We start from the raw sequence: 57,671 nt of genomic DNA on the forward strand, positions 1-57,671 counted from the left end.
CACAGCCGCAATCTTTATTTTTATGTTGATTCAGCCTGCAGTGGGTGCACTTTCTGACAAAATTGGTCGTAAACCGATTATGATCACTTTTGGTGTACTCGGTGTGTTATTTACCGTTCCTATTTTCAATAGTTTAGGCTCGACAACGGATCCTAAAACGGCTTTCTTCTTATGTATGAGTGGTATGGTCATTGTAACTGGATATACAGCCATTAATGCGGTTGTAAAAGCTGAATTATTTCCACCGCATATTCGTGCTTTAGGTGTAGCCTTACCTTATGCACTTGCCAACACTGTGTTTGGTGGTACGGCTGAATTAGTTGCGTTAAGCTTTAAAAATGCTGGGCATGAAAACTATTTCTTCTATTACATTACCTTTATGATCAGTTTATCTCTAATCACCTATGTTTTTATGAAAGATAGCAAAAAACATAGTCTGATTACGGATGATTAATTCAAAGTATAGTTTGCAATCTAATTCATTTAAAACAGCTTTTTTATTTACATGAAAAAGCTGTTTTATTTACGCAATTCACTTATCGTGAAAATTGCAAAGCTATGGCATACTAAAAATAATTCAAAAAGCTAGGACTTTAAAAGATGAAAAAAATCACTTATGCAGGTTTAGGATTAATCGTTTTAGCTTTATCTGCATGTCAAACAACCCCTCGTCAATACAATGGCGTAACAGGTTATCAGATTGAAAATCAAACAGCAGATAGTGCAACACTGGCATACACCCTTTCAGGTCGTGCAGATCGTGATTTGGATGCTGATAAATTACAGCGTGCATGTCAAAAAGTTTTGGGTGCAAACAAAAACTATAAAATTTCTGTATTAAGCACCAATGAAATTATCAATCCGCAAATAGCAAAAGATCAGGCTGGCGTTCAACTTGGACATAGCCGTACATCATTTGGGCTTTCTAATACACCAAGTCTAAATAACAGTGAAGATTATGCAACACGCCAAGCATTAGATACCCGTCCAAGCACTTTACATGTTGTACGTTATACCTGTTCTTGATTTTAGATAGGTGTAAATCACAGAATAAAATAAGACGCTGTCATAGCGTCTTATAAAAACTCACATTTCTGAATTCTTTGGCTTCATCTAAATCAGGCCAAGTGGTGGCGCTTCGTTCATCCAATTTTTGGTAATTTGGATGACTAAAGTTTTTCACTCGGCTATCTGCCACCCATACTTCTGTTGAAAATTTTAAAAACTGATCTAAAAAGAAACGGTTAGATTGATCATATAAAACATCTGCTGCTAATAAGACATCAACCTGTTCTGATTTATATAAATCATCTAGATATTCAAGCTCTACATCATTAAGCAAAGCATTTTCGCGACAAGCATCCAAACTAATTGGGTCGATATCGCAACAGATGACACGTTTTGCACCTGCCATTTTGGCTGCAATTGCAACGACGCCTGATCCAGCACCAAAATCCAGCACTATTTTATCTTTTACATGCTGTGGCTCTGCAATCAGCCATTGTGCCATTGCTAAACCTGAAGCCCAGCAAAAAATCCAATACGGTGTATCATTCCAAATACGGCGAATCACCTCATCATCCAAACGATCTGTTGGAAAAACAGGTGGAATCAACCATAACGAAATTGGGCTTTCAGGCAACTGCTGCGCCAATAATTCGCATTGAGGAATTACTTCATGCAAAGCATCAAGTAAATGTTGTGGGGCTTTAGGAAATTGATAAGTACAGCTCATGCAAAATATGACCAAAATTATTATTTTGATATTGAGGAAATACAGCTTCTTCCTCATATTCGATAGACAGTAACGTCATGTGCTAAGGTTTGAGACAATACTTCTTATTGAATCTCGAATATAAATACTTAAAAGTACATCTTAAACGCGTTAAGCCAATGACAATGTTGCCTACTTTTACTGAAAAATAAATATCGCTGTGTAAATGTAGGCTAGATTTAAGCACAGTGAATGCATGGCTTTCACTGTACTCAGAATAAATTAAAACTTAAGTTAACGCCTTTTCAGCAGCTTCCACAGTTTGACGAATCAACGTTGTGATCGTCATCGGGCCTACGCCACCTGGAACTGGCGTATAAGCTGCAGCTACCTCTTCAATACCAACCAATTGGATATCACCCACACCACCACCTTCACGAGGATGGAAACCGGCATCAACCACAACAGCACCTTGCTTAATCCAATCTTTTTGGATTAATTCAGCTTTACCGACTGCACCAACAACAATATCCGCTTGTTTTACCAATTCAGCAAGATTTTGTGTGCGAGAATGACAGATTGTAACTGTTGCATTGGCTTGAAGTAGCATCATTGCCATCGGTTTACCTAAAATAGCCGAACGCCCCACCACAACAGCATGTTTGCCCGCGATTTCAATCTTATTTTCTTCAAGAATTGTCATGATACCTGCAGGTGTTGCCGAACCATAAGCAACCTCACCCATTGCCATACGGCCGAAACCTAAGCAAGTTACGCCATCTACATCTTTCTGAAGTGAAATGGCATCAAAACAAGCACGCTCATCAATTTGTTCAGGCACAGGATGTTGTAGCAAAATCCCGTGAACATCAGGATTGTCGTTTAATTTTTCAATTTCAGCTAACAATTGTTCAGTCGTGGTTTCTTTACCTAACTCTACTTTTAAAGAATCCATACCAACACGACGGCAAGCATTTCCTTTCATGCGTACGTATGTCGCAGATGCACCATCATCACCCACTAAAATAGTCGCTAAAATTGGGGTACGACCTGTTTTTGCTTTTATAGCTTCAACACGAGTCAACAAGTCTGCTTCAATTTGTTTCGCTAATGCGCGACCATCCAATACCAATGCCACGGCACATCTCCAAAGTAGATATGAATCAATTTTGCAAATAATACATGATTATTTAGACAATTTTCTTCCATATGCTGAATTTATGTGCATATGCATGAATTATAGTATTGTTTTTTTTTCAAAGATTGCTAATATGTGCATCACCAAGACATGGCGGGGTGGCAGAGTGGTCATGCAGCGGACTGCAACTCCGTGTACGCCGGTTCGATTCCGACCTCCGCCTCCAATCTTGTAAAGCCCGAGTGGTGAAATCGGTAGACACAGGGGATTTAAAATCCCCCGCCCACAAAGCGTGCCAGTTCGAGTCTGGCCTCGGGCACCATTTTAATTCTTGTTAAAATGGTGCAATAAAGAACCCAGCGATAAGCTGGTTTTTTTATGCCTAAAATTTTATATTGTTTTTTATGTTAATATCCAAAGTGAAATTTAGATAAGCGAAGCCTATATGATTCAAAACAAGCAAGTTTCCCTCTATTTAAATCAATTACAACAACAATACCCACAAGCATTTAAGCGCAACTTTCTATTTTATAGTCAAATTAAAACCAAAGGGCTTTTAGATGAAGCAAAGGAGTTTATTCCTTGGATTTTGTCGATTATGATTTTTTGCAGCATCTACTTTAGTTTAGGTCAGTATATTGCAAATCATTTTCCTAAATTCGATAGCTTTCAAGCCAATGGCATTGCCGCTTTAGCGATTATGTTATTTTTTATGATTATTGTTCCCATCATTATCAAACAAATAAAACACAGTTCGACTCATTTATACCAACAACTCAATAATATTCCGCTTAAGCTTGCGGTACTGATCGTCCTCCAAGCACTCAATCTTTATTTTATAGAAAGTACCCTGCTGCAAGGTCTGTTATTTTTCTTTGCAATGAGCTTTGGTTTTGTCAAATTTTATAAAGAAAATTTATTTAGAGATAGCACCAAAGACACCGAATATTATCAATTACAACAAATTCGAAAAACCTGTTTATGGGCTTATAAACAGGCTAAAAAAGCAAAATTCAAAATGCGATTCTTGACTAAAGATTCTGAGAAATATCAATTTTATCAAAAGCGTTTAGTGAAGTTTTTAGAGTTACATTTAGAACTATTAAAATATGAAAATGAAATGTGTAAAACCTATAAATATGAAGATTTAGATGCCTATATGGACAGTATGATGTAATCCATCTATCACGTTAAAAAGCCGAGCGATCTAAACTCGGCTTTTTTAGGCTAGAAAATTTATGCACTTTTCTGAATAGTCTTTACATCAACCAAATTGTTATTTAAAACCACTTGATGGGCACGAGCCGTATCCACTGAATAGGTTTTTTCCTTGATGTTATTTACGAAAATCCAATCCGCTTGCACTTGCTGTGCTGTAAAGCTGACTTTTAAGTAACCACGCTGATTTAAATTGGTGTAATTCAATTCATCAATGAGCGTGGTGAATGCCATTTCAAATTGTTGTAGCTGTGCCAAAGGAATACTTAAATACTTTTCCATCCCTGGTGAAGAGACCGAACTGGTTGCCAATTCAACCCCAACAAAATCACCCGTTTGAGTATGCAAGTCAGCAGACCATGCATTATGCGTATCCCCAGCCAACACTACAACTTTCTTATTTAATGCTTTGAGTGTGCCATATAAAATTTCACGTTCTGCATAGTAGCCATCCCAAGCATCCAAATTATAGGGTGCAACTGTGGTCACACGGGCTTTTTCTGCAGCAGTTAATGTTGGATCACCACCTTTCAAACGGACTTTTAAAGTAACTAACTCGATGATCTGTTGATTCATTTTTGCTAAAGTTTCGGCAGTAACATTTCCACTGGTAATTGCAGATAATGACAATAGCAATTCTGCAGGAATTAACATTTTTGCCATCAAAACTTGCTGCCCCAACACATTCCAAGTAGCTGTAGATTGTGCCAGTTTCTTTTGTAGCCACTCACGCTGGGTATACCCCATCAGTGTACGCGTAGTACTGGTTAAATCTGTCTGAAATTTAGCAATATCTAAACCAGAAGCCGTCATATAGTTGGCATAATTGAGTTGTTTGTCGCGTGCCAAAATACGCGTATCCAACATAGTTAATTGTACCAATGAACCAAAATCAAACTGGCGATAAATATTTAAATGATCTGTTGCAGATACAGGACGAATCGGCATCCATTCAAAATAAGCCTGTAAAGCTGCCAATTTACGGTCTAAGAAATTTCCCTCATTGGCTTGATGATTCTCTGCACCCTCTTTCCATGCATCATTTGCCAGTTCATGGTCGTCCCAAATCACGATAAAAGGATGTCGTGCATGCGCAGCCTGTAGATCGTTGTCAGTATGGTAAAGAGCATAACGCTTACGGTAATCGTCCAACTTGATAATTTCTTTATCATTGTCTGCAGCCAGTGTACGACCCAGCCTTACCGCCTCTTCTGTGGCATACCCATCTTTACCATATTCATAGATGTAATCCCCCAAATGGATAATCGCATCGACCTCTTGTTTTGCCATTTCTTTATATACATAAAAATAGCCAGCAGGATAATTTGAACATGAACACACCGCAAACTGCACAGAACTGGCAGTTTCAGGTAATGTTTTGGTACGTCCTACTGGCGAAATCACCGAACCAAATTTAAAACGATAATAATAAGTTTGCCCAGACTTAAGCTTGTCTGCATCGACCTTAACAGTAAAATCCTGAGCTGATGCTGTTTGTACTTTTCCAGTATTGATCACTTGAGTAAATTTATCGTCTGTGGCAATTTCCCAAACCACTTCTAAACGCAAAGACGTATCCTGTGGCGTAATACGTGTCCACAAAATCACACGATCTTTTAACGGGTCTCCACTGGCAACACCATGCAAAAATTCAACTTTTATTGTAGGAGATGTTGAATCGTTATTATCACTGCCACAAGCAGTCAACGACACTGGTATAGATAATGCCCCAAAACTGGCTAATGACTTTTGAATAAGTTCACGGCGTGAAATTGAGTTTGGCATTGAAGTTGATTTCCTCTAAGTTTTTTTATCCAATCAATTTAAAGGCTTAATATTTCGCTTTAATCTCAAATTGATGAAAAAATCATGACAAAATACTCATTTAACGGCTTAAAATGCTTTATTTTCAAACATAAGCACATGAATTGATTGAAAAGAAAGCAAATCGACATAAATACGCTTGCCAAGAGAAAAACTGTCCTTTATTATTGCGCACATGCCCGAGTGGTGAAATCGGTAGACACAGGGGATTTAAAATCCCCCGCCCACAAAGCGTGCCAGTTCGAGTCTGGCCTCGGGCACCATTTTAAGTCTTATTAAAATGGTGCAATAAAGAACCCAGCGATAAGCTGGTTTTTTTATGCCTTAAATTTGTAAATCAACTATAAATTGCTAATTTAAAATATAACTCAAAGTTCAATACATCTTGCTAAAAAGCGTGATAGCTCAGTAATATTTTTCTGGTTATTTTTCATTAAAAACCCTATAATACGTTAAATTTACATTAATTATTAATATTTTCATAAACTTAATTAAACCAAACCCATGTCTAAAATTACTACTGAAACTCAAAAAGCCGCCCCTATATTTCCTCGATTATTCGCATTTATCATCGACTGTATTACCGTCGGCGTAGCCAGTTTAGTGACGGGCAAAATACTGTACCCCTATTTTGAAAATTCTCCTTTTATTTTCCAATGTATAGGCACGCTCCTCTGTCTATTTTATTTTGCTGCTTTTAACAGTCAGATAGGAAATGGTAAAACCATTGGGAAAATCCTTTGTAAAATTAGGGTAAAAGACTTAAATGGTGCTTCAATTCCATTTGTGCGCTCTCTAGTTAGATCAAGCATCTTTATCATTCCATTTTGCTTTGCAGGTTATTTACAAACATATTCAACTCAGCATCTTTTACTCAGTCTGCTTGTGGCTTTTTTTCAAAGTATCGTTTTTGCCTGCTTCTATTTGGCAATTTTTAATGGAAATAGCCAACAATCTCTTCACGATCTACTCAGTGAAACTCAAATACTCAGAAACGCTCAATCCAATATTCCACGTCAAGCTGTATGGAATATTCATTACTACATCATTGCGCTGCTAACAATTGTTATTTTTTCCGTCAATTTATGGGGTTATTTCCAAACCAAAGCAATGTCAGCCAATGATTTTACTTTAATCTCCCATGACATTAAAAATGCTCAAGTTGAAAGTCGTCATACCTTCATCGGAGAGGCTGAATCCACAAATCAGGTTTTAATTTTAAATGTAAATCAGCCAGATTATCTGGATAACATTGATAGCGCTGAAACATTGCTAGAAAAAATTGATCGACAACACGCTGAAGTTTTAACGCAATACAACATCAATCAGGTGCAATTTAACTTTTCTTATCAATTTGGTTTGGCGAAATTATCAAAAACAACACTTTATGATTATAAAAAGACACATAAAAGTAGCCTAACCTATATTGGAGATAGTACGGGATTGAACCTTGGTTTTTAACAAAACCAAGTCCCATTTGTAAAGTTTAAATCTGGAAGATAAAAAAAGACCACGTTTTTGGAAACGTGGTCTATAAAAATGGTGGCTATGACGGGACTTGAACCTGTGACCCCCGCATTATGAGTGCGGTGCTCTAACCAACTGAGCTACATAGCCTAAAACTGTGCGCGCATTATCTGCTGTAAACAATATTACGTCAAGCACTAATTAAAATAAAATTCATCGAAGTGAGCCGATAAGCCGGGTTCTGTCTAGAACGATCATTCCTCTAGGCGCATGATCACTCATACGCTCAAGCGACCTACCCGGATCCAGCATGGGCCATGCCTATAGGATCCCTATTTGGTCTTGCTTCCGGTGGGGTTTACCATGCCATGAACTGTTACCAGCCATGCGGTGCGCTCTTACCGCACCCTTTCACCCTTACCTTCCATTTCTCCGAAAAGAAACGATATTGAAGGCGGTCTACTCTCTGCTGCACTTTCCGTCGGTTCACACCGCCCAGGCGTTACCTGGCACCTTGCCCTATGAAGCCCGGACTTTCCTCCCCTGCTTCAATCACGGAGATCTCCACAGCAGCGATCGTCTGGCTCACTTCGGGGCGTATCCTAACAAATTTCTTGGCTAATTGCTTGCGCTTTTTTGAGCAATTAGTTTTTTATACTTTTCCATCAAATCTTCTTGGCTCTCTACATGGTTCGGATCGAGCGGAATACAGTCGACTGGACAGAAAAGCGCGCACTGTGGTTGATCAAAATGCCCAACGCATTCTGTACATAGGTTCGGATGGATTTCATAAATCTCCTCCCCCATAAAAATGGCATCATTTGGACATACAGGCTCGCATACATCACAATTGATACATTCATCAGTGATAATTAAAGACACACTACCAACCTTGTTGATGTTTACGATGGAAGGCTTCGACAACGCATTGAGGAACAAACTTTGCCACATCACCTTTCAATCGTGCTATTTCTCGAACCATCGTCGAAGAAATAAATGAAAATTGCTCTGATGGTGTTAAAAATACTGTTTCAAAATCATGATCAAGCTGACGATTCATATTCGCAAGTTGAAATTCGTATTCGAAATCTGAAACAGCCCTTAAGCCACGTAACACTGCTGTAGCATGTTGTTCACGTGCAAAATTTACCAATAACCCATCAAAACCGACAAACTCAACATTGGGTAAATGTTTGAGGGATATCTTTGCTAACTCTACACGTTCTTCCAAACTAAAGACTGGGTTTTTATGATGTCCAATTGCAATTGCGACCACAACTTCATCAAACATTCTTGAAGCACGTGCGACTAAGTCAACATGGCCATTGGTAATTGGATCAAAAGTTCCTGGATAGATGACACGAGTTTTAGACATCCATTTGTACTCTAGTTTGTTATGTAGGGCTATAGTTTATCAAAAACTTAAATATTAGCGAATAACCTCTTTTGATTTAGCTTGGGGTTTAATTGTGAAATGACTTCACCTGAAGCCAAGTTTGAGGCAAAATAAGGCTATTCTTGGAATATTTGTATTATGTCGAAAAACATTGTCGTTAAAAAAAATAATAGTGGGACGATTGCACAAAATAAACGTGCACGCCACGATTATTTTATTGAAGAAAAATTTGAAGCTGGGCTTTCTTTACAGGGTTGGGAAGTCAAGTCATTACGTGCTGGACGGATGACCATTACTGAAAGCTATATCACTTTTAAAAATAACGAGGCATTTCTCTTCGGTGCTCAAATTCAACCTTTACTTTCAGCATCTACTCATGTAGTCCCTGAAGCAACACGCACGCGTAAACTGTTGCTCTCGCGTCGTGAACTTGAAAAGTTACTTGGTGCTGTCAATCAAAAAGGTTATACCTGTGTTCCTTTAGCATGTTACTGGAAAGGTCATTTGGCAAAACTGGAGATTGCTTTGGTAAAAGGTAAGCAGTTACATGACAAACGTGCAACTGAAAAAGATCGTGATTGGCAACGTGATAAATCGCGAATCATGCATAAATAATGCCTTATTAATATAAAAAACCTCCAAATGGAGGTTTTTTCTTGCAGCAGTCTTTTAACAAAATTTTAAAGAACCATAACAGTTAGGAGCAAAATCCTGAGTTGCCAATTTCAAATCTTTAATCGGAAAATATAATGGATTTGAGCCAGACAAATTAATTTCCCCAATTGCTACCTCACTCGCAATACAAGATAAACCTATTACACCAGGACATTTCACTGTATTCTCAGATTTAGCAAGGTATTCATTTAAACTAGGTACAACTTGTTTCAAAACATCATTCGTCACATCAATTGTATTCGATGGTGTCACTTTGCCAATATCAATTTCATCTTCAATTGCTAGCCACCATCCTCTTTGTGCTGCAATTTCCGCGTTTGGCCACCACACTGATTGTTGCTGTAATGATAAAGAAAATGGATTATTCAATTGTAGCTTGTGAATGTATCCTAAGCTTTGATTAATATCTAAATTTGCAGTTAAACCAGAAATACTCCCACTGGCATTTAATGTTAAAAAAGATAAATCAATACCTGCAAGAATTGGCTTAATTGAACCATTGAAAAATAGCTCATCAATTTTAGCTGTTCCAGTTAAAAGGGCACTATTCATACGATTTCCGTATAAAGTTTTCCCATTAATTGCTAATGTAGCGCCAGTAGATTGTAGCCCTAGATTATAGTCATTTGTCTGAAAACTTGCTGTTGGAAGAATGCCTAGTTTGATATTACCTTTAATAGACATATCTGTATCAGCATATTGTAAATTCCTTGCAGTTGTATTAGCAATGCCTGTTGTTGCTTTAATTTTTAAAGCACCACTTAGACTATTAATACCATTTGGTGAGTTTGAATTTTCAGTACCTGCTGTTAACAAACCCAATGCTTTTTCAGCACTTAAGCGTAAACCCACCACTTCTCTTGTCGAAGCAGTATCAGGATTTTTAATCGCAAATTCTATAAATGGATTAGTCAGTTTTGCACTTGAACCTACACGACCTTCACGGGTATCTGCTAGACCAGAAAGGCTCAAATTATCAATATCAATATCACATCCACCTGCACCATTTGCGCCCCCACAACCCAATTGTAGTTTTTTAATATTGGCATTCAGTTCAAGATCAGCTTCAAGGCCCAGTTTATAAAAACCAACTCCTAGTCCTTGCATCTTATTCACCGAGTCATTGGGTGCAATATAACTCAAACTCATCAATGCCTGACCACTGACTTTAGAAAGCTCCTTGTCTGTTAATTCGGTTAATCCTTCAGACTGCAAAGTGTTTGCAAAACAATAAATCGGAGTAACCAACAGACCATTTATTAAAATCATCTTCATGATTTTAATAATTTTTCTAGCCTTAATATCCATATCATATGCTCAATTTTTTATTATTGGTCAAAACTATATGAAAATGATAGTAAAAAATAGGCTTAACACAGTCAATAACTCAATGAATCCAGTATTTTTCTATATCAGCCAACTTTCACAATGATTCTAAAGGATTTTTATTTATGATTTTTTTGTTTTTTTATGTAATTACAATGCATCATTATACCGCAATTTTATTTATGAGTAATGCTATATATTCTCCAAACCATATTGCAGTTTGCAAGTCACCTGAGGGCGGTGTAATTTCAACAGGTGCATTATCTGATTGTGTCATTAACCCTAAGTAACCCGCCATACGATTTAAATCTGTAGGCTTCACACCTGTAGGCATTAAAGGCAATCCAGACCATAACATGCCATGTTGCATAGCAAAAATATTAATTTGTTGTAAGACGGAAAGCTTATCTCCACTTAAACCACCTGAATTGGTAAATGCGGCAGCAAGCTTGCCCTCCCAATCACGATTTTTCCAACGTTTAGATGTCGAGTCCATAAACATTTTAAATGGACCTGTAACACTTCCCATATATGTAGGTGAACCAAAAATAATAGCATTCGCCTGATCCAAAATATCCCAGTCAATATGCTCAATATCCATGGTATGGACAGTTACACCAATCTTTACTGCGCCTTGTGCAATATAACTCGCAACTTTTGCAGTATGACCAAATGGGCTGTGGTAAACGATCGCGATAGATTTAGCAGATAAAGACATATCAATTGAAAACAAACAAATTTGCTCAAGTTTAACATCTATTCAATTTTAAACAATTCTTGTAATGTTCAGAAAACGCATTAATAGATTTTTTAAACTGCAATAAATCTATTTAAAAATAAAGAATTAATTATGAATAAATACAAAAGTTGCCATACGACCTGTTTTTGCATGACGGCGGTAAGAATAGAAATCTTGATCTTGTCGATAAGAACATTGGTCCCCGCCTGTAATCACATCGACCCCATGCTGTTTGAGAATGTAACGTGCAATCGCATATAAATCAGCGTAATACTTACCTTGTTGCTCACTCTTTACAAATGCTGTTTCTAATTCAGCATATTTAGAGCAAAAAGCAGTTTTTACTTCTATACCAATTTCAAAACAAGCTTGACTAATCGCTGCACCTAACCAAGCCCAGGTAGGTTGAGATTTCATATTGGCAATTGTATTTTCAATAATCCCTCCAGCTAACCCTCTCCAACCTGCATGTAAGTTTGCAACTTCACTACCCATCTTATTGCCTAATACAACAGGCAAACAATCAGCGGTCATCATCATCAAAGCATGCCCTTGATTCTGTGTAACTAATCCGTCACCGACCAATGCTGTAAAGGTCATTTCTTCATTGACAGTATGACAAATTGTACTGTGAGTCTGAGTCATCCACGTGATTTTATTGACACCCCATTCAGCAAATTCATCTAATAAAATCATACGATGCTGTTGTACACGTTTAGGATCATCATTTACATGCAATGCCAAATTAAAACCTTCAAGTTCAGGCTGTACAGATGGCAAAGCCTTTGGGTGCTGTATATGTGTCTGTCCGACATATACACCTTGAGGTAATCCTTGAACAAATTGCATCTGGCACATTTCCTACTTAAATCATTTCACGACTCTATAACTATAACAAATTCAATCAACCCTTGATCAATACTTTAATTAATTTAATTGATTAGTAAAGCTAAAAATTTCAACCAAATTTACTGTTATTTCTTTAATCAAAATTAACAATATCAATTAAAACTTGAATAGCGGGTAATCCCTAAAAAATTAGATCCTAATGTCTTATTCGACTTGAATTAAACATGGATATTAATAAGTTGTAGTATTTATATCCATTACGTCAATCCTTCTGGATACTTTAAAAATAGAAACGCTTGAGTGGTTATGAAATGCCTATTGAGGGATATCACTACAAAATTTTGGTCTTTATTTTAATCAAAATACCACCTCAATCGAACTTATTATAAATAAAATAACTTAGCGTATGTCGCAACATCATTACCTTGCAAAAGATTACTTAAGCAAAAGATTTCATAGTCGAATCACTTCTATTTTCGAAGATTTTCAGGTCAACTCTGCCTATCAAAACAGAATAATGTCATCAGAATGAGTAAGGGATCAATCAAAATATACGCCGATTTTTTCAACAGGACAAAAGATAGTTGTGGTTACCCAATAACTTTATAAAACTGCTCTCATTGAGCAGCTTTATAATACAAATCAATCAATACGCTTGATTTTCAGAACGTAGAACTTCTACCAACTCAACGAAATCATCTGACCATGGTGCTTCAAACATCATTTCTTCTTTTGTACGTGGATGAACTAAGCCCAATTTAGACGCATGTAAAGCTTGGCGTTTAAAATTACGCAATGCACTGCTCAGTTTTTCAGAAGCGCCTGCTGGAACTTTAACACGGCTAACATATACTGGATCACCCACCAATGGATAACCAATATAGGTGAAATGAATACGGATTTGATGAGTACGCCCTGTTTCAAGTTGCGCCTGTACACGGGTAAAATTTTGAAAACGTTCTTTAACATTGTAATGCGTCACTGCATCACGGCCACCTGGTAAAATAGCCATTTTTACACGATCTACAGGATGGCGCTTAATCGGTTCATCAATCGTACCACCTGCAATAATATGACCATAACAAATCAAGTCATATACACGGTAAACTGTTTTTTTAGCCAATTGCTTACTTAAAGAAAATTGAGCTTCCAGATTTTTAGCAACAACCAATAAGCCGCTGGTATCTTTATCTATACGATGCACTAAACCCGCGCGAGTTAATTCGGCAGATTTTGGATAATGATAAAGCAAGGCATTGACTAGAGTACCATTTGGATTACCAGCCCCAGGGTGTACAACCATACCTACTGGTTTATTGATGACCATAATATCGTCATCTTCATAAACAATATTTAAAGGTATATTTTCAGGTTGTGCAGAAGTTTGTGCTTCTAACTCAACATCTAAACATAGAAGTTCATTGCCTTCACATTTATACTTAGGCTTGACAATGTTACCATTTACCAACAAATGACCTTCTTTCATCCACTGCTTGAGTTTTTCACGAGAAAACTCGTTCCAAACCAGTGCTGCGACTTGGTCAATACGTTGCCCTAAATAGCTTTCATCCAGTTGAAATTGCAACGATAAACGTGTTGCAGTTGGTGCAGAATTATGATTATCTGCATCCTCAGAATCTTCAAGTAAATTGAAATCGTTTTCTGGGAAATTAGAATTAGAAGAGTGTGCTGAAGTCATTTGCTCATTCGGACAAAAGTGGTTTAATAGCGCAATTGTAGCCTATTGCCCGTATAAACAGAGGAATTTTTATGTCGCTACCACGTTATAAAGTCACAATGCTTGCTTTAACTGTAGGCTTAGCAACTGCATTTGTCGGCTGTAGCAGCAATCCGAAGAAGGATGTTGTTGATACAGGCCCGAAATCAAATGAGCAGACTTATTACAATAATGCGATAAAATCATTAGACCGTGGGCAATATGGCGATGCTGCAAAAGCGTTAGAAGCAATGGATACTTATTTTCCGACTGGGCAATATGCACAACAAGCTCAGCTTGAATTGCTTTACACAAAATTTAAGCAAAAAGATTATGAAGGTACAATTGCACTGGCAGATCGTTTTATCCGTTTAAATCCTCAACATCCGAATTTAGACTATGCCTACTATGTCCGTGGTGTAGCCAATATGGAGCAAAACTATGACAGTTTGCTTCGCTATACCTCATTAAAACAAGCGCATCGTGATGTAGGTTATTTAAAAATTGCCTATCAAAATTTTGTCGACTTAATTCGTCGCTACCCTTCAAGCCAGTATTCAGTTGATGCCGCACAGCGAATGAAATACATCGGTCAAGAATTGGCTGAAAGTGAAATGAATACTGCACGTTTCAATATTAAACGTAAAGCATATTTGGCTGCGATTGAACGTTCACAATGGGTGATTGAACACTATCCTCAAACCCCTCAAGTTCCTGAAGCCTTAGCAACTATGGCATATGGTTATGATAAGTTGGGCGATAAAGAAACATCACAACAGTACATTGGCGTGCTTAAGCAAAACTACCCGAACCTTGTTAAATCAAATGGTGAAGTGAATATACGAGCAGCACGTAAAGAAGCCAGCTGGTGGAACCGTGCAACATTAGGTATTTTAGGTCGTGGTGATAAAGCAGAAGTATCACAAGAAGCGAGTTCTGAAACGTCTGATCAAGCAGAACAAAAATCAAGCTTGTTGAATAAAGTGAGTTTTGGCTTACTTGATCGTCCAAATCGTGAAGTATCTAAAGAACCCGCACGCGCAGATGAAAGTTTGTATGATGGACAACGTAAATAAATATTGATTGCGACAAATCAAGACGGGTTTTTACCCGTCTTTTTTATTCATCGATATTTTTAGAAGCAAAACTACGTTAAACTTTAAATTAGTTTAAACGATACATGACATTAAATTTATGGCTATTCCTCAGCACACGATAGATCAAGTTTTGGATCGCACAGATATTGTCGATCTGATTGGTCAACGTGTGAAATTGAAAAAAACTGGTCGCACCTATTCAGGCTGTTGCCCTTTTCATCAGGAAAAGTCCCCCTCTTTTCATGTTTACCGTGATAAACAGTATTATCACTGCTTTGGTTGTCAGGCAAATGGCAATGCCATTCGCTTCTTAATGGATATTGATAATCGAAACTTTGTCGATGTCATGAAAGAACTCTCCAGCCATGCAGGTGTCGAACTTCCTAAAGACAATCATGACAATAAAAAATTGTCATATAAGCGTGAAGTATCCAAGCCTAAACCAACAGTGAAGACTGTAGAAGATAAATTAGTAGATTCTAAACCCGCTGAGCAAAAAACAGATTATGTTCAGCCACGTGAAGTTGATCCTTTCGAAGCTTTTAGCCAATATCCAGATCCAGAGCATTTCGATCCAACCCAATTTGATCCAACTGGTTTTAACCAAATCCCTCAAGATGGTAACCTTTATGATCTTCTAGAAAATATTGCACAATTTTATGAACGGCAATTGCCAAACAGTAAAGTCGCGCAGAATTATTTTAAACATCGTGGCTTAAGTAGCGAAACCATCCAATATTGGCGTTTAGGCTATGCACCAGAAGATTGGCAACATTTGGAAAAAGCCTTTCCACAAGATATTGAAGGTTTAAAACTGCTGGGTTTAATTCGTACCAGTGATAGTGGTCGTGACTTCGATTTGTTGCGTGATCGGGTGATTTTCCCAATTCGAGACAACAAAGGTCGTGTTGTCGGTTTCGGTGGTCGCGCATTGAATGATGAAATCAAACCGAAATATATTAACTCACCTGATTCTGAAGTTTTCCACAAAAATCAACTCCTTTACGGCTTGTATGAAGGGCGTAAAGACCGTGCGCAAAATTGGCTCATGGTAGAAGGCTATATGGATGTGATCGCCTTACAACAGAATGGGATTTCTGGGGCAACAGCAACATTAGGTACAGCCAGCAATGCTGATCACTTAAATATTTTATTTAAGCAGAACAATCAGATCACAATTGCATTTGATGGTGATGCCGCGGGACAAAAAGCAGCACGTCGAACCTTAGAAATTGCCCTGCCATTATTAAATGATGGTCGTGAACTTAAATTCTTTGTTCTACCCAAAGAGCATGATCCAGATTCGTTGATTCGTAAAGAGGGTTTTGAAACTTTTCAACGTATATGGCAACAATCCCCATTATTATCAGATTTTGTCTTTGCATTGTTAAGTCAAAATTATGATGTTGCTACACCTGAGGGCAAAAGTCAGGTGATGGCTGAACTCAATCAACTAACGGAATTACTGCCTAAGCAAGGTTCTTATCGCTATTTATTAAGACAATTCTTTAAAGAAAAATTAGGTTTTAATCGAAAATGGCAACCTCAAGTCAGCTTAGATGCCTCATTGTCATTTAATATTCGTACTAAAGATGAAGACTTTGCTGTTGCGATTTTGATGCAACACCCATTTTTGTATATTCATTTTGAAGTATTACGCGCATTGATTCATCCAGATGAACTATTGGCGCAGATCTTAGCCGTATTTGACCGTGTCTTTGACGAGCTACCAGACGATCAAGAACTTGCAACCTATTATATTTTAGGTGCATGTGGCGCTTATCATTTGGAATTATCTGAAATCATCCAACGCACTAATATTCAGGCTTTGGCTGAAGCGCCTGAAATGGCAGATAAATTGGCTTCAGATTACTCTTTAGCCTTGCAAGAGAAATATTTAAAATTAAAGCTTAAAGCCCCAACTTCGTTAAGTGAATCACGTAATTTACGTAAACAACTCAATGAACTGACTAAACAAATTAGTTTAAAGCTGGTACATCATTAATTTTTAATAAACGCTTCATTGAGCTTATCGAGTATTTTGTAATACAAAAAATTCATATGGCTATTGGCCTCTTCCATTGAGGAGTCATGAGGCTTATATAGGTTTATAAATATACGTTTTTGAAAGTTTTCATCACTAAAAAACACGGTAGTAGGGAAATTAGAGTCTGAGTGTGCATTTATACTTTCGACCATAAGTGCATCCAATAACCGCCCTGAATAATCTAGATAAAAGCTATATAGTTTAGTTTTTTGAGATTTTTATAGCATCGATCAACTGAATCAATTACCCCCATAACTCCACCCGAAATAGAGAGGCGATGTAGATCCTTAATTGCTTGGTTCAATAATACATCACTGTCTTTTACAGGCTTTGAAAAGTATTCTACTGACAAACACAATAATATGAATATATAAAGTTTTAAGCATTTTAATTACCTTAATTTCATTATTCTAATTTAATCGCACGAATAGATACACCAATAATAGCTGGCGAAGCAAAAACATTAAATCACATTATTTTAAAAAATAATCACTTCGCTTTTGGTTTTCTTTCTTGTTCAAAAATATCCTGAATATTTTCTTTCATCCACTCAAAATGTGATGGATCTTCATCTTGCGCCGCATTGCGTAATAAAATTGAAGAAGGATGCAATAACTTTTGGGTCAAACGATGCGCAAAATCCTCAAGTACATGTTGAGTATCCTCACCTGCCTGAATACGTTCTAAAGCATGCGACAATTCCATCTGACGTTGTTCTTTACCGTGTTCACGAAATTGTTGAATTGTACTCCCCGCTTCTTTTACTTTTTGCTGAGTCACCAACTGGGTCACCAGTTGATTAACCATGACTTCAGCTTCAACCGCAGCTTGACGTCGTTGTGCTAAATTTTCATCAATTACGCTTTGTAGATCATCCACACCGTATAAATACACACCATCCAAACTTTCAACTTTTGGATCTATATCACGAGGTACAGCTAAATCGACCATAAGCATTTGTTGATAACGACGTTTTTTTAAAGCAAACTTCACATCTGCATAAGCAATGACTTGATGCAAACTGCCTGTACAACTCGAAATTACATCCGCACGATAGAGATTCGAAGTTAATTCATCAAATGGAATAATTTCTACTTCAACACGATGTGCTATTTCTTGTGCTAATTTTTCTGCCCGTTCACGGCTTCGATTACAAATCAGGATTTTTGCAACACCCATTTCAGCCAAATGTTTCGCCACCAAGCTGTTCATTTCACCTGCGGCAACCACCATAACTGTAAGCTGTTCAGGCTTACTAAAAACTTGCAATGCAAGTTGAGCAACTGCATATCCCATCGAAACAGCATGGCTACCCACTGCAGTTTCAGAACGTACCCGTTTGGCTGCATAAAATGCATATTCAAATATTTGATTTAGGTTTTGCGAGACAATTTCAGCATCTTTTGAGATTGATAGTGCTGTTTTAACCTGCCCAAGAATTTGTGGCTCACCTAGCATCAACGAATCTAAACCACTTGCGACTCGCATCAAGTGCGAAACAGCATCGGTATTTTCATAACGATATACATGATTTGACAATTGCTTTACATCAATACCATTGGTTTGGGCGAGCCAATTTAATACCATATCGGCATTTTCAGCCATGGCATAGACTTCAGTACGATTACATGTTGAGACCACCACCATATCATTCAAATTTTGGCGAAGGCTTTCTACAGCAAATAAATCTTTTAATCGTTCTGGATTAAAAGCAATTTGCTCACGTAGCTCAACAGAGGCAGTTTGATGGTTGACACCCAATGCAAAGAAAGACATATCAGATCATCATTTCGTTAAATTTGTGCTATTGTGCAATAACGGTGTCATAAAAAGCATACTTGGATTCGGAAAAATTGCGTCAAATAAACAACCGCTTAAGCGGCATGACAATTAAGCAATATTCTACCACATTCTTACTGGTTGGTAGCATGGCTTCTAGTGCTCATATTAGAGCATCTGGAGAATTTTATCATGCGAAATATAATACTAATGCATTAAAACAAAGTATTATTGCTGAATTTTCATTGGCTTATAATGATACAGCAACTGCTTTACACAATTATACTGTGCTCGCAATTCGTAGTAATTCAACCACCATTAAGCAACGTGCCTTGAATGTTGCAATTGAACAAAATGATTTAAAAGCCGCTTTAGACATTGCCACCCATTGGGTTGTACAAGAACCTGAAGATGTTCCTGCAAAATTTTACTTGGCACATATTGCGCTCAAATCACATGAATACGAACTTGCTGCAGAAACCCTAGACAGTATTCTCAACATTGACCCTAACGCTGATTTAGAAAAGATTTTAGAAGGAATTGCACCAGAATCAGAAGTAGATCGTCAAAATCTGCTCAGTACACTGAGAGCGAGTAAAGAAAAAAATAACCCTTCTGTGCTTATTCTAATTGCAGGTTTGGAAGCGCAAAACGATGAAATCGAGCAAGCGCTAAAAACTGTCAATAAAGCACTAAGAAAACGTTCAAAAGTGACTGGCTTTATTTTGATGAAAGCCAATTTATTAGAGGCTTTGGGTGACCAAGAAGCGACTTTAAAATGGTATGATCGAAGTAGTCGTAAAAACAAATATAACTATGATATCCGTCTAGCTGAAGTTAAATATTTGATCAAGATTCATCAATCTGAATTGGCCTTAACTAAATTAGAATCTATTATCCAAACTTGGCCGGATGCTGAAGAAGCCCTATTTATCGCAGGTTTAACTGCGATTGATTTAAAAAAGCTAGATCAAGCTGAACAATATTTGGTGGAATTACGTTATTCGTCACGTTATCAAAATGAAGCTTATTTTTATTTGGCAGTAAATGCTGAACGAAAGCAAAATGATGAAACGGCAAAAGCCTATTATCGTCTGGTTGATGGGAACTTATATACGGTTTCACGCCGTAATCTGGTCTCGATTTTTGAAAGACAAGACAAGATGAATGATGCTTTGCGGTTTTTAACCCAAGAACGTGTCAATTATCCACAACATGCAAGTTTCTTATATCAGGCTCAAGCTGAGATTTTAAAACGCATGGGCAATAAAAAAGCAGCATTGAGATTACTCACTGAAGCAGTGAAGAACTTGCCTGATGATCCTGAAATTCTCTATTCAGAAATACTGCTTCTTGATCCATTTGAGGATCGTGATTTACTTGATAAAGCACTGAAACAACTTTTAACTTTAGAGCCCAATAATCCTGCTTATTTAAATGCTTATGCCTATACGCTTGCACTACAAAATAGACGTTTAGATGAAGCGCGAAAGTATGCTGAACATGCCTTAGACTCTGCACCAGATCAAGCCTCGATTTTAGATACGCTGGGATATATCACATTCTTGCAAAATGATTTTGATGCTGCCTCAAACATTTTATCGAAAGCTTATAATTTGAGTCATAGTGTAAACATCGGTATTCGATATGCAAAATCCTTGTATATGCAAGGTGCGTTAGCTCAATTTAATGAAGTGTTACAACAACTCAAACAAAATCATCCAAATGATCCTCAATTAAATCAATTAGATTCATTAATATTACCGCAACATATTAAAAAGAGTTAATGACTTGTATGCGTCACATTCCACAGATCTTTTGTAGCCTAACTGCAGCAACCGTTTTTACACTCACGGGTTGTCAGCAAGTCGTAAAGCCTGCACCAACCACACCAACGCTTACGGCACCCACTGATGCCACAGCGCCTCAGCAAAAACCGTCAAATCAATTTAATCTTGAAGGGAAAATTGGGGTAAAAACACCTAAACAGTCTGGCAGTGCGTTCTATACATGGACGCAAGACCAACAAGATTTTAACATCCAATTGAATGGGATCTTAGGCATTGGCAAAACCATTATTGAAGGAAAATCTGGGGAAGTTACTCTAAACAGCGCTAAAACAGGGTCAATTTCGGCTGAAACACCAGAAGAACTGCTTGAAAAAGCCACAGGCTGGAATGCACCTATTACGCATATTGTCGATTGGGTTCAAGCCTACCCTGCCACTGAAAATGCACAAATCACAAGAGACAATACTCAACGTATTGCTCAAATCATTGAAGATGGCTGGACTGTAGATTTTAGTTATAATAATCAAGCAAGCTTGCCCAACAAGCTGATTTTAAAACAACAACTTGAATCTGGTCAGGAAAATCGTATTACAATGGTGATTCAAAACCGCTAAATCTTTACCTTAGACAATGAAATCTATGATTCGTGTTCCCTCTCCAGCAAAATTGAATTTGTTTTTGCATATCACAGGTCGCCGTGAAAATGGCTATCACGAGTTGCAAAGTATTTTTCAGCTGATTGATTTGTATGACTGGTTAGAATTCACCCAAACAGAACATTCTCAACCAGAAATCAGTCTTGAAGGTTTTAGTAACGTCGATTTGGAACATAATCTGATTTATAAAGCGGTTCAAATTTTAAAACCTTATGCCACACAGCCATCTGGTTTAAAAATTCGTATCGAAAAGAATATTCCAATGGGTGCAGGTCTAGGTGGTGGTTCTTCCAATGCTGCCACTACATTGATCGTGGTCAATCAACTTTGGCAGTGCGGTTTAAATACTGAGCAACTGGCTGAGCTTGGGGTGAAATTGGGGGCAGATGTTCCAATCTTTGTTCATGGTCGTAATGCTTGGGCTGAAGGTATAGGTGAACACTTAACATTCATAGACTTAGATCAAAAACAATACATTGTGTTAAAACCTGATTGTTTTATCAGCACTCAACGACTTTTTTCGCAAAAAACATTGACAAGAGATACGAAGCCTACTAAATTTTGCGCCTATCAGCTAAAGCCATCCAATTTTAGAAATGATTTTGAGCCACTGGCAAGAAATTTATATCCTGAAGTTGATGAAGCAATGCAGTATTTAGATCAGTTCGGTACAGCAAAGCTTACAGGTACAGGTGCTTGTGTTTTTGTTGAAGTCACTGAACAAATGAAGATTGATGATGTTTTAAAGTATTCACCCTGTAAAGCCTATTTGGTCAACAGTTTGAATGAATCACCACTCACTCATTTTACAGTGTAATGATAGGGGCGTCGCCAAGTGGTAAGGCACCGGGTTTTGATCTCGGCATCCGTTGGTTCGAATCCAGCCGCCCCTGCCATCATTTTTCATCTGTAGATCGTTGTATTTTAGGGGCGTCGCCAAGTGGTAAGGCACCGGGTTTTGATCTCGGCATCCGTTGGTTCGAATCCAGCCGCCCCTGCCATTAAATACAACATCAAATTAGGGGCGTCGCCAAGTGGTAAGGCACCGGGTTTTGATCTCGGCATCCGTTGGTTCGAATCCAGCCGCCCCTGCCATTTTCTCAAAAAAGACAGAACATAGTAATTTGTATTTAATGTTGATTTACCTTGACAGAGACATGCAAAAACACTAAAATTCTGCCGCATTAGGGGCGTCGCCAAGTGGTAAGGCACCGGGTTTTGATCTCGGCATCCGTTGGTTCGAATCCAGCCGCCCCTGCCATCTAATTCAAATCTGCCAACCGCCAAGGGTGCTTCATGCCCAATCTTGTCGTTTTTAGTGGAACTGCGCATCCACAATTCGCCCAAAAAGTCGTTAGCCATTTGCACATCCCTTTGGGAGCTGCTGCTGTAGGTAAATTTTCTGATGGTGAAATCACTGTCGAAATTACTGAAAATGTGCGTGGTAAAGACGTGTTTATCGTACAGCCCACTTGTGCCCCTACGAATGATAACCTTATGGAAATCTTAGTAATGGCAGATGCTTTGCGTCGTGCAAGTGCTGGTCGTATTACTGCTGTAATTCCATACTTCGGTTATGCACGCCAAGACCGTCGTCCTCGTTCAACTCGTGTTCCAATTACTGCAAAAGTTGTAGCAGACATGCTCACCACTGTTGGTATTGACCGTGTTGTAATGATCGATTTGCATGCTGACCAAATCCAAGGTTTCTTTGATATTCCTGTAGATAACATCTATGGTACGCCTGCTTTGCTTGCTGACCTACGTCAACAACAACATCACAACCTAATGGTGGTTTCACCTGACGTTGGTGGTGTAGTTCGTGCACGTGCTGTTGCAAAACAAATGGGTGATATCGACCTTGCAATTATTGATAAACGTCGTCAAAAAGCGAATGAATCACAAGTGATGCATTTGATTGGTGATGTACGTGATCGTGACTGTGTGATTGTCGATGACATGGTTGATACAGCTGGTACTTTGTGTAAAGCTGCCGATGCACTAAAAACTTTTGGTGCTCGTAAAGTGGTTGCTTATGCAACGCACCCTGTACTATCAGGTAAAGCACTCGAAAATTTAAGCAAATCTGTAATTGATGAATTGGTTGTTACTGACACAATTCCACTTTCAGATGAAGCATTAAAACTTGGTAAGATTCGCCAAGTTTCAGTAGCAAGTATGGTTGCTGAAACAATTCGTCGTATTAACAACGAAGAATCTATTAGCGCAATGTTCGATTCTTATCTATAATAGCGCCAAATTTTCAAAGCCCTACTCTTTGGTAGGGCTTTATATCACTGGGCTGGTCGAAAGTTCAGTCAATTACACTCAATGAGGAAATGTCATCATGGCAAACTTCGTATTAAATGCAGTAGCACGTGAAGAAGCAGTTCAAGGGAAAGGTTCGAGCCGCCGCCTTCGTCTTCAAAACAAAGTTCCAGCGATCATCTATGGTGGTTCTGCTGAACCTGTAGCGGTTACTTTAGAACTTCGCGAGCTTGTTAAAGCTTTAGAAAATAACTCTTTCTTTGAAGAAGTTATTGATCTTAACATCGAAGGTAAAGTTGAAAGCGTTAAAATCCAAGCTTTACAACGTCACCCAGCTAAAAACACACCAATGCACGCTGACTTTAAACGCGCATAAATGTTAAATGGTGTAAATGAGTGAGTAAACTTTCACTGATTATTGGTTTGGGTAATCCAGGTTCTGAATATGCCCAAACCCGCCATAATGCAGGCTTTTGGTTCGTCGAACGCCTTGCAGAACAATATGGTATTACATTAAAAACTGATTCAAAGTACAAAGGAATCAGTGGTCGCGGTAATATTGAAGGACAAGATGTTCGTCTACTATTGCCCACAACATTTATGAACCTTTCTGGTCAAAGTGTTGTTCCCTTTGCAAAATTCTACCAAATTAAACCAGAAGAAATCCTCATCGCTCATGATGAACTGGATATGAATCCGGGCGTCATTCGTTTAAAAACTGGCGGTGGACATGGTGGTCACAATGGTCTACGTGACATTGTTCCTCATATTGGTTCTAATTTTCATCGCTTACGTATTGGCATTGGTCATCCCGGCGCTAAAGAAAAAGTTTCAGGACATGTACTGGGTAAAGCACCAAGTAGTGAACAGACTTTAATGGATGATGCAATACACCATGCTTTAGGCAAAACAAAATTATTGGTTAATGGTGAGATTCAGCAAGCAATGAATCAAATCAATGCTTATAAAGCATAATTTAAACCTAAATTTTATGTTCTTTGTTCAATAATTTTTCTTGCCATGATTCATTTTTAAGAGCAAAATGCGCTTTCAAATGCATCCCCCCATTGAAAATTGTTGCTTCAACACAAGATAACAATTGTAAGGGCTACTCTGGAGACGCAAATCATGCTATCTCGTTTATTAAAAGCAAAAATCCATCGTTGTGTTGTTACACAAGCAGAATTACATTATGAAGGTTCTTGTGCAATCGACGGTATTCTTTTGGATTTAGCTGGTATCCGTGAATATGAAGAAATTCATATGTGGAACGTGACTAATGGTAAGCGCTTTACAACCTATGCGATTCGTGGCGAAGAAGGTTCAGGCATCATTTCAGTCAATGGTGGTGCTGCACTTCAAGCTGATGTTGGTGATTTAATGATTATTGCCACATTTGGTGATTTTACTAATGCTGAAGCTGATGCGCATAAACCACGTCTTGTATATGCAAATCCAGACAATACAGTAAATCACACAGCAAACTGTATCCCTGTTCAAGTTGCATAATTGCACACAGATGATTCAAGACCCGCAATGATGCGGGTTTTTTATGCCTACTCAGCTTATGATGATTTATTTACAGAACGAAAACCATCACGCCAACGTTGTTTATTCTCACAGTCTAAATCTTGTAGTTGCTTTCCTCTCAGAGATGCAAGAATCGCATTCCCCTGTCGATCTACTTTAAATTCTGCATAATGTGCAGCTTGATAGCATTGCCCCAAACCTTCAGCGAATAAAAAACTTTTTGCAGCTGGATATAATGATGTATATCGATTATCAGGGTTTTTCAAAATCAATTTTACAGTTTGCGCATCTTTAGGCTTTTCAAAATAAGTATGTGCTACCTTTTTCTGTTGATCTAATGCTACATAATTCAAAACAGAGGACTTATTTTTTATACGATCATCATAATAATGACCTGAGAATACCTGACTGATTGTCTCATTAGACTCTATAGCGGGTTTGGTTGAATCTAGGTGATTTTCAATTGAAAATCTAGTCTCCTGAGGAGCTAAGTAAAGCTGATAATTCAGTGCCATGTAATCCCCTTGAATAAATGAACGAGGATCTGCAGGTTGTAAGCGGACATATATACTCTGACTATTTTTCAGATGCTGTTCATTCTTAAAAATGATGCCTAGAAAAAGAATAATACAGATTAAAGCAAGACAAAGAGGAATGAATTTTTTCATGTATTTACCCCCTCTTTTGATTGGAATTTATGCAGTACCCAAGTCAGTATCAACAAAATTAATCCTGAGCTAAAAATACTCAGACTTTTAACAAGGAAACTAACATTCAAGGCATAGTAAATAAACCATAAGGTTAACGCCAAAGTCACTAAAGCAAAACCATAGACAATCCTATCGTGCTGTGACAATGCCCATGAAAGTATGGCGATACAAATAAAAATTTCAAAATAGCCATAAAATATCAGTACTGTAGCAAAAGCCAATAAAATCAATTGAGCAATCAAGCTAAATTGATTACGAATCCTCAACACCATAAACAAAGCCAACCACAAAATAGGCAGCCCCAAGCTAAGAATAGGAAGGTATCTAATTTTATCTAATTCATATTGTCCAAATAGTGTATAGAACCCCATGGATGAAAGAATAATTAATAAATTAGCCAATGCTAAACTTCGTTGGTATTGACTGGGTTGAATACGATGCATCCAAATCATTACGAGATAAAACCCATAACTCAATAAGACCAGAAATGAAAAATTTTCAACAAAACGATGTAATCCAAGCAGAACGTTTAAATCCCAAATCAACGCAATACCTGATAAATACAAAGCAAATAGCTGGATAAAAATAAAGAACCAATGGCTGCGAATAAAATAACTAAGATACAGCATGGCAAATTGAATAAAGAAAAGTGGAAAGAATTGATCAGTCCATTCAAAGGTATGGAAAATTACAGCATTTTGCCCTGCGACCCATATACAATAAGCGAACTGTCTTAAAAATAAAGCTTGTTTCTTTGTTAAAATAAAGGCGGCCAATACTACAAAAACTGCCCCCATAATCAAGGAAAAATTACCCCAAAATGTCAGCATCAATGATGCCAATAAAACACCTGCAATCCACGCACCTACTGCGATAGGAATATTGTTAAATTTGTTTTGCGGAATAAACTTAATCAATAGGAAAGTAATCATTGCAAACCAAGCGAAAACAACCAAAGCAATTGAAAATAATCCTAGCACTTCAGATTCATGAAATAGACTATTCATCCATTTGAAAATCACCAGCGTAAACGTAATCCCTAAACCTACTGCTGAAAGTACACTACATAACTGATCTCTTTTTCGATAAAAATAAGTTAATGCGACAGAAAGAAGAAAAAATGATGAGATTAAATAAGCGATCTTAACGTCTATCAATCTAAAAATCATGGTTGTGGCGAATGCCAAATCACCATCACCATATAAAAATAACCCCATATGCCAAATTGAAAGAATTCCAAACCATAGGATAAAGAGATAACGCAACTTTTGATAATAACGAAGACAAAAATAAAACTGAAATAATGACAGAAGATTTAAGCTAAATAAGAATGTAACTGGATATTCATCAGCCCAAAATGTTTGTTTAAAAAACAAAAATAAGGTGAGTTGACTGACAATACAGAGCAATGTAAAAACACCAATATTCGGACGATACAACCACGGCAATAATAAAATAGACCAGATTAAAAATAGTAAATAACTATCTGCCCCTGTTTGATAAATTTGACCTATGACCGCCAAACTTAAACCAATCATCAAGCCACTTACTGTATGTAAACACTGTACTAAATAATCATGCTTAGCCAAAAAAATACTCGCTAGAGCACTGAGTAATAAAAATATTTGTGGAATAGCTAATTGAAAAAACTGAGGCAACATTAACCAATTTGCAGCAGTCAAATATAAAATACTGACTGCAATTAGAGAAAATCCCAAAACCTGTAAGTGTTTAACAAAGTCATCGTTACGCCATGAATAGACATCTTGCTGAATCGTGATCAAGCTTAGTCTCCTTATTGTATTGCTATTCGTTGATCACTATGACCACAAATATTCTTTTAAATGTATAAGTTTAATTATTTTCTATAGCAACTATTGTTCTATCTATAGTACTGATCATTCTAAAAAAAAGCATCCATTTAGAAAAAAAGTGTCTATAATAAATGCACATCGCTTCAGGGCGGGGTGTAATTCCCCACCGGTGGTAAATTGGACGGATTTTCAAGCCTGAGCCAACAGCCCACGAGCTTATCGCGCTTAATCGTGATTCGCAGATTTGGTGAAATGCCAAAGCCGACGGTATAGTCCGGATGAAAGAAGACGACGTCACAGCTTAAAAATTTCAATATTCTTTATTGGAAAAGGTTTTGTAACGCCACTATTTCAAATGTCCTGAAATGTTCAACCGTATTTTAACTTTACGAGAGCGTTTCAATGTCTAGTTTAATTCAACCCGAAATTTTCTTTTCTGCACTATCGCCTGCAGACCAACGTATCGAACAAGCAATCGAAGATATGCGCCAAGGCAAGCCTGTTTTAGTCATGGACGATTTTGATCGTGAAAACGAAGCAGATTTAATTGTTGCAGCAGAAACCCTCAATATTGAAACTATGGCACGTATGATTCGTGATGGTTCAGGGATTGTCTGCTTAACCATTACCGATGAATTAGCAGATCACCTTGACCTGCCACCTATGGTTCAGGACAATTCAAGTCAGTTTAAAACGGCTTTTACCATTACCATTGAAGCAGCACAAGGTGTAACAACAGGTGTTTCTGCAAAAGACCGTACCACTACTATTCATGCTGCAATTAAAACAGGTGCTGTCGCAAGTGATCTGAATCGCCCTGGTCATGTTTTTCCATTGCGTGGTCGTAATGGGGGGGTTTTAACCCGTCGTGGACATACAGAAGGTTCTATTGATTTAGCACGTTTAGCCGGTTTAAAACCCGCTGGTGTGTTATGTGAAGTGACTAATCCTGATGGAACAATGGCTTCAGGCATTCAAGTTTTAGCATATGCACAAACGCATCATTTAACACTTATTACCATTGAAGAATTGGTTCAGTATCGTTTAAAACACAATGTCTAAGAAAATATTTTAAGTCATTACATTTAGACAGAGTAAAAAAGCCAGTTCAAATCTTTGGACTGGCTTTTTAATATTGATTAGGTATTCTTGATTAAAGTACGATTAAATGACAGGGCCCGTTTTTGTTTTAATTTTTATAAGTGACATTGATTAAAATTAAATAGCCAAAATATTGAGGTCTGTTAAATAATAGATCATTACGGGAACTGGGCTTAAACATCTTCCAAATGTAAAATACTTTGACGAATACCGTCTGCGCGTAACCATGCGAAATCATAACTCGCATTCGCCAATGCCAATACACGGCGTTCAAATTCATCCCAAAGCGGTTTTACCTGTTTCTCTTGAATTCCCAAACCACTCTCTTCTGCAAGATGTTTATTTTTTTCACAAATTTTTAATGCATGATACAACTTGCGTCCTTTAGAAGCTGAGTCCATCACTCGTATACGTTTACCTAAAATAAAACCTTCGATATGTCTTAAATCGGCAAAAGGTAACATCGGAATTAAAATTTGATCGAGCTGTGCATCCAGCCTTTTCCAAACGGCTAAACGTTGCTCTGAATCATATGTATTCCATTGGATCACTTCATGATTAAAACGACGGCAACCACGACAAACAGAATCACCAAATACCGTTGAACAACGACCAGCACATGGCGTTAAGGTAGGTATCCGACGTTCGTTACTCAAAATTTACTCCTTACATCAACGATGTGACACACTTTTTCGGTACGAAATAATCTTTTCGCAATACTATATATGGTATATAAAATATTTTAAAGCACTATATTTAGTATAAAAACCCACATTTTTTTCAGGGAATAAAAAAACACTACAAAGACTAGGGTTTTCTCGCATATTGATGTAAATCACGCTAAAATGTGCGCCTTAAATTTTATTCTATCTTAAATATTTGGAGTACTCCATGAACGCTACTGTAGAACAGCTTGCACCTGTAGAACAGCAAGCGACCTCTGGTTGGGTTGTTGCAGCACTTTATCAATTCAAAGAAGTTCAAGATCCTGCAGATCTTCAACAACGTCTTTTAGACTTGGTAAAAACCATCAACCTTTGCGGTACTCTTATTATTGCAGGTGAAGGAATTAACGGAACTGTTGCTGGCGATCGTCAAGCCATTGACGTCATTCATCAATTCTTATTGAATGAAGGCTTTAACAGCATGGAATATAAAGAATCACATAGTGATGAAAAGCCATTCCGTAAGATGAAGATTAAGCTAAAGAACGAAATCGTAACTTTAGGTGTAGAGGTGAAACCTCGTGATCTTGTTGGACATTATCTTGATCCAAAGCAATGGAACGAACTCATCGCGCGTGATGACGTGATTTTGATTGATACACGTAATGATTATGAATATAAAGCAGGTACATTCAAAGGTGCGATTGACCCTAAAACAGAAACCTTTCGTGAATTCCCTGAATATGTAAAAAAAGAACTTGAGCAGCATAAAGATAAGAAAATTGCGATGTTCTGTACAGGCGGTATTCGTTGTGAAAAATCAACCTCATTACTCCTTCAAGAAGGCTTTAACGAGGTGTATCACCTTAAAGGCGGTATTTTAAAATACCTTGAGGAAACCCCTGCTGATGAGAGTATGTGGGAAGGTGAATGTTTCGTTTTTGATGGTCGTACTGCGGTGACACATGGTATGGAAGAAGGTGAAAATATTAAATGTCATGCATGTGGTTGGCCACTGGTTCCTGAAGAAGCCGATTTACCAAGTTATGAACATGGTGTTTCTTGCAAATATTGTATTGATAAAACATCTGAGAAACAAAAAGAAGGTTTCCGTATGCGTCAATCACAAATTACTGCTGCAAAACGCAAACGTCTTTAGGGCCTGTTAGCATTTCATAAATGGCTTGCGTTGTAGGTTAAAATTGAGCATGAGACGTATACGTCGTAAAGCATGAATGGAGAATAGCGAGACTATTTTCAAGTTTCATAACGCAAGCTGAGATAATTTTAAAATGCTTCACTCAACCGCAGCTCATTGACTGCGGTTTTTATTTGAATGTTTTAACAACACAACAAATTCTCACTATATTTTGATAAATGAAAACAATACCATGTTCATAACGCCCTATTTTTATATATAAAATGACTGATTGGATTATTTCGATCATGGAGCAACTTGGTTACTTCGGTATTGCTCTTTTGATGTTTTTAGACAATGTCTTTCCGCCAATTCCCTCAGAAGTGATTATGCCATCGGCTGGATTTGCTGCATCTAAAGGTCAATTATTATTATCGGGTGTGATTATCGCAGGAAGCATCGGTTCACTGGTAGCAGCAGCATTGTTGTATTGGGTGGGGCGAAAAATCCCAAATCAAAGTATTTTTAATTGGGTTGACCGCTACGGTAAATATCTTTTTATCAAATCTGACGAGGTCAAAAAAGCTTTAGATTGGTTTGAAAAATATGGACATCGCGTGGTTTTCTTTGGACGAATGGTTCCTGCAGTTCGTTCTTTGATTAGTATCCCTGCTGGGATGAGTCATATGCCTTTTTGGAAATTTATGCTCTATAGCGGCGTAGGGACAATTATCTGGACCACCTTTCTTGCATGTGTGGGTTATTATTTTGGAAACAATATAGAACTCATGCAACAAATTTTTAGTCGCGTAGGCTATGTGATCATTGGCATTGTCTTAATTTTAGTTGCTTATTTTTTTTATAAAAAATCAAAAGCGCGCTAAAAACATTGTGCTCCCAGCATTCAGTTAAAACATACTATTTGTGTACATTGAGAGTTGTGTGCATTGAGTCGAGCAGACAAATTTGTCTTTGCTTGGCCAAGCTCTATGTTCTTAACATTAGCTGTCTAACAAATAATCAGCGAATTCCAAAAAATCACAAAAACATTATGGCTTTCATAAATCAAAATGATCAGGCGAAATGGATCTTGAAAGCGTCCTCGTCCTTTAGAAAACTCTAGGATGAAAGCAGCTATATGTTGATTAATAAATTTTAATAGAACTTATAAAATAAGCCTATCGTTTATATTTTCTTATGCCCACCAACTGAAACACAATCCATATATAAATAGCATCACCGTATAAAATTCACCCAACCGCAGTAAATACACCATAGCAATCGTAAAAAATCACCACATGTTCAATGCACTCAAAACGTCCAACCAATTGAGAAATTTGAGTGAATTCAAAGGCAAGAATCACTCATTCCAAAAAATCATGCATTTCATCAAAATATTATCGTTTTAATCCAACACAAATATATGAAAAATATAAAAATAATTAAAACTGTGTAAAAAAGGATACATGAGTGAATGAAATGATTGCTGTGATCTTAATCACCTGTTTGGCAGTAATAAGTCCTGGCGCTGATTTTGCTATCGTGACTAGAAACAGTTATTTATATGGTCGCAATATTGGATTAAGTACAGCACTAGGGATTGCTTGTGGTGTCTGGATACATGTGGGTTATAGCCTACTTGGTCTGGGTTTTTTAAAAAATCATATGCCCTATCTTTTACAAACAATTCAATATATTGGCGCTGCTTATTTAATTTATCTTGGCTATAAAACATTTACCCAGTCAAAAATAAAACTGGATGAAATTGGTGTTGGTATCAGTAGCTGGCAAGCGTTTAAACATGGTTTTTTAACCAATAGCCTCAATCCCAAAACAACTTTATTTGTAATCAGTTTATTTGCTCAGCTGATGACTTCTACAGGAAGTTCGACCATTCAACTTTTTGCTTATGGTGCGTTTATTTCGTTGAGTCATTTTGTTTGGTTTGGCTTGATTGTCTTATTTTGTGCACATCCCAGCATACGAAATAAAATTTTAGATCGCCAAGTGGTGATCAATCGTGTGATTGGCCTTTTACTGTTTATTTTAGGTTGTAGCCTATTATTTGCACGGTTTTAACTATTGGCGTAAATCACCAATAAAAAAAGCATGCCACTTTCAGTGAGCATGCTTTTTTTATACGCGCAAATTAATTTGGTGTGTGGTACATCAAATAAATTTCATTTAGATTTTCAGGAATTTCTTCAGCAATCTCGTCCATTAACTGACCATTGCGGCGGAAAGATTCCATTTGAGGATCTTCATCATCAATTCCACTAAACACCATCATTGGTAATGTGAGATCGACAACTTGATCTTCATATTCTGGTGCAAACCAAGCTTCTTCATTGAGGAACATTGCATCAACAAAGCCAACACTCCAGTCACCTAAGCTTGATTCAACATCAGCCTCTTCAATTTCAAAAGGAAATGTAATTCCTTCTTCATTGGCTAAGTTTTGTCGAATCGCTTCAAGCCATGCTTTGATTTGTACAATGATTTCTGCTGGAACTTTCTTTTGGTTATTATCAAATAGCTCATCAAGCCATTTATCAAAAGTAGGACCAACCGCAATTGCGCACAAGAAACCATGAGTCGCTGCGAAATCTAGACCAAATTCGTTTTGGTCACCATCTAGATAATCACTCAGTAGGTCTAAATCTAAAGCACTCATTTTGTTTCCAATAAATTTGTATCAGATTTAAGCATAGCATTTTCCCACGCCATGCCCAATGAATTTTTAATCTTCATCATCAAAATCATCGTCATCATCAATGTCATAATCAAAATCTTTTAAATCTTTTTCTAAACGACGTTGAGCAAGTAAATCATCGATCAAACGTCGCTTTTCTAAAGATTCTTTGGCGCTAATTTTGCTTGATGACTCATCGAAACTAACATCATCATCACCGTAGTTATCATCTAGTTCAAAATCTGTAGAAGACACTAAAACTACCTCATAATGAAAAAAAGTGAATGGGTCTAGGCGCTATTTATCTGTCTTCAGAAAACTTGTCAAGTTTTTTTGGTTTTTTTTACATTTAAATGCGAATTTGGGCTTTTTTCGGCCCCTATTTTATGTAATGATATAATCCACCCTGCGTCTTACTATTTTATGACATTTTCTGAATAGAATACGCATGGGATGATCTTGAAAATAACAATTTCACCCCCACCTATTTGATTGAATTTAACTTCTAAATATTTTATCGGACAGTCTTATGCTGATTTCTTCCGATGAGATATTCGAGCTATTCAAAGATATATTTTAAGAAATTGTGCGCTTATGCACGGTTTTTCACTGCCACAGATTCAACGAGAAGAGAGTAAAGATGAGCGAAATGCATTCCCCTACTTCCCAAGTAGCGGCTCTTATTAGCCGAGGCAAAGAACAAGGTTACTTAACCTACGCTGAGGTTAACGATCATCTCCCAGACTCGATCACCGAAAGCGAACAGATTGAAGACATTATCCAAATGCTTCAAGACGTTGGTATTCCTGTTCATGAACGCGCACCAGAAACAGATGATGCAATGTTTGAAGGGAATAGCGAAGCTGGCGATGAAGTTGCAGAAGAAGAAGCTGCTGCAGTACTTGCCTCTGTAGAAAATGAACCAGGTCGCACAACTGACCCAGTACGTATGTATATGCGTGAAATGGGTACCGTTGAACTTTTAACACGTGAAGGCGAAATTAGTATTGCCAAACGGATTGAAGAAGGTATTCGTGACGTTTTACATTCGATTGCTTATTGGCCAAATGCTGTTGAAGTTGTTTTACAAGAATATAAAGATTACGAAACTGGCGAGCGTCGCCTTGCTGATATTTTATCAGGCTATCTAGATCCTGAATCTGACGAAGTGATTCCCGAGGTTTTAGAAGACGAAGCTGAAGTTATCGTTGAAGAAGTAGATACGTCTGCAAAACCAACGAAAGAAGTTAAGTTGGATGATGAAGATGAAGAAGAAGAATCTGAAAGTGATGATGATTCTGAAGGCGAATCTGGCCCAGATCCAGAAATTGCAAAAGCGCGTTTTGAAGAATTAGAAGCTGTTTGGAATAATGCAAAAGTAGCAATTGCTCAACATGGCCGTAACAGTACCCAAGGGACTGAGGCAATGGAAGCGCTGGCAACTGTGTTTATGATGTTTAAATTTACACCACGTTTATTTGACATCATTTCAGAAATGATTCGTGGTACGCATGAACAAATTCGTACTTCTGAACGCGAGGTTATGCGTTATGCAGTTCGCCGCGGTCGTATGGACCGTACACAATTCCGTACATCGTTCCCAGGTCAAGAATCAAACCCAGCTTGGTTAGATGAACAAATTGCAAAGGCACCTGCTGAACAAAAAGGCTATTTAGAAAAAGTTCGACCTGATGTTTTGGCATTCCAGCAAAAAATTGCTGATATTGAAAAAGACCTTGATCTAAACGTAAAAGAAATTAAAGACATTTCTAAACGTATGGCGATTGGTGAAGCCAAAGCTCGTCGTGCCAAGAAGGAAATGGTTGAAGCCAACTTACGTTTGGTAATTTCAATTGCGAAAAAATACACAAACCGTGGATTACAATTCTTGGATTTAATTCAAGAAGGTAATATTGGTTTGATGAAAGCGGTAGACAAGTTTGAATACCGTCGTGGTTATAAGTTCTCGACCTATGCAACATGGTGGATTCGTCAGGCAATTACGCGTTCGATCGCGGACCAAGCACGTACGATTCGTATCCCTGTGCATATGATCGAAACGATTAACAAGATCAACCGTGTATCTCGCCAATTACTTCAAGAAATGGGGCGTGAACCTACACCTGAAGAATTAGGTGAACGTCTAGAAATGGACGAAGTCAAAGTTCGTAAGGTTCTTAAGATTGCCAAAGAACCTATTTCTATGGAAACTCCAATTGGTGATGATGAAGATTCTCATCTTGGTGATTTCATTGAAGATAGCAACATCACTTCACCCGTTGATGCTGCGACTTCAGAAGGCTTAAAAGAAGCTACACGTGAAGTACTTGAAAATTTAACTGAACGTGAAGCGAAAGTCTTAAAAATGCGTTTTGGTATCGATATGCCGACCGACCATACTTTGGAAGAAGTGGGTAAACAGTTTGATGTAACACGTGAACGTATTCGTCAGATTGAAGCAAAAGCTTTACGTAAACTTCGTCATCCTTCTCGTTCAGAACATTTACGTTCGTTCCTTGAAAATGACTAATTTGAAGTTGTTCAATCTATGAATACTTTCGGGACTTGAAAATCAATCGAGTAACCCCATTAAGTATTTAAGAGAAACACAATGCCTGCACTTATGCAGGCATTGTTGATAAATTAGAGGTGAAAAAATGTTAGACCGCACTCCATCTCGCGAATTACAAGAAGATCTTTGGGTTTTTCCAATGGATTACCCAATTAAATTGATTGGTAATGCGGGTGAAGAATTACGTGGTGCTGTAGTTGAAATTTTGGTAAAACATTTCCCTGAATTTAATGAAGCGACACTTGTTGTACAACCATCACGTACAGGTAAATATCATTCGATTACAGCCCAGCTACGTTTTGAAGAACTAGAGCAAGTGCATGCCTTGTATGCTGACCTTGCGGCTTGCGAACATATTCGTACTGCGTTGTAATGCTGAAATGACTTAAAAACACGCCCCAATGGCGTGTTTTTTTATGCGTCAGGATTTTAAGGAGGGTAATATGCCCCTCTGGTTTATTTGCAAATGATCAGCAATTGCTTTCACTTTTCCAAACTAAATTTCTTTATAATTAAAGCGATTTCTATATTTTAAGGGCACTTGTCTGTGAACGATGCTGTTCTAAAACCACATCTGATTATTCGTCAATATCAAGACTTGACGCTTTATGCCGAGCGTTTTCAGGAAATGAAATCTTTTACTGAACAACGTGATGAAAATTCTCCAGATCAACTTTGGATATTGCAACATCCTGATGTACTCACTCAGGGGCAAGCAGGAAAACCTGAGCATATTTTAATGCACAGTGATATCCCTGTTGTTCAATCAGATCGTGGTGGACAAGTGACATGGCATGGTCCCGGTCAAATGGTGATTTATTTCATGTTTGATTTAAACCGCTTGAAATGGAATGTACGTACATTGGTCACTTATGCAGAGAATTTAATGATCAATCTGCTCAAGAAATATCATATAGAAGCCTATGCCAAAGCTGATGCACCGGGTGTTTATGTCAATGAACGTAAAATTGGTTCACTCGGTTTTAAAATCCGTAAAGGTCGTAGTTATCATGGTTTAGCATTAAACATTGATTGTAATTTAGACGGCTTCCATACCATTAATCCGTGTGGTTATGCAGGTTTAGAAATGGTCCGCGTCTGTGATCTAATCACAAACCACCCTGATTACAGCCAACTATCGAAAGATGTGATTGAGTATTTTCAACAGAGTGGTTACTTTAGTGATATTAAAGTCATTGATAAAAAATCAAATGACCATGAAGTCATTCACAAATAAATCGCTTTATTTTTATCTGAAAACAAATTAGAGTAATTACTCTAAAACAAAAGTACAATTTTATATAAGGGACTAGCGAGTGATTTCAAGTAAATCTATCAAACCCGCTTTAGAACAAGCCTATGTCAAACTCATGATGGATGTGATTGGCAGAGGTTTGGTTATGGCGAGTCAAGTTGATGATGAAATTAAACATGAAGTATCAGTACTCCCTGTTGGTTTTACATTATCCATGAAAGTTTTTCCAAATGGCGCTTCATTTATTGCCAGAGTCAACCAAAACAAGCAACTTGAACTCGTTAAATCTTTAGATGGCAAACCAGATCTGTCGATTATTTTCAAACATGTTCACCATGCTTTTTTAGTCTTTTCATTTCAGGAAAGCACAGCTCAAGCTTTTGCAAATGACCGTATGATTGCAGACGGAGATGTAGCACATGCCATCCGTTTAGTCCGTTGTCTGAATAAAATGGAAGCATTAATTTTACCTAAACTGGTCGCAGAGCTCGCTGTAAAAGAATATCCATCAGAATTGAGCTTAAAAGAAAAATTGGCGGGTGCTGCAAATATCTATCTCAAAGTTGCCCAATCATATTTAAAAGGGAGTGCTTAACACATGGCTAAACCATATTACGAATTTTTCTGTCCTGTAAAAGTGATCGCTGGTCATGCTGCACTCGAACATATTCCTTTCGAACTCGCATCATTAGGCGCTAAGCGTCCCATGATTATCACTGATAAAGGAGTACGTGCAAATCACCTTTTGGCCCCTATCGAAGCTGCTTTTGAATCTACAGATATTGAAATTGGCATTATTTTTGATGATGTTCCACCTGATTCAAGCCTTGAAACAGTCCGTGCCGCTGCGCAAGCTTATCGTGAAAATAACTGTGATGCGATTATTGCTGTGGGTGGTGGTTCAGTAATTGATACCTCTAAAACAGCAAATATTTTAGTCTCAGAAGGTGGTGATGATCTGCTGAAGTATTCAGGCGCTCACAACCTCCCTCGCCCACTTAAACCATTTTTTGTCATTCCCACGACCTCAGGTACAGGTTCAGAAGTGACCTTGGCAGCCGTGGTATCGGACAATCAAAAAAATGTCAAAATGGCATTTGCCTCGAATTACTTAATGCCACATGCGGCTATTCTTGATCCGCGTATGACTCAAACATTACCACCACACTTGACTGCAATGACAGCGATGGATGCAATGACGCATGCTGTGGAAGCCTACACATGTATTGCAGCCAATCCAATTTCTGATGCATATGCAACTGCTGCCATCAAGAAGATTAGCAATAGTTTATTTGATGTACTGGATCACCCTAGTGATGCAACAGGTCGCTTAGAACTTGCTCAGGCATCAACAATGGCGGGCATCGCATTCTCTAACTCGATGGTTGGTATTGTACATTCACTTGGCCATGCTTTAGGTGCAGTTGCGCATTTGCCTCATGGCTTATGTATGAATCTGTTTCTTCCTTATGTGTTGGAATACAACAAAGACCTCAATGGTGACAAGATTGCCGATCTCTTGCTGCCACTTGCTGGTGCTGATATTTATGCACAAACGCCTGCTAACCAGCGTGCAGATAAGGCCATTGAAACGTTAAATACCATGCGTGATCGTCTCTATCATTTGACCAAACTACCACGCACCCTAAGTGAAACAGGCAAAGTCACTCAAGCACAGCTGGATGAAGTTGCTGAAAAAGCACTCAATGATGGCTCAATTATTTTCAATCCGAAAGAAGCTACTTTTAAAGATTTAAAGTCGATCTTAGAAAAAGCTTGGTAATTGTCTAAAATTGCGACAATATAGAGGGAGCTATTGGCACTAAGTCTATATTTGCAGTGATGTCATCCCCAGATGAAATGTTGACAGCCCCCGATAGTAAATAGCCTGATGTTTATCTAAACATCGGGCTTTTATCTTGCAGAATCGGCAGTCACTTATTTTTTGATCAAGATGGCACGTTTTCTGCTAAAAAAGCGAACAAAGTTACTGACAAATGTGACCTTTTAGAGTAGATTGGCGCACTTTTGTTTTATTCTTAGGGGGGATCGTTCGTCTCAAACGATCCTTATAAATATGACTGATCCTTGATCAACGATTAAGAGGATAACGCCGTTGACAGATATCTCTGGGACTCAATCCACAGCAAAACTGAAAAAAAATCTTGTGCTGTGGCATATTATCATTATTGGTCTAGCGTATATTCAGCCACTTACCTTATTTGATACCTTTGGTTTAGTGTCCGACGGAAGCCATGGACATGTTCCAACTTCTTATATTTTTGCGCTTGTTGCCATTCTTCTGACCTCTATCAGTTATGGTCATATGATCAAGCGCTACCCTTCGTCAGGGTCTGCTTATACCTATGCGCAAAAATCGATTCACCCGAATGTCGGCTTTATGGTGGGTTGGTCTTCTTGGTTAGATTATTTATTATCTCCACTCGTCAACATCATTTTGGCTGATATTTACTTAAGAGCCTTATTCCCAGATGTGAATAACTGGATCTGGGTCATAGCACTAACTGCAATTATGACTGTGATCAACCTATTTGGTTCACGTTTTGTTGCTCGATTTAACAGTACCATTGTTGTGGTGCAACTTGCGATCATTTTCTACTTTGTTTATGAAGTTTATTTACTGCTAACTCAGGGTATTTACGCAGATGGCACCTTAAACCCAGATAAAGCTGAACTATGGTCACTTGCTCCATTCTGGAGTGAAATGACTGCAATTGGTGCGTTAATCGGTGGTGCAACGATTCTTTGTTTCTCTTTCACAGGTTTTGATGCGTTATCATCCCTTGCAGAAGAAACCAAAGATGCTGAAAAAACCTTACCAAAAGCAATTTTCTCTACAGCGTTGATCGCGGGTATTATCTTTATTTTTAGTACCTATTTTATTCAGCTATTTTTCCCAAGTAATGCCAATCTTTACTTTAATCCGCTGGATGAGTCTCAACCTGTGATGCTTGAAGCTCTTGGCAATGCAACAATTCTAACGGCAATTACAGGCATCGCATTTAAAAAGTTAGTGTTGTATTTTGCGGTCATTGCTGTACTGGCTTCTGGTATTTCTGCACATGCTGGGGTATCACGTTTGATGTATGTAATGGGTCGTGATGGCGTCATTAACAAAAAGATTTTTGGTCACATCAGTCCAAAATTACATACCCCGACTTATAATATTTTGATTGTCGGTGTTGTTGCGTTATCGGCGGGTTTTCTGGACCTTGAGCATATTGTCAATTTAATTAGCTTTGGTGCTTTAACAGCCTTTAGTTTTGTGAATTTCTCCGTGATTTCACGCTACGCCTTACGTGATGGCAGAACAAAATCACTCAAAGAAATCATCAATTATGTGGTGATTCCGTCTCTTGGTTTTGCCAGTGTATTCTTGATGTGGTTAGAAATTGATGAAATGGCATTAAAACTCGGACTTGCATGGGCTGTATTAGGTGTAGCATATTTAGCCTATAAAACTCGTGGTTTCCGCTACCCTGCACCACAACATAATGAACATGAATAATTGATTATTGCATTTGTAATCAAATAACAAAGGCGCTTTATGCGCCTTTGTTATTTCAGTCATATCAACTGCAATTATGATGCAATAAATTTTTCCGTAATCGCTTTGATACGTTTTGCATATTGTTTTGCAGTCTCTAAATCACCGCTTGGAATTTCATCAACACTGGCATCAGCAGGTGATTGAACCAATAAGCCCACAGACCCACCTAAGCTGTTCACATCCTGACGTGTAGCACTTTTAGTGTTTGAAGGTGCTAAACCGAGGCTGACCCAAATACCACCGTGCTGTGAAGCCAAAGTGTGTAACGAAATTAATGTCACTTGCTTATCGCCATTCATACTTGCACTGTTGGTAAAACCACCAAAAACCTTGTCTGCCCATGCACGAGTAAACCAACGCTTAGATGATGCATCTGCAAATTTTTTAAATTGCCAAGGCACACCGCCCATGTAAGTTGGTGCACCAAATACGATTGCATCTGCGGCATCCAAAGTGTCCCAATCTTGATCTTGAATATTGCCTTCTTGATCCACTTCGATAAGTGTTGCCTGAATTTCATTGGCAAAGGTTTCTGCAATGACTTTGGTATGGCCATAACCTGAATGATAAACAACAGCGATTTTTGACATGATAAGTCCTCTTATATAGACGGTAAATATTTAAAAATTAATGTTTGATATAACTTGGAACGGTTGCCGTTAGACCTTGTTTGAGTTGTTGGGTAGATTCCCCAACCAACACTTCAAAGGCATTTTGTTGAATTCCATCAAATACGTGTTGCGCCACTGTGTGTGGAGAAATTTTGGCAATATCGAGTGATTGGGTTAAATCTGTGTCGACAAAACCGACATGTACCCCCATCACATGAACATTGGCTTTAACTAACCATTGTCGAGTTGAATTGGTAAATGACCATGCTGCTGCTTTAGAAATCGCATAACTGGCTAACATCGTGCTGGGTTCCCAAGACACATCCGATAAAATATTGACGATATAACTTTCAGAATGGCTTGCTAAAATTGGAGAGAATTGCTGAGTCGTATTGATCACACCATAAAGATTGGTGTCTAAAACCGTCCGTGTCACTGCTGCAATATTTGCGTCTACAGGACTTTCATTTAAGCGTGCAATACCTGCATTGTTGATTAATAGATTGACATCACCACATTCTGCTACAGCTTTTTGAATAGATACGGGATCTGTGACATCTACAACAATCGGAATAATACCCTGTTGATTAAAACCTTGAAGATTACGCATGCCTGCATAAACTTTCTTGGCGCCACGTTGTATCGCTTGCTGGGCAAGTGCTAAACCTAGACCACGATTTGCACCCGTAATAAAAACGACCGCATCTGTTATTTTCATTAAAACCACGCTCATAAATATAAAATGGTCTATCAACGCTATCAATCAGCAGAAGTTGTATTGACCTGATTAATTTATGATATACTTTTGAAATCTAGTATCAATTAGTTACTATGTGGTAACTGGTCATTTCTTGGTTATAACTTTCCAAATAGAGGTATAGATTGATGACTAATGCATTCAATTTTAATATTTTTCATCCAAATTGCCCGGCACGATCTTTTTTTGAAAAATTTGCAGATAAGTGGGTTTTGATGATTATTTATCGACTTCATCAGCACTCTCAACACTTCAATGAACTGAAAAAAAACTTAACAGGGATCTCACCTAAAGTACTTTCGCAAAAATTAAAAATTCTGGAAAGAGATGGATTTATCACCCGTACAATTCATGAGAACAATGTGATTCGTGTTGAATATGCATTAACCTCTCTAGGCTTTGAGTTTGCTCAAACTGCTTTATCATTTAAGCTCTGGGCTGAAGGCAATGTGCAACATGTGATTCGCGCACAAAAACAATTTGATGCAATTCAAGCAAAAAATGAGCCAGCTCTGTTGCAGGAAGCATAAATCTCAACACTCAGAACATGACTTTAACTCAGCTCGATATGTTGTAAATATGATTAAACTCAGCATAATTTTAATAAAACATATCAAAGGGAGAAAAATAATGAAAATTCCACTGCTCTTTATTCTAGCAATCCTCAGCCATAGTGCTTTTGCGTCCTATGAAAATTCTTGTGATTTAGAGGTTAAGCTTTTAGAAAACACTTCTACACGTACGCTATATATCAATAAAGATGGCTTAGGTGAAATTGAGGAAACAACACTCAACATAAAAGGTGTTGTAAAAAAAGCGCAAGAGGTAGGCCGAGCAGATAGTGGTTGTCAATACTATATCGGCAAAGTCTTAGAAGAAAATTTAAGAAATTTCCCGAATCGCTCTGAATTTAAAAAAGGACAAAAAATTAAACTGAATATCTTAATCACAGATTATAAAGGTATACCGAAATCTGAAACAGTGACCTATTTAGGACCAAACAAATAGTTAAAATCTGAATTATTTTAAAGTATGGATAATAAAGTACAAATGTCGGAGCACTCTGATACAGACTGTCCACATTATTTAGGAACGGTTATAGAAAAAATGACTGGCTCAGACATTTGCTACACAGCAAAGAAAGGGCAAAAATTAAGATAAATATTGTGATTACTCATTTTAAAGCCTCCAACAGATGAAGTCGCCTTTATTCAAAGATAATCACATCGCTCTTTCTCAAAAGGAAATCATAAACTAATATGAATAAAAACCCATCTAAACGATGGGTTATGATTTTTATTTTAATTCTTTAAATCCTTGTTGACGCCATGCTTCATATAGAATCACTGCGGTGGCATTCGATAAATTCAGACTACGTGAATTCGGTGCCATAGGTAAACGAATCCAATGCGCCTTTGGGAACATCATACGGACATCTTCTGGTAAACCACGTGTTTCTGGCCCCATCAATAAAGCCACAGGTCGGTTTAAATCTGAAGTATGCGGTGTTTCAGTACCTTTGGTAGTTAAAGGATAAATCGCATCAAGATCAATCCCCTGCACCTCTAAATGTGCCAGACATTCAGCAAAGTTTTCCCAAACTTTCATATGTGCCCATTCATGATAATCCAATCCTGCACGGCGCAACTTTTTATCATCCAGTTCAAAACCTAAAGGCTTGACTAGATGTAATTGTGCACCTGTATTGGCACATAAACGAATGATATTCCCTGTATTTGCAGGAATTTCAGGCTCGTATAAAACAACATGAATCACGGGAGATCTCTACTTATCAGAATACAACCTAAGTACTTTAAAAAAAGACCATGTCAGTTTTTTAAAGAAAAATTTAGGCAGATATTATTGCCACTGTAACTGTTCGCGCAAATTCACCACTTCACCAATAATGGTCAAAGTAGGCGCTTGAATATGGTTTTCTTCAACTTTTGATGCAATATCTGCCAAAGTTCCAACCACCACCTTTTGATCTGGGGTTGTCCCTTTGGAGATCAAAGCCACTGGCATATTTGGACGTTGACCATGTGATATTAGATTTTCACAAATTTTTTCTAGTCCCACCAAGCCCATATATAAAACCAATGTCTGATTTTCGTAAACCAGCTCATTCCAAGGTAATTCTGGTGAACCTTCTTTTAAATGCCCCGTTAAAAAACGAACGCTTTGTGCATAATCACGATGTGTAAGCGGAATCCCAGCATAGGCTGAACAACCTGATGCAGCAGTAATACCTGGGACGACTTGGAATGTAATATTGGCTGCAAAAAGCTCTTGAATTTCTTCACCACCGCGACCAAAAATAAATGGATCACCACCTTTTAGACGACATACACGTTTGCCTTCGGTGGCATATTTGACCAGTAATGCATTAATACCATCTTGTGGCACGGAATGATTAGAACGTGCTTTTCCGACATATATTTTTTCAGCATCACGCCGACATAACTCTAAAATTGCTGGAGAGACCAAACGGTCATAAATCACCACATCCGCTTGCTGCATCAGTCTAAGTGCTTTTAAAGTTAACAGCTCAGGATCACCTGGTCCTGCCCCCACCAAATAAACTTCACCTTTTGGTTTTTGCCATTTTGTCAAAGCTTGTTCAATTAAACGATCCGCCTCTTTGAGGTTGTCATTAAACACCTGCTCTTTTAAAGGACTGGCATATAAATCTTCCCAAAAGATTCGACGTTCATCAGGATTACTAATCTGCTCTTTAACTGCTTTACGCCATTTTCCAGAAAAATCAGCAAGTTTACCCATGCCATGTGGAATAGAAGCTTCGAGCTGAGTACGAATCTGGCGAGATAAAACAGGAGAAGTACCATTGGTGGCAATTGAAACTACCAGTGGTGAACGGTCAATGATCGCAGGCACCATAAAGCGACAATGTGGAGGATCATCAACACTGTTGACCAACACATTTAAATCTTCACAAGCTTCAAAAACAGCTTGATTGACAGCTTTATCATTGGTTGCAGCAATCACCAAACGATAGCTACTTAGGCTAATTTGATAATCAAATTTATCCGCATGATATTGCCCATAGGTTGAATGGACAATATCTAAGAGATTTTGCTCTATATTTGGCGCAATCACATGAATCACTGCACCTGCTTTTGCAAGTAATACTGCTTTGCGGTAAGCAATATGCCCACCACCCACAATCAGACAAGGTTGCCCTTGCAGTTTTAGTGAAATTGGGAAAATTTCCACAGTGTTCCTCAAAAGTTCAAATCTGATTGTACTAAGCAATATTTATGCACAAAACTGAACCAAATATCGAGTTTTCGACATTTAATCGATAAATGTTGCACCAGCCATGTACGGGCGTAACACTTCTGGCACTTCAATAGAGCCATCAGCACGTTGGTAATTTTCCATCACAGCCAATAAAGTGCGACCTACAGCCAAGCCTGAACCATTCAAAGTATGTACCAGCTCAGTTTTCTTTTGATCTGCACGATAACGCGCCATCATACGGCGTGCTTGGAAATCTCCCATACTTGAACAAGAAGAAATCTCACGATATGTATCTTGGCTTGGTACCCAAACTTCTAAATCATAAGTTTTGCATGCACCAAAGCCCATATCACCACCACATAAAACGATTTTACGATATGGTAAACCCAATGCTTGTAAGATCCCTTCCGCATGCCCTGTCAATGCTTCCAAAGCATCCATTGAATCTTCAGGTTTTACGATTTGAACCATTTCAACTTTGTCGAATTGGTGTTGACGGATCAAACCGCGAGTATCACGACCATAAGAACCCGCCTCACTACGGAAACATGGTGTATGCGCAGCATATTTCAACGGTAAACGATCAGCATCAATGATTTCATTACGTACAAAGTTCGTCACTGGAACTTCAGCCGTTGGAATCAAATAGTATTCTTTTTCACCTTGTAATTTAAATAAATCTTCTTCAAATTTAGGCAGTTGACCCGTACCACGCAATGAGTCTGCATTAACAAGATAGGGTACATATGCTTCAGTATAACCATTTTTCAGGGTATGCGTATCGAGCATGAACTGGGTCAATGCACGTTGTAAACGGGCTAATGGACCTTTCAATACACTGAAACGTGTCCCCGTTAACTTGGTTGCCGTTTCAAACTCCAAACCACCCATCATTTCGCCAAGGTCTGTATGGTCTTTGATTTCGAAATCAAATTGACGCGGTGTTCCCCATTTTAATACTTCAACATTATCACTTTCATCTTTCCCTTCTGGTACAGACTCATGTGGCATGTTTGGGATAGAGAGTAATTTTGCTTCTAATTCAGCTTGAAGTTCATTCAATTCAACTTCAGCAGCTTTAATTTCATCACCAATCGCACCCATACGTGCCATGATTTCTGAAGCATCGCCACCAGATTTTTTGATTTGACCAACTTGTTTCGCACCCGAATTACGCTCTGCCTGTAAGTTTTCAGTTCTAGACTGGATTTCTTTACGGCGAGCTTCTAGTGATGCCCATTCTTCAACGTTGAGTTGTACACCACGTTTGGCTAAGGCTAAGTTTACAGCCTCGATATTATTTCTGATTAATTTCGGGTCGATCATAGTCAATCTAAAGGGTAAGAAAAAAACTGACTATAGTGTAAGCTCTTCACTGTAAAAAATACAGTGACAGAGCATTAGACATACATGAATTGTATGATTTGAAGGCAATTAAGGTGTAACAGGTTTTTCGACAGCCGCTTCGACTTGAGGTAGACTTGGTAAATACTCAGCTTTAATCAAATCTTTTGCAACTTGATACGGCAGTTTTAACTCAGGCATACCTTCTGCATAAGAGGTAAGCTCATACAGTGGATAAACAAAAACTAGACCATTTACACCATAATAATAGTTATCGCTTAACTGCAACTTTTCACGTGTAATATCTTTTTGAATCAACCAATTCGCATTGGCATCATAAAGCTGTTCAGCCACTTTTGCTTCCACGTTTGGTTTTAGAATATCAGTTAAGGCGAGGCGCTTTTGCGTGGTTAAATCGAATGTCACATATTCATTGTGATACATCCCATGAGCTGCACCTGCTACATAGGTATAAGTCTGGATCACAAAAGTGGCTAAATTATTTTGTTGTGAAATAAAACGAACATAAATTGAATTTTGATTTAAACCTTTAGCTGAAGATTGCGCTTCACTTTCAGCTTGGGCATGATTTTGATCTTTTTCAAATGCGCCAGGTACATCTTTTTTAATACGATTTAGAAAATAATCATCTAGCCAAGGCACATTACTTTTAACAGTTTGCAAATCATATTGTGTACAACCATCTTCATCACAAAACTGTTTTTTTACCACGTTGACTCGCTCAACTTTGGCTTGAATCAGCGGTATTTGCGCGTGTTGAGTCGCAGTTGCAGCCTGTTCTGCTTGAGGTTCCGGCTTTTCCTGGCATGCGCTAACCATGAGCATACTGGATAAAAGAGATAAAAAAATCAGACCACTTTTAAAATTTACTTTCATTTCTATATCTTTAAAGCATATTTAGTAATAGCCCTATCATAAAACCAGAACCTTTAAATTAATATTCATTATTGTAATTATCACCTATTTACACTGTAAATAAGCGCGTTGTTATTTCAAAGATTTGCTTTCTGCTAACATCTTCTTCCTGTTGATACGCGCATTTATCCATCTTTTTTGTTGATAACTATGTTTTAAATAATCATTTCTTGTGTGCAAATAATACTATTTTTATAATTTTTAAACTCATTAGATCAAAAACTAAATAACATTGAATACCACTAATAACACCAAACATCCAATCCTCAGGGTCAGGGCCAACACTGGGTTGAGCCAAAACTACAAATAAATCATTATCACTAAAAAATGTTAGCACAAAAGTATGGAACTGTCGTGGAGCACCACGTTCATTATGTTGAACAAAATACTTCCCAGCTTGTTTGATCATTTTCAATGTGATTGCAGGACTGACAACTCCATCTAAATTATCCTCAAAATCGCATCTGACTTCATCAATTTGTTCTTCAAATAAATCACTCGCGTCATCATAAATAAACACTTTCTTCTTTATGTCATAACAATAGAAAATTGTATTTAAAAGATACTTTTCATAATTATTGTGAACTGAAAATAAAGCTTTTAATATTTTTTTATTTGGGGTGACTTCTAAATATACATCGTAGTAACGACTCAGCTCAAAAGTGGGTTCTCTGTTTGAAAAAACTTCATAAAGCTTGATTAAACACAAAATAAGATCTGCAGTCATAAAAGAGTTAGAGGCCGTTTCCGGATGATATAAGGGATGTTTAAAATCTACAGTCATAATTCAAACCTTAAGCTAAATCCACCCAATTACAATGAAACCCCAGTGGTACATGTACCCCCAAATCAATTTCAGCTTGTGGCTGAATTTCCAATCCATTTACTTTTAAAATAAAAGCTTTGGCTGCTTCTCCGTCCAAATGATGTAAATAGGCCATCAAATAACCATGCCCTTCTGCACTGTGCTCATGCTCAGCCACAAAAGTGACTTCACCCATTGCCCACTGTATACCAAAATCATAACTCACCGATGTTTGCATTTCTAAATCATGAATATATAAACAATTGAACAATGCAGTTCCAGCAAAACCCAAAGTATATAAATAACGATATGGAATCCCAGTAAAACGCGCATCAATTTTCGGAAATTCTTGAATCCGAGAGTCGAGTACAGATCTATCTAATGTCTGTGAGTTTAGATCAATGCTCCAACGCTCTAATTGTGCATGTTGCAATTCATAAGCTGCGTGTTGAGAATGTTCAAAATCGTCCTGATGTACTAAAACATCTAAAATAATTCTATTTTCATGATCACGAAAAGCATTTGCCGCATGAAAAACAAAACATGGCTCAAGCTCAATCCACTGAATCTTTTCAGCATTTCCATATTTAGGCAATATTCCGATACGCGCTGGATGTTGTTTATTCCATTGATACGGAACACTTGCGCCACGTAATAATCGAGCCATAGAAAAAGTAAGTGGAAAATCAAAAACCAAAACTTCATGTTGTGTAATGAGACAATCATGAATCATGGGACCATGTTGTAATAAAATTTGCGTCACATGAATCAAATCGCCATGCTGATCAATCACTTGGTAATAGGCATTTTTACGATCTAAGGCATCATAACTAATCGCATGTAGGTGCCCTGTTTTGATATCTTTACGAGGATGTGCCGTAAACGGTAAATCAGCATCACTATTAAACAACTGATAACGTTCTGCATTTAACTCATCATCTAAGCAGATCGGAAACGCGCCAGCTTCAATCACTGCCCAAAGCTTTCCTGCATGTTTAAAAATGTTGGTATTTACAACATCATGTGCGCCACGGCGAAAACCACCTATTGAGGGACGTTGTTTATATTTCTGTACAGTATCTGTGGCCAGCATACTGCTTTTAAAGCAGATTGCTTTACCTGCTTGTAATTTGAGTGCATGAATCATTCCATGACCAAGATACCACTCAAATAATGAAGGCTTTTCTATCTCAATCGGATTTGAACCAATTCTTAACAATAAGCCTTTTAAATGATCTGGGATAATTCCTGATATTTTTAAGTGAGTTGTGATGATTTCTTCAACTGGTTGGTAAAGCTTTTTGTGATATAGATTAACTTCCTTATCACGACGATGTCGCCTTAAAAATCGCCCAATCACGCAGATTAACTTTTGTCTCAAAACATTAAAAAATGATTTTTGCGCAGTTATCCTTGGGTAATGTTTGAGTTTCAATTGTGTTTTGCGATACATACAGAATCTCTATTTTTATATTCAAACCCTTGTTTGAGCATAGAATAATCTTATATTGAAAGCCACTTTATTTGCTCGTCGCTATTTATCATTCGCCTGATTAACATGACCGAGTCTATTGCTTTGTTCTGTTTAATTGGCATAAAAAAAGCAACCTTATGGTTGCTCTTCTATTCACTTAAAATCGTTTATTGATCTATGATATCTGTACCTTTAGGTGGCACAAAATTAAAGGTAGATGCTGGGATAGCCGCATTGACCTGTACATTGTTAAAACGCACAGTGGTTGTTTGACCTAAAGAATCTTGCAAGATCATTAAAGTCGGTGCATTTTTCGCCCCAAAACTAATCGTCAAGCTTTGGAAAGCACCATCTTTTTGTTTTGGATACAAGGTATAGTAAGTTTTACCTGCATTTGGCTGAGTAATACGATAAGCCTTTTGAATTTGCTCGGTATTACCACTGAGTAGTAATGCCGGTGTATTGGCAACCTGCTCATCTAAACTTTGGCGTACAGCCTGCTGTAAGTCAGGATCATAAATCCACACTGTACGACCTGCAGTCACAATAGTCTGTTTCGCGGGTGTCGTGGTTTCCCAATAGAATTTACCAGGGCGCTCAACCTTCATTGTACCTTTAAAAGTTTGATTCATATGTTGAGCGGTTAAACCCTTTTTCTGTGCAACTTTACCTGTTTGAGTCGCTTTTGTGGTTTGCTCAAAATTTGCAGTAAAGCTTTTTACACCACTGAGTTGTTTAACCAGATTTGCGGTTGCTTGTTGCTCCGAAGCAGCAGTTGCTGCAAAAACTGTTGTGCTCATTACAGGTGCAAACAGCGCTGCACTTATAGCCACTGCACCCATCGTTTTACGAAGCATATTCATATGTCCACCTTTTCTATGTCTGCACCTCAATTAAAATATTCAGATAATATTTGGCACAGAATGTAATTTATTAGATTGCTTATCTTAAACCAAATTGAGTCAGTAATAATTGAGAAAATAAGAAGTTTTGTATTGTTATTGGTGCAATATGTTGAAAATTATTCATCATGATGAAGATGGTTTTTTCTTTAATGCTAAAAAAACTGATAAAAAAACCCGCAATAAAGCGGGCTTTTTTGCACTATTAAAACTTACGCTTCAACAGATACATAGCGACGGCCAAATTGACCTTTCACTTCAAATTTGATTACGCCGTCAGCAGTAGCAAATAAAGTATGGTCACGACCCATACCAACATTTGTACCCGCGTGGAATTCTGTACCACGTTGACGAACGATAATGTTACCAGCAGTCACAGCTTGACCACCGTACATTTTAACACCTAACATTTTAGGATTCGAATCACGACCGTTTTTGGTCGAACCACCGGCTTTTTTAGTTGCCATGTCTATATACTCCTAGTGATTAACCTGCGATCGTAGTAATTTTCAACTCGGTAAACCATTGACGGTGACCTTGTTGTTTACGGTAGTGCTTACGACGACGCATTTTAACAATACGAATTTTGTCATGACGACCGTGACCAACCACTTCTGCAGTTACTTTTGCGCCAGCTACAACTGGAGCACCGATTTGAATACTTTCGCCATTCACAACCATTAATACATCATCAAATGTAATAGTCGCGCCAGTTTCAGCTTTCAACAATTCTACTTTAAGGGTTTCACCCTCAACAACACGGTGCTGTTTACCACCGCTTTGGATTACTGCGTACATAACGTACTCCAACTGACCCGTGTCGTCGTGCCGATAAAGGAATATACCGATCTTAAGACGAACGCCACTGGGGGTTATTCAAGGGCAAAGATTTTAAGTGATAATGAATTAAACAACAAGTCATTTCCAGCAAATATTAGCATTGTATAGAAAATAATCTGCATATATTCATTTTTTTAAGATTCTCCCTTTGATAATATGAATTTTTTTTTAAGATCCAGCTAAAATTGAAATAGATTTTTAAAACAAATCCGCTACTATGTAGCTCAAAAGAATGATCTATTGAATGTTAAATGCTTTATTCATCTTTGGACAAAGGAGGAACAAATCATTAAGATTCAGGCACGATGTCTGCTTTCAAAAGCAACATTGAGACATGTTAATTGTTACACTAGCAACTTATAACGCATTTGCATGAGGCTCCCACCCGATGACCATCGACTTTAAGCAAGATATTCTCGCTCCAGTTGCAACCGACTTTGCTGCAATGGACAAGTTTATTAATGAAGGGATTACCTCAAAAGTTGCTTTAGTAATGGCGGTCAGTAAACATGTTGTTGAAGCTGGTGGTAAACGGATGCGTCCAATTATGTGCCTACTTGCAGCAAAAGCATGTGGTGCAACAGACTTACAGATGGAGCCTTATCGTAAACTGGCAGCCATCATAGAAATGTTACACACTGCAACACTAGTGCATGATGATGTGGTCGATGAATCTGGTTTACGTCGTGGTCGTCCAACTGCTAACGCGACTTGGAACAACCAAACTGCGGTATTGGTTGGGGATTTCCTTATTTCTCGGGCTTTCGATCTTCTTGTCGATCTAGACAATATGATTTTGTTAAAAGACTTTTCAACTGGCACTTGTGAAATCGCTGAAGGCGAAGTGTTACAACTCCAAGCCCAACATCAACCTGAAACAACTGAACAAACATATTTAGATATTATTCACGGTAAAACATCTCGTTTATTTGAACTTGCAACTGAAGGTGCTGCAATCCTTGCTGGGAAACCTGAATATCGTGAATCTTTACGCTTATTTGCTGGCCATTTTGGCAATGCCTTCCAAATTATTGACGATATTTTAGATTACACTTCTGATGCTGAAACATTAGGTAAAAATATTGGTGATGATTTAATGGAAGGTAAACCCACTTTACCTTTAATCTCAGCCTTAGCAAATACCCAAGGTGAAGAGCACGAGATTATCCGTAAAAGTATTGCAACTGGAGGAACAAGCGATTTGGATCGGGTGATTCAAATTGTTCAGACCTCAGGTGCTTTAGATTACTGTAGTCGCCGTGCAACAGAAGAAACTCATGCTGCGATTCAGGCTTTAAATCATTTACCTGAATCTGAGTATCGCCAGGCATTGTATAATTTAGCGCAACTTGCCTTACATCGAATTCAATAAAATTTAACAAGGCTTATGCATATACAATTTAATGATCTTTTCCTCCTTATGCAGGAACAACTTGATAGCATAAAAGTTGTTCCCAATCCTGATATATTAATTGAATTAATCAATCGTATCAGACCTACTGACAGCCACAATTTAGAAGAAAGTCAAAATAAATTTGAGGAGTTACTTCAAGCACTCTTAATCACACCAAATGCATCATCTGCGTTTCAAGGTTACTTACTAAAACTGGTTAACCACTATAAACAAGCAGGATTATATGCAGATAGTGGGATTTTATCCTTAGACGGTTTCTGGAATCAGCTTGGACAACGTATCGGCGCACATTTTCTACCTTTATTAAAAGACGAATCAGATCTCAAAGATTTGGTCGGCAAAGTGTTTCATCAACGTAGCGATAAGTATTGGCTGGAAAATATAAGTGAAAAGAAATGGGAACAACTATTCCGCTTATTGAATCAAGGTCATCGTTATAAAAACGATAAATTGGGAATTAAACGCGACATTGTTAAAGCCATCACAGTACTTTCTTATCGAATCAGTGGTATTGGTCTGTATCCTGAATTTATCAATGCTTACCCAGAACTTCAGGAATATGAATCTCCTTTTTTAGTTCAAAATCGTGAAATAGTTGAATTTATAGAAGCGTATAAGAAGCAGCATCAAGATGAAGATGAGCTTGCTATTGGTATAGCTCCAGATGCAGATCAAGCTTTGGTTATGATTGAACAATGCCGCGATGTGGTATTAAAAATCCGTCGAGCAATTAAACGGATTGGTGTTAGCTTAAGTTTGACTTATTTATTATCGCTACTAGAACAATGTATTGATCGAATTGAACTGCTTCTCAACTTACTTGTAGAAGATGATCAAATTCGTTATCAACTCTGTGGCGAATTACTCACCGATTTAGTCAATGCACACTATAGTGAAACCAGTGTACGTGATTTACTCAAAACTAATAGTGAATTGATTGCACTACAAGTCACTGAAAATGCAAGTAAGACGGGCGAACATTATGTCAGTACCGATAAGAAAGGTTTCTTTGGCATGTATAAAGCAGCTGCAGGTGCAGGTGCGATTATTGCCACCATGGCAACACTTAAAATACTGACAGCACGTTTAGTTCTTGCACCATTTATGCATGCTTTTCTTTACAGCATGAATTATTCATTGGGTTTTATACTGATTCATGTTTTGCACTTTACTGTAGCAACAAAGCAACCAGCAATGACTGCAGCCGCACTAGCATCAACAGTTCAGCACCAAAAAGGTTCAAAAACAGCACAAATTGCTGAACTTGCAGGACTGATTATTAATATTATTCGGACGCAGTTTATTGCAATTCTGGGAAATATTTCGATTGCAATTCCAACTGCAGCTTTAATAACGTATCTATGGCAACTTTCGATGCATGAACCACTTTTAACCCATGCGAAAGCGACAACCTTACTCGCCAGTCTAAATCCATTTACCTCACTAGCAATACCACATGCAGCAATCGCTGGTGTTTGTTTATTTTTATCGGGATTAATCGCTGGATATTTTGACAATATGTCAGTCTATCGAAAAGTCGGTCCTCGTTTAAAAGCCCATATGAAATTGAAAAAAATAATGGGACAAGCAAGGTTGGAAAAATTTGCAGACTATATAGAAAGAAACTTGGGTGCTTTAGCAGGTAATTTTATCTTTGGTATTATGCTTGGAAGTATGGGAACAATTGGGTTTATTTTAGGCTTACCATTAGATATCCGTCATATTGCTTTTGCTGCTGCCAACTTTATTCAAGGCTTAATGACCATCAATGGCTCACCTGATATTGGTCTCATTATTGTGTCTTTCCTTGGCGTGTTGTGTATTGGTTTAACCAACTTATTTGTCAGTTTCACCCTCACCATTATTGTGGCACTTCGAGCAAGACAAGTTCGTTTTTCGCAATGGAAACCATTGGCAAAACTTATATTTACCCATTTTTCTACCCGTCCTTTAGATTTCTTTTGGCCCCCAAAGCAACCGTTACAACTGGAAGATGAGGCAAACTCACAAAACAAACTAAATCACTAAGCTTTTTGTTAATTTTTGTGCAAATTGTTAAATATTTCACAAAAAGAAATTAGTATAAATTACCTAAATTTACTCACTTGAAAAAAAGTGTACTGGCTAGTACACTTCAGTGCATTAAATAAACTTAACGTACGCAATTTATATACTCTAGGTTATCTTATGCCTTATGTATTGCTCCTTATTGGCTGTATAGGTTTACTTATTGGGAGTGTTGGTTTAAACATTAACCAGATACAACAATTTGATTTTTCAAGCGTTGTATGGATGAGTACACACCGTTTAGAGGTCTTAAATGGTTTAGCACTTACCCTATCCTATCTGGGCGGCTTACCGTCAATGATTGTGATCGCAGGGCTATGCAATTTATATTTCATACGCCTCAAACAATATGCGAATGTACTGATGATCAGCATTGGTCTACTTGGTGCTTCGGCAATTGGTTGGATTATTAAATATCTAGTCAATCGTCCAAGACCTGATGAAATCTACCAAATGGTGCAAACCTATGGTGCTTCATTTCCTAGTGCCCACAGTATTTATGCTGCTATTGTCTGCTGTTCGATTATGTTTATATTTCAAAAGCATCGCCAAGCTAAATGGATTAGCTTAGGGGGCTTTTTATGGTTTCTAAGCATGGGGGGATCTAGAGTTTATCTAGGTGCACATTTCCCAACTGATGTACTCACTGGATGGGGTATAGGTGTCATATGGGCTGCTATTTTATGGCTCATACTGTCACGAGAAACGTTAAGACAGAACAAATTATTTTTAGATAAAAATCTAAACGAGGTGGAATAATGATGTCGGCAAAGCTTTGGGCCCCTGCCCTTACTGCTTGTGCTCTCGCAACAAGTATTGCACTTGTAGGCTGCAGCAAAGATCCTAAATCGGCACAACAAGCTGGTGGTGCTGCCCAAAAAATGCCGCCGACTGAAGTTGGTGTCATTGTTGCTCAGCCACAAAGCGTAGAACAAACTGTTGAACTTTCAGGTCGTACTTCAGCGTATCAAATCTCTGATGTTCGCCCACAAACAAATGGTGTTATTTTAAAACGTTTGTTTACTGAAGGCAGTTTTGTTCGTGAAGGTCAACCTCTTTATGAGATTGACTCAAGCATCAATCGTGCAAACTTAGACAGTGCAAAAGCAGCTTTAGTACGTCAGCAAGCAAATTTAAATGCATTGCAAGTTAAAGCAAATCGTTATCGTCAACTTGTCGGCATCAATGCTGTTTCTAAGCAAGAATATGATGATTTACTTGCTCAAATCAAACTTGCAGAAGCAGATATTTCAGCATCAAACGCTGCTGTTAAAAATGCGCAAATTGACCTAGGTTATTCGACAGTTCGTTCGCCTATATCAGGTCAATCTGGTCGTTCTTCAGTCACTGCTGGCGCTTTAGTCACTGCAAACCAAGCCAATGCTCTGGTCACGATTCAGCAACTTGACCCAATTTATGTAGACATCAGCCAATCAAGTGCTGAGCTATTACGTCTACGTCAACAATTAAGTCAAGGTAGTATTGATCGTAGCAACAATACCAAAGTTCGTCTAAAACTTGAGGATGGTAGCTACTACGGTGTGGAAGGAAATCTTGCATTTTCTGATGCAAGTGTAGATCCAAGTACTGGTTCTGTGACTTTACGTGCAGTCTTCTCAAATCCTAACCATTTATTATTGCCAGGTATGTTTGCCAATGCGCAAATCGTACAAGGCTTAATTCCAAATGCTTACTTAGTTCCACAAGCTGCAATTACACGCACACCAACCGGTCAAGCGATCGCGATGATTGTAAATGCAAAAGGTGTAGTAGAAAGCCGTCCTGTAACGACTGTAGGTGTTCAAGGTAAAGATTGGATTGTCACTCAAGGTCTAAACACTGGCGATAAAGTGATTGTAGATGGGATTGCCAAAGTAAAACCAGAACAAGAAGTTGTTGCTAAACCGTATCAACCTCAAGCGGCTGCACCACAAGCAGGTGCTAAACCAGCTACAGCAGCACAACCTGTTCAACAAAATAAGTCTAGTGAACAAAAAGCTACTTCAAATGCATAAGGGGTAGACGAATATGGCTCAATTTTTTATTCATCGCCCTATTTTTGCATGGGTGATTGCACTGGTGATTATGTTGGCGGGTATTCTTACGCTAACAAAAATGCCTGTTGCTCAATATCCAACAATTGCCCCTCCTGTGGTGACAATTGCTGCAACTTATCCTGGAGCTTCGGCACAAACTGTTGAGAACACAGTAACTCAGATCATTGAACAACAAATGAATGGTCTAGATGGTTTACGTTATATCTCATCGAACAGTGCGGGTAATGGTCAGGCATCAATCAACTTGAATTTTGAACAAGGTATTGATCCAGACATTGCACAAGTTCAAGTACAAAACAAATTACAGTCAGCGACCGCACTTTTACCCGAAGATGTACAACGTCAAGGGATAAAAGTGACCAAATCTGGCGCAAGTTTCATGCAAGTACTTGCATTTTATTCGCCAGATGGCAGTCTTTCTGGGGCTGACATTAAAGACTATGTAAACTCAAATA

57 protein-coding genes, 8 tRNA genes, 1 other RNA gene and 1 riboswitch (2 of these 67 only partly in view) are annotated in these 57,671 nt (G+C 38.0%); of the genes, 38 read left to right on the forward strand and 28 right to left on the reverse strand.

All coding sequences use genetic code 11. From position 1 onward, the window contains the following. Together AC2G3J_RS14890 and AC2G3J_RS14895 are read left to right on the forward strand one after the other, a co-directional pair. A protein-coding gene (locus AC2G3J_RS14890) for an MFS transporter (protein ID WP_483770218.1) crosses the window boundary here: on the forward strand, positions 1 to 454 show its 3' end. Its footprint begins 866 nt before the window's first position; only the last 454 of its 1,320 coding nucleotides appear in the window; the start codon falls outside the window, past its left edge; its stop codon occupies positions 452 to 454. Positions 455 to 600: 146 nt separating this feature from the next. Beyond that, positions 601 to 1,026: a hypothetical protein gene (locus AC2G3J_RS14895; RefSeq protein WP_336952731.1), complete on the forward strand. Its 426-nt coding sequence runs from the start codon at positions 601 to 603 to the stop codon at positions 1,024 to 1,026. Between the two features lie 40 nt (positions 1,027 to 1,066). Here the strand turns inward: AC2G3J_RS14895 and AC2G3J_RS14900 are convergent, their stop codons facing one another. Both AC2G3J_RS14900 and folD read right to left on the reverse strand, forming a co-directional pair. Beyond that, positions 1,067 to 1,735 carry a class I SAM-dependent methyltransferase gene (locus tag AC2G3J_RS14900; protein ID WP_483770219.1) on the reverse strand — a complete coding sequence of 223 codons (669 nt, stop codon included), beginning with the start codon at positions 1,733 to 1,735 and terminating at the stop codon, positions 1,067 to 1,069. A 268-nt stretch (positions 1,736 to 2,003) separates the two neighbouring features. Beyond that, entirely contained in the window at positions 2,004 to 2,852 is an 849-nt protein-coding gene (folD, locus tag AC2G3J_RS14905; protein ID WP_336952734.1) for a bifunctional methylenetetrahydrofolate dehydrogenase/methenyltetrahydrofolate cyclohydrolase FolD, read from the reverse strand. A gap of 152 nt (positions 2,853 to 3,004) precedes the next feature. Between folD and AC2G3J_RS14910 the strand changes: the two genes are divergently transcribed. The 3 genes from AC2G3J_RS14910 (at position 3,005) to AC2G3J_RS14920 (ending at position 4,029) form a co-directional block, all read left to right on the forward strand. Then, positions 3,005 to 3,078, forward strand: a tRNA-Cys gene (locus tag AC2G3J_RS14910). Positions 3,079 to 3,088: 10 nt separating this feature from the next. Continuing rightward, a tRNA-Leu gene (locus AC2G3J_RS14915) sits at positions 3,089 to 3,174 on the forward strand. Positions 3,175 to 3,297: 123 nt separating this feature from the next. Beyond that, positions 3,298 to 4,029, forward strand: coding sequence for a hypothetical protein (locus AC2G3J_RS14920; protein WP_336952736.1), 732 nt, complete (start codon positions 3,298 to 3,300; stop codon positions 4,027 to 4,029). Between the two features lie 59 nt (positions 4,030 to 4,088). Here AC2G3J_RS14920 and AC2G3J_RS14925 read toward each other — a convergent pair whose 3' ends face one another. Further along, complete coding sequence (locus AC2G3J_RS14925) at positions 4,089 to 5,855, reverse strand: alkaline phosphatase D family protein (RefSeq protein ID WP_483770220.1); 1,767 nt, start codon at positions 5,853 to 5,855, stop codon at positions 4,089 to 4,091. Positions 5,856 to 6,071: 216 nt separating this feature from the next. Between AC2G3J_RS14925 and AC2G3J_RS14930 the strand changes: the two genes are divergently transcribed. Together AC2G3J_RS14930 and AC2G3J_RS14935 are read left to right on the forward strand one after the other, a co-directional pair. After that, positions 6,072 to 6,157, forward strand: a tRNA-Leu gene (locus AC2G3J_RS14930). A 241-nt stretch (positions 6,158 to 6,398) separates the two neighbouring features. Continuing rightward, positions 6,399 to 7,355: an RDD family protein gene (locus AC2G3J_RS14935; protein ID WP_483770221.1), complete on the forward strand. Its 957-nt coding sequence runs from the start codon at positions 6,399 to 6,401 to the stop codon at positions 7,353 to 7,355. A 79-nt stretch (positions 7,356 to 7,434) separates the two neighbouring features. On the opposite strand, the gene AC2G3J_RS14940 is transcribed toward AC2G3J_RS14935, so the two are convergent. From AC2G3J_RS14940 to coaD, 4 genes are all read right to left on the reverse strand, one after another. Next, a tRNA-Met gene (locus AC2G3J_RS14940) sits at positions 7,435 to 7,511 on the reverse strand. A gap of 64 nt (positions 7,512 to 7,575) precedes the next feature. Then, positions 7,576 to 7,953, reverse strand: an RNA gene (rnpB, locus tag AC2G3J_RS14945) — RNase P RNA component class A. A gap of 26 nt (positions 7,954 to 7,979) precedes the next feature. After that, entirely contained in the window at positions 7,980 to 8,243 is a 264-nt protein-coding gene (locus tag AC2G3J_RS14950; protein WP_336952742.1) for a YfhL family 4Fe-4S dicluster ferredoxin, read from the reverse strand. A 1-nt stretch (position 8,244) separates the two neighbouring features. After that, complete coding sequence (gene coaD, locus AC2G3J_RS14955) at positions 8,245 to 8,736, reverse strand: pantetheine-phosphate adenylyltransferase (RefSeq protein WP_004722475.1); 492 nt, start codon at positions 8,734 to 8,736, stop codon at positions 8,245 to 8,247. Positions 8,737 to 8,895: 159 nt separating this feature from the next. Here coaD and smpB point away from each other — a divergent pair, with 159 nt between their 5' ends. Then, entirely contained in the window at positions 8,896 to 9,372 is a 477-nt protein-coding gene (gene smpB, locus AC2G3J_RS14960; protein WP_004722477.1) for an SsrA-binding protein SmpB, read from the forward strand. Positions 9,373 to 9,426: 54 nt separating this feature from the next. Here the strand turns inward: smpB and AC2G3J_RS14965 are convergent, their stop codons facing one another. The 4 genes from AC2G3J_RS14965 to rluD form a co-directional block, all read right to left on the reverse strand. After that, on the reverse strand, positions 9,427 to 10,740 hold the full coding sequence (locus AC2G3J_RS14965; RefSeq protein WP_336952744.1) for a hypothetical protein: 1,314 nt from the start codon (positions 10,738 to 10,740) through the stop codon (positions 9,427 to 9,429). A 181-nt stretch (positions 10,741 to 10,921) separates the two neighbouring features. Beyond that, positions 10,922 to 11,476: a flavodoxin family protein gene (locus AC2G3J_RS14970; RefSeq protein ID WP_336952745.1), complete on the reverse strand. Its 555-nt coding sequence runs from the start codon at positions 11,474 to 11,476 to the stop codon at positions 10,922 to 10,924. 126 nt (positions 11,477 to 11,602) lie between these two features. Then, positions 11,603 to 12,346: a peptidoglycan editing factor PgeF gene (pgeF, locus tag AC2G3J_RS14975; protein ID WP_336952747.1), complete on the reverse strand. Its 744-nt coding sequence runs from the start codon at positions 12,344 to 12,346 to the stop codon at positions 11,603 to 11,605. A 646-nt stretch (positions 12,347 to 12,992) separates the two neighbouring features. Continuing rightward, the gene (gene rluD / locus AC2G3J_RS14980; RefSeq protein WP_419327619.1) at positions 12,993 to 14,045 is read right to left on the reverse strand and encodes a 23S rRNA pseudouridine(1911/1915/1917) synthase RluD; all 1,053 of its coding nucleotides are present in this window, start codon (positions 14,043 to 14,045) and stop codon (positions 12,993 to 12,995) included. 71 nt (positions 14,046 to 14,116) lie between these two features. Between rluD and AC2G3J_RS14985 the strand changes: the two genes are divergently transcribed. Both AC2G3J_RS14985 and AC2G3J_RS14990 read left to right on the forward strand, forming a co-directional pair. Further along, entirely contained in the window at positions 14,117 to 15,139 is a 1,023-nt protein-coding gene (locus AC2G3J_RS14985; RefSeq protein WP_004819623.1) for an outer membrane protein assembly factor BamD, read from the forward strand. A 118-nt stretch (positions 15,140 to 15,257) separates the two neighbouring features. Beyond that, on the forward strand, positions 15,258 to 17,165 hold the full coding sequence (locus tag AC2G3J_RS14990; RefSeq protein WP_483770222.1) for a DNA primase: 1,908 nt from the start codon (positions 15,258 to 15,260) through the stop codon (positions 17,163 to 17,165). Positions 17,166 to 17,696: 531 nt separating this feature from the next. On the opposite strand, the gene hemA is transcribed toward AC2G3J_RS14990, so the two are convergent. After that, entirely contained in the window at positions 17,697 to 18,983 is a 1,287-nt protein-coding gene (gene hemA, locus AC2G3J_RS14995) for a glutamyl-tRNA reductase (protein WP_419359908.1), read from the reverse strand. Positions 18,984 to 19,060: 77 nt separating this feature from the next. Between hemA and AC2G3J_RS15000 the strand changes: the two genes are divergently transcribed. The 11 genes from AC2G3J_RS15000 (at position 19,061) to panD (ending at position 25,209) form a co-directional block, all read left to right on the forward strand. Beyond that, on the forward strand, positions 19,061 to 20,773 hold the full coding sequence (locus tag AC2G3J_RS15000; protein ID WP_336952756.1) for a tetratricopeptide repeat protein: 1,713 nt from the start codon (positions 19,061 to 19,063) through the stop codon (positions 20,771 to 20,773). Positions 20,774 to 20,781: 8 nt separating this feature from the next. Next, a complete protein-coding gene (lolB, locus tag AC2G3J_RS15005; RefSeq protein ID WP_336952757.1) occupies positions 20,782 to 21,390 on the forward strand; it encodes a lipoprotein insertase outer membrane protein LolB in 609 nt (202 codons plus the stop codon). 25 nt (positions 21,391 to 21,415) lie between these two features. Further along, positions 21,416 to 22,249 carry a 4-(cytidine 5'-diphospho)-2-C-methyl-D-erythritol kinase gene (gene ispE, locus AC2G3J_RS15010; protein ID WP_419327617.1) on the forward strand — a complete coding sequence of 278 codons (834 nt, stop codon included), beginning with the start codon at positions 21,416 to 21,418 and terminating at the stop codon, positions 22,247 to 22,249. A 4-nt stretch (positions 22,250 to 22,253) separates the two neighbouring features. Then, positions 22,254 to 22,328, forward strand: a tRNA-Gln gene (locus AC2G3J_RS15015). A gap of 30 nt (positions 22,329 to 22,358) precedes the next feature. Further along, positions 22,359 to 22,433: transfer RNA gene (locus tag AC2G3J_RS15020), tRNA-Gln, on the forward strand. Between the two features lie 19 nt (positions 22,434 to 22,452). Continuing rightward, positions 22,453 to 22,527, forward strand: a tRNA-Gln gene (locus AC2G3J_RS15025). Positions 22,528 to 22,618: 91 nt separating this feature from the next. Beyond that, a tRNA-Gln gene (locus tag AC2G3J_RS15030) sits at positions 22,619 to 22,693 on the forward strand. A gap of 35 nt (positions 22,694 to 22,728) precedes the next feature. Continuing rightward, the gene (locus tag AC2G3J_RS15035) at positions 22,729 to 23,682 is read left to right on the forward strand and encodes a ribose-phosphate pyrophosphokinase (RefSeq protein ID WP_004722497.1); all 954 of its coding nucleotides are present in this window, start codon (positions 22,729 to 22,731) and stop codon (positions 23,680 to 23,682) included. A gap of 97 nt (positions 23,683 to 23,779) precedes the next feature. After that, positions 23,780 to 24,076 carry a 50S ribosomal protein L25 gene (gene rplY / locus AC2G3J_RS15040; RefSeq protein ID WP_004722499.1) on the forward strand — a complete coding sequence of 99 codons (297 nt, stop codon included), beginning with the start codon at positions 23,780 to 23,782 and terminating at the stop codon, positions 24,074 to 24,076. A gap of 20 nt (positions 24,077 to 24,096) precedes the next feature. Beyond that, positions 24,097 to 24,675 carry an aminoacyl-tRNA hydrolase gene (gene pth, locus AC2G3J_RS15045; protein ID WP_004722502.1) on the forward strand — a complete coding sequence of 193 codons (579 nt, stop codon included), beginning with the start codon at positions 24,097 to 24,099 and terminating at the stop codon, positions 24,673 to 24,675. A gap of 153 nt (positions 24,676 to 24,828) precedes the next feature. Further along, positions 24,829 to 25,209, forward strand: a complete 381-nt coding sequence (gene panD / locus AC2G3J_RS15050) for an aspartate 1-decarboxylase (protein WP_004722504.1) — start codon at positions 24,829 to 24,831, stop codon at positions 25,207 to 25,209. 56 nt (positions 25,210 to 25,265) lie between these two features. Here the strand turns inward: panD and AC2G3J_RS15055 are convergent, their stop codons facing one another. After that, a complete protein-coding gene (locus tag AC2G3J_RS15055) occupies positions 25,266 to 25,898 on the reverse strand; it encodes a GDYXXLXY domain-containing protein (RefSeq protein WP_419327616.1) in 633 nt (210 codons plus the stop codon). Continuing rightward, positions 25,895 to 27,724: a DUF2157 domain-containing protein gene (locus tag AC2G3J_RS15060; protein ID WP_483770223.1), complete on the reverse strand. Its 1,830-nt coding sequence runs from the start codon at positions 27,722 to 27,724 to the stop codon at positions 25,895 to 25,897. Before AC2G3J_RS15060 ends, AC2G3J_RS15055 begins: the two co-directional genes overlap by 4 nt. 166 nt (positions 27,725 to 27,890) lie before the next feature. Beyond that, positions 27,891 to 28,048: riboswitch (FMN riboswitch) on the forward strand. A gap of 108 nt (positions 28,049 to 28,156) precedes the next feature. On the opposite strand from AC2G3J_RS15060, the gene ribB reads away from it, so the two are divergent. Further along, the gene (ribB, locus tag AC2G3J_RS15065; RefSeq protein WP_419327614.1) at positions 28,157 to 28,816 is read left to right on the forward strand and encodes a 3,4-dihydroxy-2-butanone-4-phosphate synthase; all 660 of its coding nucleotides are present in this window, start codon (positions 28,157 to 28,159) and stop codon (positions 28,814 to 28,816) included. A 212-nt stretch (positions 28,817 to 29,028) separates the two neighbouring features. Here the strand turns inward: ribB and AC2G3J_RS15070 are convergent, their stop codons facing one another. Beyond that, a complete protein-coding gene (locus AC2G3J_RS15070; RefSeq protein WP_336952762.1) occupies positions 29,029 to 29,511 on the reverse strand; it encodes a DUF1289 domain-containing protein in 483 nt (160 codons plus the stop codon). A 235-nt stretch (positions 29,512 to 29,746) separates the two neighbouring features. Between AC2G3J_RS15070 and trhO the strand changes: the two genes are divergently transcribed. The 3 genes from trhO (at position 29,747) to AC2G3J_RS15085 (ending at position 32,737) form a co-directional block, all read left to right on the forward strand. Beyond that, the gene (trhO, locus tag AC2G3J_RS15075) at positions 29,747 to 30,679 is read left to right on the forward strand and encodes an oxygen-dependent tRNA uridine(34) hydroxylase TrhO (protein WP_034618212.1); all 933 of its coding nucleotides are present in this window, start codon (positions 29,747 to 29,749) and stop codon (positions 30,677 to 30,679) included. A 287-nt stretch (positions 30,680 to 30,966) separates the two neighbouring features. Then, positions 30,967 to 31,542 (forward strand): DedA family protein, encoded by a 576-nt coding sequence (locus AC2G3J_RS15080; protein ID WP_336952764.1) that lies wholly within the window; start codon positions 30,967 to 30,969, stop codon positions 31,540 to 31,542. A gap of 586 nt (positions 31,543 to 32,128) precedes the next feature. Further along, positions 32,129 to 32,737 (forward strand): LysE family translocator, encoded by a 609-nt coding sequence (locus AC2G3J_RS15085; protein ID WP_336952766.1) that lies wholly within the window; start codon positions 32,129 to 32,131, stop codon positions 32,735 to 32,737. Between the two features lie 70 nt (positions 32,738 to 32,807). On the opposite strand, the gene AC2G3J_RS15090 is transcribed toward AC2G3J_RS15085, so the two are convergent. Then, positions 32,808 to 33,332 carry a YecA/YgfB family protein gene (locus tag AC2G3J_RS15090; protein ID WP_004722523.1) on the reverse strand — a complete coding sequence of 175 codons (525 nt, stop codon included), beginning with the start codon at positions 33,330 to 33,332 and terminating at the stop codon, positions 32,808 to 32,810. Between the two features lie 66 nt (positions 33,333 to 33,398). Next, positions 33,399 to 33,605 (reverse strand): PA3496 family putative envelope integrity protein, encoded by a 207-nt coding sequence (locus AC2G3J_RS15095; RefSeq protein ID WP_004722524.1) that lies wholly within the window; start codon positions 33,603 to 33,605, stop codon positions 33,399 to 33,401. A gap of 385 nt (positions 33,606 to 33,990) precedes the next feature. Between AC2G3J_RS15095 and rpoD the strand changes: the two genes are divergently transcribed. From rpoD to AC2G3J_RS15125, 6 genes are all read left to right on the forward strand, one after another. Then, a complete protein-coding gene (gene rpoD, locus AC2G3J_RS15100; RefSeq protein ID WP_419819541.1) occupies positions 33,991 to 35,880 on the forward strand; it encodes an RNA polymerase sigma factor RpoD in 1,890 nt (629 codons plus the stop codon). 127 nt (positions 35,881 to 36,007) lie between these two features. Beyond that, positions 36,008 to 36,295, forward strand: coding sequence for a YbeD family protein (locus tag AC2G3J_RS15105; protein ID WP_004722529.1), 288 nt, complete (start codon positions 36,008 to 36,010; stop codon positions 36,293 to 36,295). 174 nt (positions 36,296 to 36,469) lie between these two features. Continuing rightward, the gene (gene lipB, locus AC2G3J_RS15110) at positions 36,470 to 37,159 is read left to right on the forward strand and encodes a lipoyl(octanoyl) transferase LipB (RefSeq protein ID WP_336952771.1); all 690 of its coding nucleotides are present in this window, start codon (positions 36,470 to 36,472) and stop codon (positions 37,157 to 37,159) included. 79 nt (positions 37,160 to 37,238) lie between these two features. Beyond that, positions 37,239 to 37,772, forward strand: coding sequence for a hypothetical protein (locus AC2G3J_RS15115; protein ID WP_336952772.1), 534 nt, complete (start codon positions 37,239 to 37,241; stop codon positions 37,770 to 37,772). Positions 37,773 to 37,775: 3 nt separating this feature from the next. After that, entirely contained in the window at positions 37,776 to 38,960 is a 1,185-nt protein-coding gene (locus AC2G3J_RS15120; protein WP_336952774.1) for an iron-containing alcohol dehydrogenase, read from the forward strand. Between the two features lie 333 nt (positions 38,961 to 39,293). Beyond that, positions 39,294 to 40,706, forward strand: coding sequence for an APC family permease (locus AC2G3J_RS15125; RefSeq protein WP_004722537.1), 1,413 nt, complete (start codon positions 39,294 to 39,296; stop codon positions 40,704 to 40,706). 74 nt (positions 40,707 to 40,780) lie between these two features. Here AC2G3J_RS15125 and AC2G3J_RS15130 read toward each other — a convergent pair whose 3' ends face one another. Together AC2G3J_RS15130 and AC2G3J_RS15135 are read right to left on the reverse strand one after the other, a co-directional pair. Further along, positions 40,781 to 41,338 (reverse strand): flavodoxin family protein, encoded by a 558-nt coding sequence (locus AC2G3J_RS15130; RefSeq protein WP_419327613.1) that lies wholly within the window; start codon positions 41,336 to 41,338, stop codon positions 40,781 to 40,783. A gap of 37 nt (positions 41,339 to 41,375) precedes the next feature. Beyond that, the gene (locus AC2G3J_RS15135; protein ID WP_336952778.1) at positions 41,376 to 42,077 is read right to left on the reverse strand and encodes an SDR family NAD(P)-dependent oxidoreductase; all 702 of its coding nucleotides are present in this window, start codon (positions 42,075 to 42,077) and stop codon (positions 41,376 to 41,378) included. Between the two features lie 167 nt (positions 42,078 to 42,244). On the opposite strand from AC2G3J_RS15135, the gene AC2G3J_RS15140 reads away from it, so the two are divergent. Next, entirely contained in the window at positions 42,245 to 42,646 is a 402-nt protein-coding gene (locus tag AC2G3J_RS15140; protein WP_004722540.1) for a winged helix-turn-helix transcriptional regulator, read from the forward strand. A gap of 100 nt (positions 42,647 to 42,746) precedes the next feature. Then, positions 42,747 to 43,124 carry a hypothetical protein gene (locus AC2G3J_RS15145; protein WP_419359920.1) on the forward strand — a complete coding sequence of 126 codons (378 nt, stop codon included), beginning with the start codon at positions 42,747 to 42,749 and terminating at the stop codon, positions 43,122 to 43,124. Between the two features lie 288 nt (positions 43,125 to 43,412). On the opposite strand, the gene AC2G3J_RS15150 is transcribed toward AC2G3J_RS15145, so the two are convergent. From AC2G3J_RS15150 to rplU, 9 genes are all read right to left on the reverse strand, one after another. Beyond that, complete coding sequence (locus tag AC2G3J_RS15150; RefSeq protein WP_336952782.1) at positions 43,413 to 43,892, reverse strand: tRNA (cytidine(34)-2'-O)-methyltransferase; 480 nt, start codon at positions 43,890 to 43,892, stop codon at positions 43,413 to 43,415. An 84-nt stretch (positions 43,893 to 43,976) separates the two neighbouring features. Further along, a complete protein-coding gene (cysG, locus tag AC2G3J_RS15155; RefSeq protein WP_419819543.1) occupies positions 43,977 to 45,350 on the reverse strand; it encodes a siroheme synthase CysG in 1,374 nt (457 codons plus the stop codon). Between the two features lie 81 nt (positions 45,351 to 45,431). Next, positions 45,432 to 46,703, reverse strand: a complete 1,272-nt coding sequence (gene serS, locus AC2G3J_RS15160; RefSeq protein ID WP_419359925.1) for a serine--tRNA ligase — start codon at positions 46,701 to 46,703, stop codon at positions 45,432 to 45,434. Positions 46,704 to 46,811: 108 nt separating this feature from the next. Further along, positions 46,812 to 47,618, reverse strand: coding sequence for an RsiV family protein (locus AC2G3J_RS15165; RefSeq protein WP_419327610.1), 807 nt, complete (start codon positions 47,616 to 47,618; stop codon positions 46,812 to 46,814). A 202-nt stretch (positions 47,619 to 47,820) separates the two neighbouring features. After that, positions 47,821 to 48,441 carry a hypothetical protein gene (locus AC2G3J_RS15170; protein WP_483770224.1) on the reverse strand — a complete coding sequence of 207 codons (621 nt, stop codon included), beginning with the start codon at positions 48,439 to 48,441 and terminating at the stop codon, positions 47,821 to 47,823. Positions 48,442 to 48,451: 10 nt separating this feature from the next. Next, complete coding sequence (locus AC2G3J_RS15175; RefSeq protein ID WP_483770225.1) at positions 48,452 to 49,915, reverse strand: carotenoid oxygenase family protein; 1,464 nt, start codon at positions 49,913 to 49,915, stop codon at positions 48,452 to 48,454. Positions 49,916 to 50,103: 188 nt separating this feature from the next. Then, entirely contained in the window at positions 50,104 to 50,799 is a 696-nt protein-coding gene (gene lolA / locus AC2G3J_RS15180; protein WP_004722558.1) for an outer membrane lipoprotein periplasmic chaperone LolA, read from the reverse strand. A 251-nt stretch (positions 50,800 to 51,050) separates the two neighbouring features. Continuing rightward, positions 51,051 to 51,305 (reverse strand): 50S ribosomal protein L27, encoded by a 255-nt coding sequence (gene rpmA, locus AC2G3J_RS15185; RefSeq protein WP_004722560.1) that lies wholly within the window; start codon positions 51,303 to 51,305, stop codon positions 51,051 to 51,053. 19 nt (positions 51,306 to 51,324) lie between these two features. Further along, positions 51,325 to 51,636, reverse strand: coding sequence for a 50S ribosomal protein L21 (rplU, locus tag AC2G3J_RS15190; RefSeq protein WP_004722561.1), 312 nt, complete (start codon positions 51,634 to 51,636; stop codon positions 51,325 to 51,327). A 430-nt stretch (positions 51,637 to 52,066) separates the two neighbouring features. Between rplU and sdsA the strand changes: the two genes are divergently transcribed. The 5 genes from sdsA to adeJ all read left to right on the forward strand — a co-directional run. Continuing rightward, the gene (gene sdsA, locus AC2G3J_RS15195) at positions 52,067 to 53,050 is read left to right on the forward strand and encodes an All-trans-nonaprenyl-diphosphate synthase (protein ID WP_336952791.1); all 984 of its coding nucleotides are present in this window, start codon (positions 52,067 to 52,069) and stop codon (positions 53,048 to 53,050) included. Between the two features lie 15 nt (positions 53,051 to 53,065). Next, positions 53,066 to 55,120 carry a site-specific recombinase gene (locus tag AC2G3J_RS15200; RefSeq protein ID WP_336952792.1) on the forward strand — a complete coding sequence of 685 codons (2,055 nt, stop codon included), beginning with the start codon at positions 53,066 to 53,068 and terminating at the stop codon, positions 55,118 to 55,120. 159 nt (positions 55,121 to 55,279) lie between these two features. Continuing rightward, positions 55,280 to 55,918, forward strand: a complete 639-nt coding sequence (locus AC2G3J_RS15205; protein WP_336952793.1) for a phosphatase PAP2 family protein — start codon at positions 55,280 to 55,282, stop codon at positions 55,916 to 55,918. Beyond that, positions 55,918 to 57,174, forward strand: a complete 1,257-nt coding sequence (locus tag AC2G3J_RS15210) for an efflux RND transporter periplasmic adaptor subunit (protein ID WP_483770226.1) — start codon at positions 55,918 to 55,920, stop codon at positions 57,172 to 57,174. The genes AC2G3J_RS15205 and AC2G3J_RS15210 overlap by 1 nt, the downstream gene beginning before the upstream one ends. Before the next feature lie 13 nt (positions 57,175 to 57,187). Further along, positions 57,188 to 57,671: the start of a multidrug efflux RND transporter permease subunit AdeJ gene (gene adeJ, locus AC2G3J_RS15215; protein WP_336952795.1), read on the forward strand. The gene runs 2,696 nt beyond the window's last position; 484 of the gene's 3,180 nt are visible here — the first part of the coding sequence; it begins with the start codon at positions 57,188 to 57,190; its stop codon lies off the right edge, out of view.

The organism is Acinetobacter legionensis (assembly GCF_057165765.1).

Bases quoted from the DNA above. Each gene is read 5' to 3' on its own strand.
- AC2G3J_RS15035 (WP_004722497.1), top strand. From the start codon at position 22,729: ATGCCCAATCTTGTCGTTTTTAGTGGAACTGCGCATCCACAATTCGCC.
- AC2G3J_RS15135 (WP_336952778.1), bottom strand. From the start codon at position 42,077: ATGAAAATAACAGATGCGGTCGTTTTTATTACGGGTGCAAATCGTGGT.
- pgeF (WP_336952747.1), bottom strand. From the start codon at position 12,346: ATGCAATTTGTTCAAGGATTACCTCAAGGTGTATATGTCGGACAGACA.
- AC2G3J_RS15105 (WP_004722529.1), top strand. From the start codon at position 36,008: ATGTTAGACCGCACTCCATCTCGCGAATTACAAGAAGATCTTTGGGTT.
- rluD (WP_419327619.1), bottom strand. From the start codon at position 14,045: ATGACTTCAGCACACTCTTCTAATTCTAATTTCCCAGAAAACGATTTC.
- AC2G3J_RS15130 (WP_419327613.1), bottom strand. From the start codon at position 41,338: ATGTCAAAAATCGCTGTTGTTTATCATTCAGGTTATGGCCATACCAAA.
- ribB (WP_419327614.1), top strand. From the start codon at position 28,157: ATGTCTAGTTTAATTCAACCCGAAATTTTCTTTTCTGCACTATCGCCT.
- AC2G3J_RS15080 (WP_336952764.1), top strand. From the start codon at position 30,967: ATGGAGCAACTTGGTTACTTCGGTATTGCTCTTTTGATGTTTTTAGAC.
- AC2G3J_RS14900 (WP_483770219.1), bottom strand. From the start codon at position 1,735: ATGAGCTGTACTTATCAATTTCCTAAAGCCCCACAACATTTACTTGAT.
- rpmA (WP_004722560.1), bottom strand. From the start codon at position 51,305: ATGGCAACTAAAAAAGCCGGTGGTTCGACCAAAAACGGTCGTGATTCG.
- rplU (WP_004722561.1), bottom strand. From the start codon at position 51,636: ATGTACGCAGTAATCCAAAGCGGTGGTAAACAGCACCGTGTTGTTGAG.
- panD (WP_004722504.1), top strand. From the start codon at position 24,829: ATGCTATCTCGTTTATTAAAAGCAAAAATCCATCGTTGTGTTGTTACA.
- AC2G3J_RS14965 (WP_336952744.1), bottom strand. From the start codon at position 10,740: ATGGATATTAAGGCTAGAAAAATTATTAAAATCATGAAGATGATTTTA.
- AC2G3J_RS15165 (WP_419327610.1), bottom strand. From the start codon at position 47,618: ATGAAAGTAAATTTTAAAAGTGGTCTGATTTTTTTATCTCTTTTATCC.
- AC2G3J_RS15210 (WP_483770226.1), top strand. From the start codon at position 55,918: ATGATGTCGGCAAAGCTTTGGGCCCCTGCCCTTACTGCTTGTGCTCTC.
- AC2G3J_RS15205 (WP_336952793.1), top strand. From the start codon at position 55,280: ATGCCTTATGTATTGCTCCTTATTGGCTGTATAGGTTTACTTATTGGG.
- hemA (WP_419359908.1), bottom strand. From the start codon at position 18,983: ATGTCTTTCTTTGCATTGGGTGTCAACCATCAAACTGCCTCTGTTGAG.
- AC2G3J_RS15055 (WP_419327616.1), bottom strand. From the start codon at position 25,898: ATGAAAAAATTCATTCCTCTTTGTCTTGCTTTAATCTGTATTATTCTT.
- AC2G3J_RS14925 (WP_483770220.1), bottom strand. From the start codon at position 5,855: ATGCCAAACTCAATTTCACGCCGTGAACTTATTCAAAAGTCATTAGCC.
- AC2G3J_RS14920 (WP_336952736.1), top strand. From the start codon at position 3,298: ATGATTCAAAACAAGCAAGTTTCCCTCTATTTAAATCAATTACAACAA.
- serS (WP_419359925.1), bottom strand. From the start codon at position 46,703: ATGATCGACCCGAAATTAATCAGAAATAATATCGAGGCTGTAAACTTA.
- AC2G3J_RS15145 (WP_419359920.1), top strand. From the start codon at position 42,747: ATGAAAATTCCACTGCTCTTTATTCTAGCAATCCTCAGCCATAGTGCT.
- AC2G3J_RS14895 (WP_336952731.1), top strand. From the start codon at position 601: ATGAAAAAAATCACTTATGCAGGTTTAGGATTAATCGTTTTAGCTTTA.
- AC2G3J_RS14935 (WP_483770221.1), top strand. From the start codon at position 6,399: ATGTCTAAAATTACTACTGAAACTCAAAAAGCCGCCCCTATATTTCCT.
- lolA (WP_004722558.1), bottom strand. From the start codon at position 50,799: ATGAATATGCTTCGTAAAACGATGGGTGCAGTGGCTATAAGTGCAGCG.
- AC2G3J_RS15200 (WP_336952792.1), top strand. From the start codon at position 53,066: ATGCATATACAATTTAATGATCTTTTCCTCCTTATGCAGGAACAACTT.
- rpoD (WP_419819541.1), top strand. From the start codon at position 33,991: ATGAGCGAAATGCATTCCCCTACTTCCCAAGTAGCGGCTCTTATTAGC.
- AC2G3J_RS14985 (WP_004819623.1), top strand. From the start codon at position 14,117: ATGTCGCTACCACGTTATAAAGTCACAATGCTTGCTTTAACTGTAGGC.
- lolB (WP_336952757.1), top strand. From the start codon at position 20,782: ATGCGTCACATTCCACAGATCTTTTGTAGCCTAACTGCAGCAACCGTT.
- AC2G3J_RS15120 (WP_336952774.1), top strand. From the start codon at position 37,776: ATGGCTAAACCATATTACGAATTTTTCTGTCCTGTAAAAGTGATCGCT.
- coaD (WP_004722475.1), bottom strand. From the start codon at position 8,736: ATGTCTAAAACTCGTGTCATCTATCCAGGAACTTTTGATCCAATTACC.
- trhO (WP_034618212.1), top strand. From the start codon at position 29,747: ATGAACGCTACTGTAGAACAGCTTGCACCTGTAGAACAGCAAGCGACC.
- sdsA (WP_336952791.1), top strand. From the start codon at position 52,067: ATGACCATCGACTTTAAGCAAGATATTCTCGCTCCAGTTGCAACCGAC.
- AC2G3J_RS15140 (WP_004722540.1), top strand. From the start codon at position 42,245: ATGACTAATGCATTCAATTTTAATATTTTTCATCCAAATTGCCCGGCA.
- AC2G3J_RS14970 (WP_336952745.1), bottom strand. From the start codon at position 11,476: ATGTCTTTATCTGCTAAATCTATCGCGATCGTTTACCACAGCCCATTT.
- rplY (WP_004722499.1), top strand. From the start codon at position 23,780: ATGGCAAACTTCGTATTAAATGCAGTAGCACGTGAAGAAGCAGTTCAA.
- AC2G3J_RS14990 (WP_483770222.1), top strand. From the start codon at position 15,258: ATGGCTATTCCTCAGCACACGATAGATCAAGTTTTGGATCGCACAGAT.
- smpB (WP_004722477.1), top strand. From the start codon at position 8,896: ATGTCGAAAAACATTGTCGTTAAAAAAAATAATAGTGGGACGATTGCA.
- AC2G3J_RS15090 (WP_004722523.1), bottom strand. From the start codon at position 33,332: ATGAGTGCTTTAGATTTAGACCTACTGAGTGATTATCTAGATGGTGAC.
- AC2G3J_RS15175 (WP_483770225.1), bottom strand. From the start codon at position 49,915: ATGTATCGCAAAACACAATTGAAACTCAAACATTACCCAAGGATAACT.
- ispE (WP_419327617.1), top strand. From the start codon at position 21,416: ATGATTCGTGTTCCCTCTCCAGCAAAATTGAATTTGTTTTTGCATATC.
- AC2G3J_RS15170 (WP_483770224.1), bottom strand. From the start codon at position 48,441: ATGACTGTAGATTTTAAACATCCCTTATATCATCCGGAAACGGCCTCT.